This window comes from Corynebacterium sp. LaCa_23, assembly GCF_058182375.1.
The window spans coordinates 676,621-734,291 of sequence record NZ_CP190825.1 but is presented as its reverse complement, the minus strand read 5'-3'; the positions used below and the strand labels follow the sequence as shown (position 1 = coordinate 734,291).

Below are 57,671 nucleotides of genomic sequence, written 5' to 3'. Positions count from 1 at the left end.
TGGGTAAATTCTTAAGTTTAGCTGGAAGTTATACAGAACAGAAGTTCCACGTGTCGTGTGATATAGTTCACAACACCGCAATTACCTGCGGAAATATTACAGACGGAACCACAATAGTCTCAATTCTTTCCCATTTAGTGCCCAGAACGTGACTATTTCGTTATAAACCGCTACGCTGGCCCCCAGTGTCGCCGCAAAGAAGGTTTCCCCGCCCATCCTTTCTTCTAGGCGCAAATCATTTCCACGAAAACGGGCACCACGGAAAGGACTACTTTTATGGGACGCCACTCCGCTAAGACTAACCACTTTGCCGCTAAGTTCACCGCGGGCACCGTTGCCTTGGGCGCAGCCGCCGCCATCATGGCACCGAACGCCGCCGCTGCCCCTGACTCCGACTGGGACCGCCTCGCACAGTGCGAGTCCGGCGGCGACTGGCACATCAACACCGGCAATGGCTACCACGGCGGCCTGCAGTTCAACGCGCAGACCTGGCAGGCATACGGCGGCGGTGAATTCGCCCCTACCGCTAACCAGGCAACCCGCGAGCAGCAGATTGTCATCGCTGAGCGCACCCTGGCTAACCAGGGCTGGGGCGCATGGCCCGCATGCTCGGCCTCCCTCGGCCTGAACTCCGCGCCGACCGAGCGCACCGCTCCTTCCGCACCCGCTGAGGCACCGCAGCCAGTGCAACAGGCAGTAGAAAACAAGTCCGATGAGCTCGCCGTAGACGCCGTCTACAACCTCGTTAAGGACACCGCTAACGCTTATGGCCTGCAGCTGCCGGCGCAGTTCACCGACTTCTACCACGCCAACCGCCACGACTTTAACGCGTTCTACTCCGCGAACCGCAACGTCATCGACCCGGTTGCACAGCTAATTGAGAACTTCAGCCGCTAAATAAGCACATAAAAATTCCCCTCGCCTTCTGCAGCAAGGGGAATTTTTTTAGCGGTTGATGCGGGTATAAGGGTGAACGTAGTTCAACTTCTCTGCCGGCATCGGCAGCACCAAATCATCGCCGTAGGGGCTGGAGGCACCAGCAAAAGGCGCAGAAATTTCCGTAATTGCATGCTCGCGGTTTTCATTGTCCGGCCACGCCGGGGAAACAAAGCCATTCTTTTCATTCGACATAGCCTTATTATTTCAAACCTCGGGCAAAAACGTAACTCAATCCAGCGCTAAAATTGTGATTTATCATGACTCAGTCCTCCCACCTCCCACATTTTCGCACCTGGCTTAATTCCCTCACTGAAGAGGAACTGGCCACCATCCTTCGCCACCGCCCCGACGTTTTAACCCCGCTGCCACCCTCCATCGCGGCGCTGGCCACGCGATTGCTCTTGCGCACCTCCATCGCCCGAGCGCTAGCGGAGTGTAACGCGCAGCAGTTGGCGGTGCTGGAGGACATCGCCAAGCGCGGCGGGGAGCTTGCAGAGGTAGAAGACCACAACCCCGCCATCACCCGCGAGCTCAAGGAACGCGGCCTCGCCTTTGGCGCGGTGCAAATCCCGCCAGAGGTCATGCCCGCACTCCCCACGGGCTGGTCACTACTTAATCAACTCAATGTATCACCCGAGACAATCGATGCCCTCCCTGAAGACGAACGCCACGTCCTTGCCACCCTGGCGCGCTCCAATGGCATCGGTACCACGCGAGAGACCAATCCGTCCCACCCAGTACCGCGCTTGATTGACAAGCAGCTCCTGCAGCGCGTTGACTCTCAGACCGTCCGCCTGCCGCGCGAGGTGCACCGCGCGATGAAGGGGCATACCGTCCCGCACATTCCCACCGAACCCTCTGCGCGTCGCGGCCAGCCCACCACAGACCGCAAGGCCGATGACGCCGGTACTGCCGCGGGTCTGTCCGTGGTGCGCGGCATGCAACAGCTAATTTCTGCTCTCGGCGCTCGGCCAATCGAACTCCTCAAGGATAAAACCGTCGGCGTGCGCCCGCTTACCCAGCTCAGCAAGCAGCTCGACATTGCGGAACCAGAACTGCGCCGCCTCATCACGCTCGGCCTGTCTGCGCGCCTTATCAACCGCGGCGAACCGTCCGGGTACGAGGGAAACTTCCTCGCTCCCACCGATTCCGCCCAAGAATGGCTCGACGCAGGACTAGCCGCCCAGTGGCGCGTGCTCCTCGCCGCCTGGGAACATTCCCCTTGGACCCCGTGGGAATCCGGCCGGGTGCTCTCTGCCAGCACCGATCGCCTGCCCAAGTTCCGCCGGCATATCCTCGATGTTTACCTCCACTCCGCAGAGCCGCTTTCCGCAGCTGAATTTCAAGCGGACCTGCATTTTTCCTTTCCGCTTTTTGCCACGCATACCTCCCCAGAGACCATCGATGAGCTGCACCACGAGGCGGAATGGATAGGTGCCATCGCGCTCGGGCGAGCTACCAGCGTGCTCATCGATGGCTTCGCTGCGGCCGATGCCTTAACCCCAGACACCATCGATTATTTCCTGATTCAAGCGGATATGACCGTGCTCGTGCCAGGGCCCCTCGAGCCTGCCGCCCATCACACCCTGGAGTCCCTCGCGGACCTAGAATCGCCCGGTTTAGCCAGCGTCTACCGCATCAGCGATGCCTCACTCCGCCGCGGCCTCGACCGCGGGATGACGGGCACAGAGATCCGCGACTTCTTCACCTCGCATGGCGATGTCCCGCATACGCTGGAGTTCCACATCGAGGACATCGCCGGGCGCCACGGCACCCTGCGCTCCGGACCGGCCCTATCCTACCTGCGCAGCGAGGACCCAGCCCTCTTACACATCGCAATGAAGGCCGCCCCGCTGCGCCTGCTCGCCCCCACGGTCGCGATTTCCCAGCTGCGCGTCAGCGACCTGTTGGAGCGCCTGCGCGAGTACGGACTCTCCCCCGCCGCCGAGGACGAAAATGGCGCCAGCCTGTCCATCGCGCCCGAGCCCGCAACGCTGCCAACGCCCAGCCCACGCGGCCAAGCCGCACCGCCCGATATCACGCGTGCGCTGCGCAATCTCACCACTGGGGAGGCTCCAAGCCTGCCCAACCTGGATCTGGTCCACGCCGCCGCACGTACCGCACGCCCCATCACCATTGGCTATGCCGATAAAAATGGCAATACCAAGACCCGCACCGTTACCCCGCTTACCGTCGCCGGCGGCCAAATCGATGCCCGCGCCGCCGATGGCTCCACCATCCGGTTTCCCTTGCACCGCATCACCTCCGTTACCCTAGACGCATGAACGGACCACTGATTGTGCAGTCAGACAAGACCGTCTTGCTGGAAGTCGATCATCCAGATTCCGCCGCTGCGCGCACCGCCCTCGCACCGTTCGCGGAGCTGGAACGCGCCCCCGAACACGTACATACCTACCGCATTACTTCCCTGGCGCTATGGAATGCCCGCGCCGCCGGACACGACGCCGAGCAGGTCGTCGATGTCCTCGAAACCTACTCCCGGTTCCCGGTCCCGCAATCGCTGCTTGTCGATGTCGCCGAAACCATGTCGCGCTACGGCCGCGTCCGCCTCCACGCCCACCCCGCCCACGGGCTCATCCTCGAATCCGAAGAGCCCGCCATCCTTACCGAGCTCTCCCGGGGCAAAGTAGGAAAACTGCTTGGTGCGCGCATCGATGACAACACCATCGCCGTCGCGCCCTCCGAGCGCGGCCGCCTCAAGCAGGAACTCCTCAAAGCCGGCTGGCCCGCCGAAGACCTCGCCGGCTACATCGACGGTGAATCCCACCCCATCGCGCTGAACGAGGATGGCTGGCACCTGCGCAATTACCAGGAATACGCCACCGACGCCTTCTGGTCCGGCGGTTCGGGCGTAGTGGTCTTGCCTTGCGGTGCCGGAAAAACCATCGTTGGTGCCGCCGCCATGGCAAAGGCGCAATCTACCACCCTCATCTTGGTCACCAATACCGTTGCTGGCCGCCAGTGGCGCGACGAGCTCCTGCGCCGCACGACGCTTTCCGCCAACGACATCGGCGAGTACTCCGGTGAAAAGAAAGAAATCAAGCCGATCACCATCGCCACCTATCAAGTGGTCACCCGAAAAACCAAGGGTGAGTACCGCGCCCTTGAACTCTTCGATTCCCGCGACTGGGGCCTTATTATCTACGACGAAGTACACCTGCTGCCCGCACCCGTATTCCGCATGACCTCGGACCTGCAATCGCGGCGCCGGCTAGGGCTTACCGCCACCCTCGTGCGCGAGGATGGCCGTGAAGGCGATGTGTTCTCCCTCATCGGCCCGAAGCGTTACGACGCGCCGTGGAAAGAGCTGGAAATGGCCGGCTATATCGCCACCGCGGAGTGCATCGAAGTCCGCGTGGATATGGATCCGGAAGAACGCATGCTCTATGCCACCGCGCAGCCGCGCGATCGCTACCGCATCGCTGCACAGGCCTCGGCCAAGCTCCGCGCCGTCGATAAGATCCTTGCTTCCCACGACCAGCAAGCGCTCATCATCGGCGGATACGTGGACCAACTGCGCGAATTAGGTGAACACCTCGATGCCCCCGTCATTGATGGCACCACCTCTACCGCCAAGCGCGAAAAACTTTTCCAGCAATTCCGCGAGGGCGAGCTGGCCATCCTCGTCGTTTCCAAGGTGGCCAACTTCTCCATTGACCTGCCCGAAGCTGCACTAGCCATCCAGGTCTCCGGCACCTTTGGCTCCCGCCAAGAAGAGGCCCAACGCCTCGGCCGCCTGCTGCGCCCGAAGGAAACCGAGGCGCTCTTTTATACCCTGGTCACCCGCGACAGCCTAGATGCGGACTACGCCATGCACCGCCAACGCTTCCTCGCCGAGCAAGGATATGCCTACCGGCTCATGGACGCAGTAGACTTAGGCCAATGAAGATCTTTAAGTTCGACGTTGACGAGTCCTTTGCCAAGGCCAATAACGAGTTATTGCGTGATTCCAACCGGCTTCGCGTGTCCGGGCTTATCTTCGGCCTCATCCTGATCATCGCCGGTGCCGCTGTTTGGTGGAGCTTTTCCTGGGGAATCACCTTGGGCTTAGGGCTCATCCTCTTTGGCATCGTCGTTGCCATCGTCGGCGTCGCCGCCGCAAGCAAGGTAGGAACGGCCCAATCCCTCTATGATTCTTATCCGCTCGCTCCCGCCGTCATCGCACAGGTCAACGAACGAGATATGATCCTTCTTGCCTTGGTAAATACTAATGTGGATCCGTCCCTTCCCCCACGCTGGGGCGCGTGCCTGCGCACGGTGTCTTCCATCCCCGGCGTCCAACGCACCGTTGGCACCAAGGTTCCGGTCGCCGCCGTATCCGGCCAGCGTTCCACCTCCGATAAAGAGCATTGGCAGCAAATCTCCCCCATGCCCATTGCTTGGGGAACTCCCGATGCTGAAACCGTCACCATCGCCCGCAAATCCATCCCCCAGGAACAATGGCAGCGCCTAGAGCGCGCCCGCAAGCGGCTTTCCGATGTCAAAGCCACCCGCTATGACCTGCTCGTCCTCTAGCCAGGACTCTCAAGCACCAGATAGTTTCTGGTGCTTTTTCTTTTTGTGGTCTAAGAATTGCTTCCAGGTGTAGTGCCAGTGTGTGTCGTGGGTGGCCAGTGGTCCTTTCGGGTGGTCTACTTGGTAGGTACGGTGCCGGTGCCTAGGTCCATGGTGTAGTTGACGCGTCGGTCGGTTTTGATGTTGAGGTGGTGTTGGCAAAAATTCACTGGATTACTAATCCATGAAATGCTCTAACTCTTATGGGGCATCCTGTTGTAATGATGACCTTTCAGCCACCGTAGCAATCACGCGGGCAAGTAGCAGAGTTACCTCAAGCCGCTCCTATATAGAGCGATATTGCGGTAGAAGAGCTTACTCTGACGGACCTGACCCCCGACGTGTCCACTGTCCGGGGGTCAGGCCCCTGCTTCGACCATTCCTGTTGAGAAAGGGTACCTAAGTTGGAAGACGATAAAAACGTAGAGAACTTTGTGGACTGCCGTGAAATCCGCACGGTTTTCAAACCAACTTGGGTGAGCTGGTGGTTCCACAAGATTTTTACGTTCCCGCGCGTTGAGTGCGATGGGATCGTAAGCAATTGTCACTGGGGAAGAGACAAAGCGTTAGTGAGGGATGGTGGGACGGTTACGGTTGGATTTAGTTATCGTATTTTCCATGATACGAAAATTAGATGTAAGAGCTCCCCTATCGAGGTTTCCCCTTCACATGCTGAGTTAGAAGCCAAGACAGCCATAATTAACAACTCCCCGATGACTGCCGTGCTCTACTAGCATTCGTCTCGAGCCTATCGATGGTTCGGGCTTTCTCATGCACAGCTTTAATGCGCGCACGGACCTGACCCCCATAAAAATGAAAACCACACCATCACAATTTTCATTGTGAGCGGATGTGGTGTGTGTACGTATAAGTACACAGATTTGCAACTGGACGGCAAATGGATACATGCAAATCACGTCAAAGACTAAAATGCTGATAGCAATCAGCTTAGATAGCCCTGTTTAGAATATTTAATCTACGAGAGTGTCGCAAATAGTTTTCAATAATTCTAGTCGAATAAGCCAAGCGTGATGGGCAACATGATCACCTTGTAGTCGGAATCCCCTACGGAAGGCCGTTCTTGATACCGCGAAGCGCGTTAGCAAAGCGGAGGACCAAAATCGTCTAAATCAGTCGGAGCTGACCCCCGTTTGGTCCGACCTAACGGAACGACTTAGCCGCACGTGGGGTGAACTCAATCGACCAAGCCACACTCGTCCTCTAAGTCCTGCAACGAGATTGTGTCCAATTCTCCGCGTCGTGCTGCTTCGGCTTCGGCTTCGAGCGCATACACATACTCAAGTTCATCTAGGTAGGAATCTAGGGCCTTGCGAAGATAGAAGGCCCCTGTCCGTCCAGTCCGCGAAGCAAGCGCATCTAGGCGCTCCTTTTGCTTCGCGTCAACGCGCAAACTGATCACTGACTCGCTCATGTAAACACGCTTACAACAAGTTAACGGATTTGTACACCCCGTGAGCATTGTCCATACATTGCTGTCCCTACCTGGTGCCCTTGACTTCATGGTTGCCTATAGGAACTACCTGGGCGTTTTAGCGGTAGTCGACTTAAGAAATAAGAAAAACCTCGTCCAGTCGCCTTAAAATGACATGCCGTTCGGCGTAGCGACGGCGCAGGCCTGTCAAGAATGCGTTGAAGTCCGCTTCCCAGGGCTCCCCTAGCTCCGCCGACTTTTCCCTCATGGTCTGCAGCAGCTGAATGCCCATGTCGCGACCAACCCGAGTCGAATCTAAATACGTTGCGACATCGTCGCGAACGAAGGGAAGAGCCTGCGCCGGGAGGTCATCGAGGAATCGTTGCGCCATTGACTGTTCCATTCCCGCCTTTGCGACGGTTCTCCAGGCAAGTCCAGGGTCTTCAAGGCACAAGTGCTGGAACATCGCTAAGTCCCACGGCTTCACCGCCAACGTGTCTTGTATATGCGCCGCAGATTTCGCCTTGTCGGTGCCCGCAGCATAGAGTTGTTGAGCGAACGACAGTTCTGGATATGTGTCGAATACACTGCGAGCCACGCGCTCCGAGTGTGCGGGAAAATGCTCCTTAGCAAGTACGGCCCAACCCGAGGCTATATTTCGAGTTTCCTCTACGGCGCACTCGTTAACCGCCTTCTCGGACCAATCGAAGGCAAGATCGTAGCGGCCGATGTCACAAAGGCCGCCAATAATCTCCTCATAGCGCGACGCCGCACTTCCCTTGAGACCATGGGTACGAAGGACGGCCTCACTAGTTCCTTCTAGTACCGCTAGCCGGCGCCCCACGTATCCACTACCTTGCTCCGCCGTATTCCACGAACGGATGCGAGCCACCCCCTCTTCACCAAAGGCAGGTGCCAAATAGACTGGGTCGAGGTCAATTTCTTCCGCTGGCACAATCTCATTCATTCGTATAAACCAGCCAGCCAAAGCGCAACCAGAATAACTAGCTTGCTGTGCCGCGAAAGGAACTACCCGCGCCAAGACTTCGCCGGTATCCCTTACGGCATGGGCATAATCATTCACCCTAGGGATAGTCTTGAGAATCTCTTCTACAGCGTCTAGAGAAACAAGCACAATATCGGACGGACTCGGCGGCACAATCCCGAGAAGTTGTGCAGGATCCTCCACTGCTTGTTCTAATAGCTCAGCAGCTTCAAATATGCGGTCGCTGTAATACACTCCGCGTTCACCCTTGTACAGATCAGGGTCATTGGTCCGAACGAGATCGGTTACCGCCTGTGCAAGAGTCCTCATAGGCTACATTATAGAACACTATGGGACCACGAAAAAGAGGGGCAAGGTCACCGTTGAAATCGGTGTCCTTGCCCCTCTCGGTACTAACGTTATTTTGTTGTTTTGTTGTTTGGTGTCGGCGGTGACTTACTCTCCCACAACCTCCCGGTTGCAGTACCATCAGCGCGTACAGGCTTAGCTTCCGGGTTCGGAATGGGACCGGGCGTTTCCCTGCAGCTATGAACCACCGACAAACCTATCAGAACACTACCCACTGTGTGTGGTGTTGTGTCAGATACTGCATAGTGGACGCGACACACACGATAATGTGTATTTTTGTTTGTTTACTCGCTTCACAAGTCCACCCAACAATCATCCCCACACGTGGTGTTCGGGGGTTGTTGTGGTGTGTTTGTTTTGGTCAATTAGTACCAGTAGCCTTCACACCTTACAGTGCTTCCAAGTCTGGCCTATCTACCCCATAGTCTTTAGGGGACCTCAAAAGAAACCTCATCTTAAAACAGGCTTCCCGCTTAGATGCTTTCAGCGGTTATCCCTTCCGTACGTAGCCAACCAGCGATACCCCTGGCGGGATAACTGGCACACTAGAGGTACGTCCGTCCCGGTCCTCTCGTACTAGGGACAGCCTTCTTCAAGTTTCAACGCGCGCGGCGGATAGAGACCGAACTGTCTCACGACGTTCTGAACCCAGCTCGCGTGCCGCTTTAATGGGCGAACAGCCCAACCCTTGGGACCTACTCCAGCCCCAGGATGCGACGAGCCGACATCGAGGTGCCAAACCATCCCGTCGATATGGACTCTTGGGGAAGATCAGCCTGTTATCCCCGGGGTACCTTTTATCCGTTGAGCGACACCACATCCACAAGTAGGTGCCGGATCACTAGTCCCGACTTTCGTCCCTGCTCGACATGTCTGTCTCACAGTCAAGCTCCCTTGTGCACTTACACTCACCACCTGATTGCCAACCAGGCTGAGGGAACCTTTGGGCGCCTCCGTTACATTTTGGGAGGCAACCGCCCCAGTTAAACTACCCACCAGGCACTGTCCCCAACCCAGATCATGGGCCAAGGTTAGATGCTCAATCCGATCAGAGTGGTATTTCAACAACGACTCCACCACCACTAGCGTGACGGTTTCACAGTCTCCCACCTATCCTACACAAACCGAACCAAACACCAATACCAAGCTATAGTGAAGGTCCCGGGGTCTTTTCGTCCTGCCGCGCGTAACGAGCATCTTTACTCGTAATGCAATTTCACCGGGCCTGTGGTCGAGACAGCAGAGAAGTCGTTACGCCATTCGTGCAGGTCGGAACTTACCCGACAAGGAATTTCGCTACCTTAGGATGGTTATAGTTACCACCGCCGTTTACTGGGGCTTAAATTCTCAGCTTCGCTAACAAACGTTAACTAACCGGTCCTCTTAACCTTCCAGCACCGGGCAGGCGTCAGTCCATATACATCAACTTAACGTCTTCGCATGGACCTGTGTTTTTGATAAACAGTCGCTTCCCTCTATTCTCTGCGACCCCACAACACTCCAACCGCAAGGGTCTTCACGTCACAGGGCCCCCCTTCTCCCGAAGTTACGGGGGCATTTTGCCGAATTCCTTAACCACAGTTCACCCGAACGCCTTAGTATCTTCAACCTGACCACCTGTGTCGGTTTAGGGTACGGGCCATACACACACTCGCTAGAGGCTTTTCTCGACAGTACAGGATCACCACCATCAACCCTTTTGGGTCTACGCATCACGCCTCAACCACAAAGTGTGGCGGATTTACCTACCACACGGCCTACACGCTTACACCACCAATCCACTAAGTGGCGCGGCTACCTCACTGCGTCACCCCATCACTTGAACCACACATCAGGCCCCACGACATCAACACCACCAACACTCAAAAAAGTGAAAAGGTAGCGTATCCGCAGTGGTTAGTATCCGTGCTTTATCATGGGCGCACATGTACGGGTACCAGAATATCAACTGGTTATCCATCGACTACGCCTGTCGGCCTCGCCTTAGGTCCCGACTCACCCTGGGAAGACGAACTTGACCCAGGAACCCTTAGTCATCCGGCGGTAAGGATTCTCACCTTACAATTCGTTACTCATGCCTGCATTCTCACTCGCACACAGTCCACGCCTCCTCACGGTAACGCTTCCACCCATGCACGACGCTCCCCTACCCAAACAACAAAAAATTGTTGCTTGCCGCGGCTTCGGCGGTGTACTTGAGCCCCACTACATTGTCGGCGCAGAACCACTCGACCAGTGAGCTATTACGCACTCTTTCAAGGATGGCTGCTTCTAAGCCAACCTCCTGGCTGTCTTCGCGATCCCACATCCTTTTCCACTTAGTACACCCTTAGGGGCCTTAACCGGCGATCTGGGCTGTTTCCCTCTCGACTATGAAGCTTATCCCCCACAGTCTCACTGCCGCACAACACAATTGATGGCATTCGGAGTTTGGCTGACATTGCTAAGATTGTAGTCCCGCTCAACCAACCAGTCGCTCTACCTCCACCAAGCTAAATGCGACGCTGCACCTAAATGCATTTCGGGGAGAACCAGCTATCACGGAGTTTGATTGGCCTTTCACCCCTACCCACAGCTCATCCCCGCAGTTTTCAACCTACGTGGGTTCGCGCCTCCACAACCTCTTACAGCTGCTTCACACTGGCCATGGGTAGATCACCCCGCTTCGGGTCCAGGACATGCCACTTATCACCCCATTAGGATTCGGTTTCCCTACGGCTACCCCACACGGGTTAACCTCGCGACATGCCGCTGACTCGCAGGCTCATTCTTCAAAAGGCACGCCATCACACAATAAAAAGCGCTCTGACGGATTGTAAGCACATGGTTTCAGGAACTATTTCACTCCCCTCCCGGGGTACTTTTCACCATTCCCTCACGGTACTATCCACTATCGGTCACACTGAGTATTTAGGCTTACCGGGTGGTCCCGGCAGATTCACAACAGATTCCACGAGCCCGTTGCTACTCGGGAACCCAACAACCCCCACATCATCATCTTCAGCTACAGGACTCTCACCTACTCCGGTAGGCCATTCCAAACCACTTCACCTAACAACAATGCAAAAAGGGCGTGCCACTGGTAGATGACACAAAATCAGGCCCCACAACACCGCACACACAACCCCTACCAGGTATCACATGCACACGGTTTAGCCTCATCCACGTTCGTTCGCCACTACTAGCAGAATCATTATTATTTTCTCCTCCTACGGGTACTGAGATGTTTCACTTCCCCGCGTAACCCCCACAACAGCTATGAATTCACTGAAGGGTAACCCCACATAACCAGGGCCAGGTTTCCCCATTCGGACATCCTCGGATCAACGCTTTATTGACAACTCCCCGAGGCTTAACGCAGCCTTACACGTCCTTCATCGGCTCAGCATGCCAAGGCATCCACCATGCGCCCTAAATAACGAACACACCAACCACCACACACAAACCACACAACACGAAGCCATGCAGCCAGCATGTGGCAGCAACAAGTGAACTTGACAAAATAAACAAAAAGAAAAATCACATCACACACACAACACCACCCACAAAAGCAGGCGGCATCATGTGAGATGCTCGCGTCCACTATACAGTTCTCACACAACACCCCAACCAGCAACAAACACCACCACAATGAATGGCATCCATCAACCAGTCAGGCACACAAAAAAGGGGGATAATGCCCCAGACACCCAACAATGCACCAACGACTTACCAATCAACTTTACTTCCTGTATGCATGGACACTTTTACGCATGTCACAAAGCACTGTCTCAACACTCGGTCCTGTCGATTAAGGTGTATGTCCTACCCGGAATTGCCATATTCGGTGGCAGCAGAACACTCGCCTACTCAACCACCAACCCACCATCAAACAACAGTGGACAACCCACAACTGTGGGTCATGGCTGCAACTGCAGCCAAAATAAAAGCTCCTTAGAAAGGAGGTGATCCACCCGCACCTTCCGGTACGGGTACCTTGTTACGACTTCGTCCCAATCGCCGATCCCACCTTCGACGGCTCCCTAACACGTTTAGGCCACCGGCTTCGGGTGTTACCAACTTTCATGACGTGACGGGCGGTGTGTACAAGGCCCGGGAACGTATTCACCGCAGCATTGCTGATCTGCGATTACTAGCGACTCCGACTTCATGGGGTCGAGTTGCAGACCCCAATCCGAACTAAGGCCGGCTTTCAGCGATTCGCTCCACCTCACAGTGTCGCAACGCGTTGTACCGACCATTGTAGCATGTGTGAAGCCCTGGACATAAGGGGCATGATGATTTGACGTCATCCCCACCTTCCTCCGAGTTAACCCCGGCAGTCTCTCATGAGTCCCCAACCAAATGCTGGCAACATAAGACAAGGGTTGCGCTCGTTGCGGGACTTAACCCAACATCTCACGACACGAGCTGACGACAACCATGCACCACCTGTACACCAACCACAAAGGGACGAACTATCTCTAGCCCAATCTGGTGTATGTCAAGCCCAGGTAAGGTTCTTCGCGTTGCATCGAATTAATCCACATGCTCCGCCGCTTGTGCGGGCCCCCGTCAATTCCTTTGAGTTTTAGCCTTGCGGCCGTACTCCCCAGGCGGGGCGCTTAATGCGTTAGCTACGGCACGAAAGTCGTAGAAAGACCCTCACACCTAGCGCCCACCGTTTACGGCATGGACTACCAGGGTATCTAATCCTGTTCGCTACCCATGCTTTCGCTCCTCAGCGTCAGTAACTGCCCAGTAACCTGCCTTCGCCATCGGTGTTCCTCCTGATATCTGCGCATTTCACCGCTACACCAGGAATTCCAGTTACCCCTACAGCACTCAAGTTATGCCCGTATCGCCTGCACGCCCGGAGTTAAGCCCCAGAATTTCACAGACGACGCGACAAACCACCTACGAGCCCTTTACGCCCAGTAATTCCGGACAACGCTCGCACCCTACGTATTACCGCGGCTGCTGGCACGTAGTTAGCCGGTGCTTCTTATCTAGGTACCGTCACAAAAAAGCTTCGTCCCTAGCGAAAGGAGTTTACAACCCGAAGGCCTTCATCCCCCACGCGGCGTCGCTGCATCAGGCTTGCGCCCATTGTGCAATATTCCCCACTGCTGCCTCCCGTAGGAGTCTGGGCCGTATCTCAGTCCCAATGTGGCCGTACACCCTCTCAGGCCGGCTACCCGTCGCCGCCTTGGTAGGCCATTACCCCACCAACAAGCTGATAGGCCGCGAGCTCATCCTACACCGAAAAAACTTTCCAACCACCACACTAAAGATGGTTCCTATCCGGTATTAGACCCAGTTTCCCAAGCTTATCCCGAAGTGCAGGGCAGATCACCCACGTGTTACTCACCCGTTCGCCACTCGAGTACCCTGCAAGCAGGGCCTTTCCGTTCGACTTGCATGTGTTAAGCACGCCGCCAGCGTTCGTCCTGAGCCAGGATCAAACTCTCCACAAAAAGAATTTCAGCAAAACACTGAAAAGGCCGTGAAAAGCCCAAACCTAACCAAAAGAACAAACCACCACAAACCCACAAAAGCAGGCCCATGCTGGCGTCCAAAAATTACTACAAAGAAAAAAATAAACTGCCTCCCCAACCCGACGGGGCACAAAAAAGGGAGACAAAAAGTTGAACACAATCACATGCCAACCAATCCATCAATGCAGCCGAAACACTAAACAGTATTCAAAAAGATGCGTATTCCAACACCTTACCGGCACACACCAACCAACAAGCACACTAGGCTTGCCGGCCAACAGACCAATCAACACACAACCATGCACACAAAAATAAAAAATAAGTACATTGGCACACTATTGAGTTCTCAAACAACATCCACACACCACAAGAAAATTAACCAAACGTTAACCTCTCAGCGGCGGCTCGTACCAACCTACCCAACAACCTGAACCAAGTCAAATCCTCGAGCCAAGTCAGTACAAAAAGTCACTCAAAAGTAACCAACCGGCTACCTCTCGGCGACTCGCTAAAATTTATACCACCCCACTACACAACGCAAACTCGCAGGCCAACGCTGGTTTTAGTGATAGCATGCGATCTTTCCATCGGGCCCATCGATTACTCGCACCGGAGTATTGAAGATGGGTGTCAGGATATCGTCGCGCATAATCTCCTCGGCCGGGCCGAATTCGACGATCTGCCCGTCCTTGCAAGCACAGATATAGTCTGCGTAGCGCGCGGCAAAGTTGATGTCATGCAGAACCACGATGACCGTGCGCCCCAATTCCTGGGCAGCCTCGCGCAGATGGCGCATCATGTCCACCGAGTGCGAAATGTCCAGGTTATTCAGAGGCTCATCTAGCAACACGTAATCGGTTTCCTGGCACAGCACCATGGCTACGTACGCGCGCTGGCGCTGGCCACCGGAAAGCTGGTCAAGGTAACGGTGCTGCAGTTCTTCCAAGTGTAGGAAGTGAATGTACTTAGAAATGACTTCTTCATCGTGTTTGTTGAGCCGCCCCTTGGTATAGGGAAAGCGGCCAAAGCCCACGAGCTGGCGCACAGTTAGTTTCGTGACGAAGTGATTTTCCTGCCGCAAGATAGACACAATCTTCGCCAGGTCGGCGGACTTGCTGGATTGAATGTCATAGCCGGCGATTTCGATGCTGCCTTCATCCATGTCGAGCAGGCGCCCTATCATGGTGAGCATCGTCGACTTACCCGCACCATTCGGCCCCACCAGCGCGGTGATGCCTCCTTGCGGGATGGTCAGGTTGAGCGGACCAATAGCGGTCTCGGCGGAATAGGTTTTAGAAACGTTCTTTAATTCGATCACAGTCGGCCCTTTCGCATAATGACAAACAGGAACACGGAGCCACCTACCAGCTCAATGATGATGGACACCACGCCTTGGGCGGAAAATACGTGCTGCATGAGGAAGTAGGCCGCAATGAGCACGAGGAATGCTAAGCCCACCGCCATCGGAAAGATGTAGCGGTGATCGTAGGTATCGGCGAATTGATAAGCCAGCGTAGCCACCAAAAAGCCCAGGAAGGTCATGGGACCTACCAACGCAGTGGTCGTCGCCATCAGCAGCGAGACCAACACCAGCGTGTAAATTGCGTGCGCTTTATGGTTCACGCCCAGGTTGGTACTGACATCGGCGCCCAAGGAAATCACGTTGAGCTTGCGCGCATTCAGCACCAAGAGCGTAGTGGCGATGGTCACGATGGGAATGGCGATGGGATAGTACTCGGATTCGGCGTTATTGACGGAGCCAAACAGGCGCGCGGTCAGGATGTCGAACTCGCTGGGGGTAAGCATGCGTTGCATAAAGGTCGATAGCGAGCCCAAACCACCGCCGATGACCACGCCGACTAGCAGCATGGCGTGCATATTCTGCTTCCTATTGGTCAGCAGCCACGAATAGAGCACCAGTGAAAGTCCCACCATGACGGCCATTTGCATCAGGAAGGTGGGCACGGTGCGGGCATCGTTAAGCCCACTAGCGCCCAGGAAGAAAATGGTCGCGGTATTGATGGCAACGTACAGCGACTCAAAGCCCATGATGGATGGCGTCAAGATGCGGTTATTGGTCACGGTATGGAAAGAAACCGTCGCCATGGCTTGGCACACGGCGACGATCGCCATGGCGATGAGGGCATCGGCGCGGCGCTGGGCGATGAGCCAAAACTTGCGCGTACCAAATTCCATCGGGTTGCCATAGGCCAGGTAGGCAAAAGCCAAAGATGCAGCCAGGATCCATACGCAGGCCAGGGTGATCCAGTACTTCTTGGGCGGGGCGGACATCTTAGTTAGCACGGGTCGACCTCACAATCATGATGATGAAGACGATGGCGCCGATGACGCCAAGGATGACCGAAACCGGCATCTCGAATGGGGCGATGATGACGCGGCCCACCAGGTCACACACGGTGACGATGCCGATGCCCAGCAGGCACACCCAAGGCACGTTGGAACGCAGGTCGTCGCCGCGCACCATGGAGACAATATTGGGCACGATAAGCCCAAGGAATGGCAGAGATCCTACGACAACGGTGACCACGCCCGTAGCAATGGCGATAAGACCAGTTCCCAGCAACAACATGCGGTTATAGTTCAGCCCCACGTTGGTGGCCACGTCCTCGCCCAAGCCAACGACGGTGAGGCGGTCGGCGTAAATGTACACCGCCACCAGCACCAAAAGCACGATCCACAAAACCTCGTATTGGCCCTTGTACACCGCGGTAAACGAGCCCATGAACCAGATGCCCAACTGCTGGAGCATATCCGTCATCAGGGCGAAAAACGTCGAGATTGCAGAGACCACGGCGCCCAGCATGATGCCGATGATCGGCACGATGAGCGAGGAGCGCAGGGTCACCCGGCGCAGGAAGAGGAAGAATACGACGGTGCCTAGGAAGGAAAAGACCACCGCACCTATCATCTTCACCAGAATCGAGGACGTGGGCGCGACGGCCATGACGATGAGCAGGCCCAACCCGGCCCACTCCGTGGTGCCGGTGGTAGATGGTTCAACGAAGCGGTTCTGGGTAAGCAGCTGCATGACCAGGCCGCTTACAGCCATGGCCGCGCCGGCGAGCACCAAGGCGATGGTGCGCGGCAAGCGGGTAATGCCGAACATGGCGGCGCCATCGTCGGCGCCAAAAACGTCGTACTGCCCGGTCAGCAAGGAGGCAACGAGCAACGCGGCGACGATGAGCACGCCGAGGCCGAGCTTCCAATCCCAGACCTTTGTGCGGGTGGTGGTTTCCATAACTATCCTTTACGCACCTGAAAACCGGAGGGCACAAAATCCCTCCGGTTTCCGGTTTTTAGTGGTGGCTAGTTCTTTTCAAACGCGTCTGCCATCGCGTTGAGCGTCTCCGTGAAGGTAATGATGTTTTCATTGGTGTAGGTATCCTGCGGAGCGGCAACGATCTTGCCTTCCTTCACGGCAGTCACGTTCTTGAGTGCCGCGGAATCCTCTACCAGCTTCTTACCTGGGGTGTAGCCTGCTTCATCCTTGGCAATGGCACCGTCGCGGTCCATGATGAGGATGTAGTCAGGGTTGGAATCAGCGATTGCCTCGACGGAGATGTCATCGCCCTCGTGGTCATCGCTGGCGTTTTCCACCTCGAGGGATGGCTTCATGCCCAGCAGGTCAAAGAATGGCCCGAAGAAGCGGCCCTTACCTGGGGCGATGTAGTTAATGTCGCCACCGGAGGTGTTGACGGCCATGACGGTCTTCTCAGGATCGTAGGCGTCCTTAGCGCGGTCCAGGGCCTTGTTGAAGTCATCGACAAGCTTCTTTGCTTCATCTTCGTGGTCGAATATCTTGCCCAGTGCTTCGGTCTGGCGGATGAGTTCTTCCGCCATGTCCTTATCGTCGCGCGGGGAGAAGTCGAGAACCGGGGTGTCTTCCATCAAAGCCTCGATATCGGCCTGGTGCTGGGTGAAGCGCTGACCGTTGATGACGATGTCCGGCTCTGCGGCAACCAGCGCTTCCAGGTCGGGTTCGCGGTGCATACCCAGGTTGGCCTCGATCGTGTCTTCATTGATCTTGTCCGAGAGGGTATCCGGGACGATGCCAAGCGGGGCAGCGACGATATTGACGTCCCAATCCGCGAGGATTTCGAAGGCGCGGTTATCCGTTACCGCGACGCGCTCGAACGGTACGTCCAGCTCGTGGGTGCCGTTATTATCTTCGATCTGCAGTGCGCTTTCCGATGTCCCCTTATTCGAACCCTGGTCCTCTTCTTCCGCAGTGCTACATGCGGTAAGTGCCAAGGAGGCGACAGCCACGACAGACAAAAGAGCGCGATGAATTTTCTTCATTGTGCTTTCCTTATAGACGAGAAACAAATGCCTCATTAACTTATCTTAAGTCACCCTAACCAATCAAGGTTGAGGGTAACCTTTCCTAAAGAGCATCGTCCCGACCGTAGAAACGCGCTGCATTTGCGAAGAAAACGGCATCGGCATGCACCCCCGCGGCCTCCCCAATGGTCCGGAAATCGTCGACCGAAAACACCCGGCTCGCCCGCTGTGAGGGCAGATCGGTACCCGCCATGAGCGCGGTTGGATCGACGTCAACAATGCGGCGCACCACCTCCCCCGGATCGAGGTCCACTCGCCCGAATCCGGTGGCCTTGACCTTTACCCCGGCATCGACAAGCTCCAAGAGGCCATCTACCCCCTGCGCACTCAGGCCCAGGTGGTCGATGCTCACGGTCGGCAGCTTCTTCAGCACCGGCGCCAAATCACCCAGCGTAGCCGCGTCGACATAAAGCTCCACGTGCCAGCCAGCCAGGTCATAGACCCGCCACGCCAACTCCTCCAAGTCCTCGCGCGCTGCGCTGCCACCGCGCCGGAAGTTAAAGCGCACCGCCCGCACGCCTAGGCCTTCGAGGCGGCGGATTTCGGCATCGGGGACATCGGCAGGCAGCTGTGTCACGCCTACGACGTTATCCAACTCCCCTAGCGCGTCTGCCAGATACCCCTGGTCAAAGCCCTGAAAGGAACCGGAGACGACCGCGCCGGCGGTGATATCAAAACCCTCACCGCGCAGCTTCTCGCGCCATACGTCATAGGCCGGAACCAAAAATTCCGGCGGCGTATAACCCTGATTCTCCTGGATGGGGTGGGAAAAATCGATGATGTGGAGGTGGGAATCGAATACTCGCTGCATGGCCACCACCCTAGCCGCGCGCGGTGAACCTTATGAGAAAAGCCCCAGCTAGAACTGAATCTAGCTGGGACTCTCGGTGGAGTTGCCGGGACTTGAACCCGGGTCCTTCGTCACCTTGCCAGGGCTTCTCCGTGCGCAGTTCGCACATGATCTCTGCTCGGCCCTCCGGTTCGGGCGAACTCGTACCGGATGATGGGCCCAGTCACCAGTAAGAGTCCCATCTGGCCCTGATGACACAGCCAGACGGCAAGTTCCTTAGTCGATGCCAGGTTCTAGGTCAGGAACGAAACCTAGGCTGACAGACACGCGTCGCTGTAATTAGGCAGCGAGGGCGTAGTCACGCTGAGAGTTCTTCTCTGCGTTTATTTGTTTGCTACGACGCTTAAACGGTGGTCGATAGCCTTCACCGGCACGCTTCCCCTGGCGCAGTGTACGAAGTCGAAACCAAATCAACCCCATAGCACTGTAGGGACGGGATAGTGCATCATTCCCTACGGTTGTTCTAACACTACCGCAGACGCTTTTATTTCTCCAAGTGCTCTTCCAACCAGTCTTTTAAGACCACCGCGTGGTTAATCTCGCGGTCGGCAGCGCCAAAGAGCAGGGTGAGGTCCCCCTCCTTTGCCAAGGAAAGCAGCCGGGTGAGTTCCTCGGACTCGCGGTCATCGAGGTCGGCGCGGTAGCGGCGCGAAAACTCTTGGAAAGAATCCTCGTCATGGCTCCACCACTTGCGCAGCTCGGGGCTGGGCGCCACGTCCTTAAACCATTCGTCATAGTCCAGGTCCGCCTTGGCGATGCCCCGCGGCCACAGGCGGTCTACCAATACGCCCGTCCCGGTAATGGAGTCTTCGCCCTTGACTGCGTCGTGAACCTTTACCGTCTTAAGCATTAATCCCCTTCACGCGGCGGCCGAGCTCGCGGGTGATTTCGCGGTTCTGGTCGCGCCGCTTGATGTCTTCGCGCTTGTCATAATCCTGCTTACCCTGCGCGAGCGCCAGCGACAACTTCGCGTACCCATTTTTGAGGTACACCTTGAGCGGCACCAAGGTTTTATTGCCGTTGCGCACCTGACCGTAGAGCTTGTCTATCTCCCGGCGGTGCAGCAACAGCTTGCGGGTGCGCCGCGGGCTGTGGTTGGTCCAGGACCCCATCGAATACTCCGGAATGTGCAAGTTACGCAAGTACACCTCGCCATTATCAATGGTGGCGAAGGCATCATTAAGCGAGATCTTGCCTTCCCGGAGGGATTTGATCTCCGTGCCGAGCAAGACGATGCCGCACTCGAATTCTTCGAGGATCTTATAGTCGTGCCGGGCCCGGCGGTTGGTCGCAAGCATGGCGTCCCCGGAAGCCGCCTTCTTATTCTTCTTGCCCTTTTTAGCCATAATTGCCTCAGTGTACTGCTCGTTTACCGCACCCGGCAAACGGCTTAGCGGCGGACATAAGAACGCAGGGTAATCTGCGCGGTGGCAGCGGTAACCGCCAAGGCGAGCAGCCCCACTAGCGGCAGCGCTACCCACAGATCACTGGACTTCATCGGCGCCAGCAGCTGCGATTCATACAAGCCCTGCAGGGAAGGATCGATCACTTGGGATTTCGCCACGAGCAGCCCGGCGCCGCCCAAGACCACTCCGATAAGGGAAGCGAGCACGGCTTCTACCACGAACTGCGCCTGCGTCATCCAGCGCGAGGCGCCTACCATGCGCATGATTTCGGTCTCGCGGGTGCGGTGGAAGGCGGCGATTTGCACCATATTCGCCACCAAGAAGATGGCCGCAATGGACATCACGATGGCCACGATGAAGGTGGCGGTGCGGATGGAATCGAGGTTGCTTGCCGCTTCGCGCACCTGTTCTTGCTGGTCCACGACCTCTTCTACCGCCGGGTTATCCCGCACGGCATCGATGGCGGAGGCCTCTTCCGGGTCCACGAGGCGCACGTGCAACGCGGCGGGCAGCGCGTCCGGCGAGGTTTGTTCCACCATCACCGGATCCGTGTCTTGGAAGAGCTCACGGAAGCGCTCGTAGGAAGCCTCCCGGTTGCGAAATTCCACGGATTCCACGGAACTATCGGATTCCAGCTGGTCCTTTAAATCCGCACAGGCGGGAGTGGAGCAGTTTGGATCCGTGGCGGAAATATCCTCGTTGAGCTGCACCATGACCTCGACGCGGTCCAAGTAGATATCCTTCGTATCCTTGGTGAGGTTGGTGACCATGATGCCGGCAACCACGGCGCCGACAGAAATGGCTGTGGTAATGAGCATCGCGATGGTCATCGTCAGGTTGCGGCCCAAGCCCTTGGTGGCCTCGCGGAAGATGAATCCTAGGTTCATGCCTGCTCCTCCTGCGCCGAATAGGCGGCGTTGTGTTCATCGCGAACGAGCGTGCCATCGCGCAATTCCAGCACGCGCCTCTTCGCCTTATCCACGGCGCGGGAATTGTGCGTGGACATCACTACGGTGGTGCCACGCTTGTTGATGCGCAACAGCAAGTCCATGATCCCGTCGGCGGTGGCGGGATCGAGGTTGCCCGTGGGTTCATCGGCAAGCAGCAGCTTCGGCCGATTGACCAGGGCGCGGGCGATAGCAACGCGCTGCTGCTCACCGCCGGAAAGCTCGTGCGGCATCGCATGGTGGCGGTTTTCCAGCCCCACCATCTCCAGCACCTGCGGCACCGCGGTGGAGATGCGGTGCTTGCTCTTGCCGATGACCTCCAGGGCAAACGCCACATTCTGGTACACGTTCAGCTTGGGAAGCAGCCGAAAATCTTGGAATACGTAGCCAATGGATTGGCGCAGGGCGTTAATATCCTTGCCCTTCAACTCATTGACGTGGAAGTCACCGAAGTAAATATCGCCCGAGGTCACATTGCTATAGCGCACCATGAGCTCAAGAAAAGTGGACTTTCCGGACCCCGAAGGGCCGATGAGGAAGGCAAACTCACCGTCCGCAATTTCAAAAGACACCCCATCGAGCGCGGGGCGGGACTGGGCGGAATACACCTTAGTCACGTTATTGAAAGTAATCACCCCGCCACTGTAGCAACCAAAGTTGACAGTGACCTGTGAACGCTATTTAGTAGTGTAGTCTAGAACACAAAATCTGGTACGCAATGATGCCCGACCCGATCGACAGAAAGTGCCGCTACTATGGCCGAGACTAAAACCAAAGAAAAACCGGAGAAAGCAAGCGGCTTTTTAGGCACCGTAGAAAAGATTGGCAATAAACTCCCCGATCCTTTCTGGCTCTTCGTCATCCTCGCGATAATCGTCGCCATTACCTCTTGGATTGGCCATCTGATTGGCATGAGCGCCGAGGATCCTAAATCCGGCGATACCATCGAGGTTGAATCCCTCCTGACCACCGAGAATATCTCGCGCATGGTCACGGACGCGGTGGAAAACTTCACGAGCTTCCCGCCGTTGGGCGTCATCCTTGCCGTCATGCTGGGTGTGGCCGTGGCCGAGCAGTCTGGGCTCTTGTCCGCGCTCGTGCGTGCCATGGTGACCAAGGTCAGCCCGAAGTTCCTTACCTTCATCGTCGCCCTGGCCGGCGTGACCGGTTCCGTGGCTTCGGATGCCATTTATGTCATCCTCATCCCGCTGGGCGCGATGGCCTTCCACTCGGTCGGCCGCTCCCCCATCGTGGGTGCCATGGTGGCCTTTGCGGCATCCTCGGCGGGCTTCAACGCCTCGCTGATCCTCAACATCACTGACCTCCTGCTGGCCGGTATTTCCACTCCTGCCGCACAGTTTGTGGATGAGGCTTATGAGGTCAGCCCGCTGGCCAATATCTTCTTCGTCATCCCATCCGCCATCGTGCTGTCTCTTATCATCACCGCCGTCACGGAATGGTTCATGGTGAAAAAGGCCCGCGACCTGGTCAACCACGACAAGATCAATTACGAGGAAGTCTCCTTCTCCCAGGCCGCCGGCGCCGCTGATAACGAGGCGGACGAGGAAGAAAGCGACGTTGATTTCGAGGAAGAAGAAGACGAGCTGCGGGTAAAGCCGGAGGAGCAAAAGGGCTTGACCGCCTCTGGCATCGCGCTACTCATCTTCCTCGCGGGTTTCTTCGCCCTGCTCTTTATCCCGGGCTCTCCGCTCGCTAGCCAGGAAGATAGCTTCATGGAATCGCCGCTAATTAGCGCGATTGCGGTTCCCATTGCCCTGGCCTTTTTGGTCTGCGGCATCGTCTACGGCATCTACGCCGGCACGCTGAAGTCCGCCTCTGACGTGCCAGACTTTATGGCTAAAGGCATTAAGACCTTGGTTCCCATGCTGGTGCTCTTCTTCGCCGTCGCCCAATTCTTGGCGTGGTTCCAGTGGTCCAACCTCGGTGTGTGGACCGCCATTAAGGGCTCTGAGCTGCTGCAGGCATGGTCGCTGCCGCCCATCTTGATGTTCGCCGCGCTCGTGGCCATGGTGGCAGTCCTCAACCTGTTCATTACCTCAGGTTCCGCGCAGTGGGCGCTGATGGCGCCGGTGATCGTCCCGATGATGATGTACGTGGGCATCTCCCCGGAGGTTTCCCAGATGCTCTTCCGTATCGGTGACTCGCCGACAAATATCATCACCCCGATGTCGCCGTACTTCGCCTTGGCACTGACCTTCCTGCAGCGCTACTACAAGCCGGCGGGCGTTGGCACGCTGATGTCGCTGGCGCTGCCGTATTCCATCGCCATGATCGTCGGCTGGTTTATCTTCTTTATCGTGTGGTACCTGCTGGGTATCCCACTTGGACCGGGCGCACCGATGCACTACCCGGCTTAATCCTGCAGGGCGCGGTTGAGGTTAATCCTCGCCGCGCTCTTGTTGCATCCGCCACCGGATGCCGGCTTCCAAGAAACCATCGATGTCCCCATCGAGCACCTTGGAGGGATCGCCCATTTCAAAATTGGTGCGCAGATCCTTGACCATTTGGTACGGGTGCAAAACATAAGAGCGCATCTGGTTGCCCCAAGAGGCATTGCCGCCGGCGCCGAGCGCATCGAGCTCCGCCCGCTCCTCCTGGCGCTTGCGCTCCAAGAGCTTCGCCTGCAAAACCCGCATGGCAGAGGCCTTATTTTGGATCTGTGATTTCTCGTTCTGGCAGGTAACCACGATGCCGGTGGGGATATGGGTCAGGCGCACCGCGGAATCGGTGGTGTTAACGGACTGTCCACCGGGGCCAGAGGAACGGTACACGTCCACACGCACCTCGTTATCTGGCACGTCGATGTGGTCCGTTTGCTCCACCACGGGAAGGACCTCAACCTCTGCAAAGGAGGTTTGGCGCCGGCCCTGGTTATCAAAGGGCGAAAGGCGCACGAGGCGGTGCGCGCCCTGTTCCACGGATAGCTGGCCGTACATGTATTCCCCGTGCACCACGAAAGTGGCGGATTTAATACCGGCTTCCTCAGCATAGGAAATATCGTAAATATCCACCTTGTGGTCGTGCTTTCCGGCCCAGCGGGTGTACATGCGCATGAGCATCTCCGCCCAATCGGCCGCGTCTACCCCGCCGGCACCCGACCGGATATTGATCACGGCCTCGCGCGGGTCATATTCCCCGGAGAGCATGGTTGTTACCTCGAGGGATTCGATGGCGCTTTCCAGCTCAGCAAGGTCTTCATCGGCAACGGAGACGGTACCTTCTTCCTCCGCGAGCTCGTACATCACCGGCATATCATCTAAGCGCCCGCGCAATGACTCCAATTTGCGGACCTTTGCTTGCGCGCTAGATAACTCAGAGGTGACCTTCTGTGCGTGCTCAGGATCATCCCACAGCGAGGGATCCCCAGCTTGGGCTTCCAATTCCCGAATGCGCGCAGCCAAGGCTTCCGGATCCATGACCTTTTCAATGGTGGTCAGGGTGGTGTCCAATTGCTTGAGCCGTGTAATTACTTCGGGACGCATAGGGCCCAATCTTACCCACCTCCCCCACAGAATTAGCCATTGGTTGGATTTAGGGTGACAATGGTGTGCATGGATCAAAAGCCAAGCTTGCAGGAGATGATCGATGCGGTCATCAAAACGTTTATTGTCGCGCATGCAGACGATGGGGATGCCCATTTGGCGCAGGCGCTTGTGTATAACGCCGGACGCTTGGCTTGGCGCTTGCGCGAGATGGGAGTCTCGGTTGAGCAGAAAACCTCTATTTCTGATGTGGTTACGGATGCGGACCGCGCCGCCGAGCGCTTTATCGCTGGCGTGCTAGAGGCCGTGCGCCCCGAGGACGGCTTGGTGGGCGAGGAAGGCACCGCCCGCGAGTCCCAGTCCGGGCGCAACTGGGTCATCGATCCGGTGGATGGTACCTACAATTTCACTTCCGGCTCGGATTATTGGTGCTCGGCGCTCGCGCTTACCGATGCCTCCGGGGTCGCCCTCGGCGCCGTCCATCGCCCCGCCATGGGCTATACCTGGTTTGGCGGGCGCGACTACCCCACCTCGCTCGATGGCAGGGACGTTGCCAAGCTGCAGGATAAGCCGGCAGAAGAAATCTCTCTCTCGTCCTACCTGCACCCAACGTCGATGGCGGATCCGGAAATTCGTGCCGCGTGGCAGCGGGTGACCGAAAACTTTGCTACAGTCCGTATGCTTGGTGCCGGTTCGGTGGACTTGGCCTCCGTGGCAGAAAGCACGTGGGGCGCATGGATGCAGCATTCGGTAGCGGATTGGGATTGGTTCCCTGGCAAAGCTCTCATTGAGGCCGCTGGTGGTGCCGCCCGCAAGGTAGAAGCCGGTGGCGTCGAGTGGTGCTTGGCCGGAAATAAACAGGTAGTTCAACAAATGGAGGAATGGCTCCGTGGGTAAATTCAAAGAAGACTTAGGTCTCGCGCTCGAGTTGGCCGGTCACGCCGATGTAGTCACGATGCACCGCTTCGAGGCCACCGACCTATCCGTCAAGGAAAAGCCGGACCTGACCCCGGTTTCGGATGCGGATCTCAACTGCGAGAAGCACATTCGCGATTCGCTGAAGCGCTCCCGCCCGCGCGATGAGGTTTTAGGCGAAGAGTTTGGCGGCCAGGCCTGCTACGAGGGCCGCCAGTGGGTCATCGATCCCATCGATGGCACGAAGAACTTCGTGCGCGGTGTGCCCGTGTGGGCTACGCTTATTTCCTTGCTCGAGGACGGCGAACCGGTCGTCTCCGTGGTCTCCGCCCCTGCCCTGCGCCGGCGCTGGTACGCGGCGAAGGGCGCCGGTGCCTACCGCGTCTTTGGTGGCGAGCCGAAGCGCCTGCACGTCTCTCAGATCGAGAAACTTGGGCATGCCTCCCTGGCCATGAGCTCGCTGACCGGCTGGTCCGAGCGCGGGTTGCGCGATAAGTTCCTCAACTTGACGGATAAGACGTGGCGCCTGCGCGGCTATGGCGATTTCTGGTCCTACTGCCTCGTGGCAGAAGGCGCCGTCGATATCGCCACCGAGCCGGAGGTTTCCCTCTGGGATCTCGCCGCCCCGTCCCTGCTCGTGACCGAGGCCGGCGGTACGTTTACGGATCTGTCCGGCAATCCTGGGCCGCACGGCGGATCGGCCATTGCCTCCAATGGCCGCCTGCACAAGGCCGCGCTGCAGATGCTGCAGGATTAAGGGTGGGCCGAAAGCTTCAATAAGACCGGTTCGCGGCGCCCGGCCTCGGCGCCGGAGCAACCATCGCTGTGCGAGCAATTTCCGCAGCCGCCCGTGGGGCACGAGGACAGCGATTCACGCACGAGCTGCGCGCTGTGCTCCAGGTGGGCGAGGATGACCTCCACGGTCCCCTGCCCCAGTCCGGTCGCGCGGGCGATGTCCGCGGGGGTGGAGTGACCGCCGCGGATCGCTTCTTTTACCTTGTCTGTAGGGCTCATAGGAATAACCTCAGCACTTGGAAGACGCCGACGGCCAAGACCCACGCCGTGACAAGCTGGAGCGCAAAGCCGATGAGAGTCCACTTCCAGCCGATTTCGCGCCGCTGCGCGGCCACCGTGGCCACGCACGGCGTATAGGCCAAGAGGAAGACCATATACGCCCACACCGCGGCCAGGCCGTGCCCGCCGGAGGCGGCGTCGAAGTCGCTGCGGATGTGATTGGCAAGCGAAGACTCGGCTTGTTCTTCAGGATCGGCTTCCGTGACATCATCGACGGCGTAGGTCTGCGCCCAGGTGGAAATCAGCGTTTCCTTCGCCACCAAACCTGTTACCAGCGGGCCGGTCAGGGACCACGAATCGAAGCCAGTCGGCGCAAACGCCGGGGATATTGCCTTCGAAACCGCGCCATAGGCCGAGTCCTCCGACGGGACGGCTTCCTCGTCAAAGGAATGTCCACCGGTAACCGGGATGGACATGAGCAGCCAAATGACCACCACCGTGGCCACGATGATGCCGCCTGCGGTGTGTAAGAACCCCTTCAGGCGCACCCACATGACCGAAAGCGATAGCTTGAACGTGGGCAGCTGATACGACGGCAGGTCAATAACGAGCGCCTCGGACGGCATGGCGCGCCAGACCGTTTTGCGCAGCGCCAGGCCCACGGCGACCACCAAGGCGATGGATAAGACATACATGCCAAAGACGGCCGATCCGGCGTGATCTGGGAAAAAGACCTGCGCCAGCATCATAAAGACGATAAGGCGCGCCGAGCACGAGGTAAACGGGATGAGCAGGCAGGTAAGGATGCGGTGGCGGACATCGCCAAGCACGCGTGTGGCCGAAATCGCTGGCACGTTGCAGCCATAGCCCACCACGATGGGGATAAAGGCCTTGCCAGGCAGACCAATCGAACGCATGACCCTATCGGTGACCACCGCGGCGCGCGCCATGTAGCCGGAATCCTCCAGCACCGCGAGGCACAAGAACATCAGCGCCAGCAGCGGGGCGAAGGTCAGGACCATGCCGACGCCGCCAATAAGGCCATCGATAAGCAAGCCCGTAATCAGCCAATGGTCGAGGCCAATGGCTTCTAACCCGGCGCGGGCCGCATCTGAAACCGGACCGGTGACAAGGTCTTCGAGGCCGTCCTGCATGGGCCCTGCCACCGTGGTGGTGATGAAGAAGACCGCCCACATCACCGCGAGGAAGAGCAGCGGGCCCACCACCGGGTGCAGCACCACGCGGTCGACGCGCTGGGTGAGGGTCTCACCCACCTCCACGCGGTGGACCGCGGCCTTTTCGGCGGCATCGAGATCCGCGAAGCGCTGATCCAGGCCAGAATCCTCGCGAATGATGATTGGCTCGGCGCGCATGGCCTGCGCCACGGCGCTTTCCAACCCGTCGAGGTTGCGCCGGCGCCGACCATTGACGCTGACCACTGGCATGCCGGTAGCGCGGGAGAGCGCGTCAGTATCGATGCTAATGCCCTGCTGCTCGGCCATATCCTCCTTGGTCACGCCGAGGACGACGCGGTATGGCTCGGCGGCGATTTGCAGCGCCAAGTTGAGCCCGCGGGCCGGGGCCGTTGCGTCCACGAGGACCACGACGACATCGGGGCGCTCGTCTGCGGGGCAGTCAATGAGCATCTGCTTAGTAAAGGCCTCATCGGGGCTCATGGGGTCTAGGGAATAGGCGCCGGGCAGGTCGATGATGTCGAAGGCCTCTGGCTGCGCATTCCAGAGCCCGCGGCTGACCTCGACCGAGGTGCCCGGCCAGTTGCCGGTCTGGACCTTCGCGCCGGTCAATGCGTTAAAGAGTGTGGATTTTCCGGAATTCGGCGCGCCCACCAGTGCCAGGACGGGCGTGCCTTCCGCCGCTATCCGCATGGTGGAGGTGCTGTGGCAGCTTGCTGGGGCCGTGGAGTTATGTGCCATGGCTTATGCCTCCACTGGAATGACTTCGAGTTGGCGCAGCGTGTGCGCATCCACCGCATAGCGAGCCGTGCCCACGCTCACCACGCGCGCGCCACCTGCGACGGTGCGGCCGATCTGCACGCGGGTGCCGGGCCGAAAGCCCAGCTCGCGCAGCCGCACGGCCAGCGCCGGTTGGGTCTCGATCGCGTTGTGCAGGCACTCAGCGGACAGTTCTACCACGGCATCGGTGGGTGCCTGATCCGCGCGCATGGACCCAGATTCTGGTGGGGTGGGATGGGATGAGGAAAAAGGGTTGTGCATGGGGAACCTCGGTTCAAACTTAGCTGTAGAAGGGGGACATTCACAGCAGATATTGACTAACCCTAAGTGGCCAATAGGTAAGTCTCAGTTTAGTTTAGGCCGCTGTCCGCGAACAAGGATAGCCTTCGCTTTCCCCCACTTTGGCGGGGCGGATGCGCGTTATATGGCTATAGAAATTGCGCACAAAAAAGCGCCCCGTCCGGCTTTCGATGCCGAATGGGGCGCTACCTGCTTCGCGGTTATGCTTCGGGGAGCTTGAACCCTGCGCCAACGCCACCGCGGCGGTTCATATCCGCCAACACGGTATCCATATTGGTAGCGGCGGTGGGGTTGTGAACCGCGCCCTGCAGCGGGGTGCGGCACGGGAAGTTCACCGGCAGGAAGCCGCCGGAGATTGAACCGATGAGGCGGTCACCGGCAAGCAGCGGCGCGCCGGAATCGCCCATCATGGCGCAGACCTGGTTGACCTGGACGCTTTGCGCCTGCTGATAGGTCATACCGCAGGTTTTGCCGGTGGCAACGCCTTGCTTGCACACGGTCTCACCCGGGTTGACGGTCCCGCCTAGGGAGTTAACGGTAACCCCGTTGTAGGTGCGGGTGACCTCAGCGTTGGAGCCGAATTCGATCACGGAATAATCCAATGCAGCGTTCTTGGACACGATGGTGCCCGTCGGGCCGATGTGCTCAGAATCGGCCGAGGTAATCGCATCGCCCTCATTACCGCAGTGTCCCGCGGTCAGGCCCACCTTGCGGCCGGCGGCGTCATTGCCGGCAACGCTCAAGGTGCACATGGTCTCACCATTGACGTAGATAGGGGTGCCGGGGCCATACAGGGACTTGCCCTGATTCATGGCGGCATCGGATTCTTCGGGGATGCGCGGGGCATCGAAAAGGGAACCCGGCACGCGGTGCAGGACAAAGTCCGCGTCAGGCTTTCCCGCAGCTACCTTGGAAAAGCCATCATTTTTCCACTGGTAGTTGGGGTTATTGCCCAAGGGCTTTTGCTCTACCTGGGTGGCTTGTTCCAGCAGCCCGAAGGGGTTCGGGTTGGTGGCCGGCTCCGCATACTGAGCCCCCTGCTGGACGTTACTTGCCACCGTGTCGCGGGCGTTTTGCAGCGCGGAATCCACGGTATCGGTGACCTGCTTATCCACCTCTGGGGTCTCAACACCAAAGCCCGCGAGGCCCTCGCGCACGTGGTTGATAAACCCTGCCGAGTCAATATCCGGTTGGGGCAATTCTTGGGCTCCTGCTGCCGGGGAACCCAAGAAAAACGCACCAGCGAAAGCCGAGCCCACCAGGACTTTCTTTAGGTGCGGAATGCGAAGCATCAAACTACCTTCTTTCAGTTGTCAAGATCGTGCTAGCTAAATCCTGACATGGATCGCGTGTGAAAGCAGCTAAGTCCTGTGACTGTTTCCAAGCCGTTACCGTTCTTTCAGGTTTCGGGGGTGATCCCGCAATTAATCCGTCCCCAAAACTTTTCGATGCCCTATTCTTTACCCCATGATGTCCCCACGGAAAAGCGCCGGTGCTTAAGATGCCAGAGCCGCTTTCCTATGCCGATACCGCCGGATTCCCACAGCTGCACATGAGCCGGGTCATCGACGCCGATTTCGATACCGCGGCCCAACGGCTCTTTCGCTGGGGCATCCAGCGCAGCGGCCTCTTCCGCGTGCGCCCCAGCCACCCGGTCGTCCAAGAAGGCGCCGAGGTCACCATGGGCCTTGGCCCGTTTGATTTCCGCTGCCGCGTGGTCGAGGCTTTCTCCGACGATGGGCGCTGCGGCTTTACCTACGGCACCTTGCCCGGCCACCTCGAGCGCGGCGAGGAAACCTTCACCCTAGAGCGCCTGCGCGATGGGCGGACGCTGCTGCTTATCGATGCCGCCTCCGAGCCCTTCCTGCCCTTCTTGCGCCCGCTTGTCGATATCCCCCGCCGCCTGCTCATCCGCCGGTTCTACCTGCACGCGCTGGACTAGCGTGGCAACACAAAGGCCGCTGCCCCTCCCCTACGGGAGAAAGTCAGCGGCCTAGGCGCGGTTAACTACTTGCGCTTTTCATCGAGGTTATCGCGAGCCTCGCGCACAACGTCTTTCACGCGGTCAAAGAAACCGCCCTTCTTACCGGATCCCTCCTGGTATTCCTGCGCCTTGTCTTCCACGAAGTCCTTGGCGCGGTTGATGGCTTCTTCAACGACGTTGCCGGCCTCGGTGACCTTGTCCTTCAGGTCATCAAAGTCATCGCGCTCATCATCTGCTGCATCCTCTGCCGGCTGCTCCGGTGCGGCAGCGATGTGTTCCTCTTCGGCCTCGCCCACCACGTGCTGTGAGGGCTCATAATCCGCGTTGTCCTCATCCAGCTTTTCCTGCAGGTCTGGTTGCTCGGACGCAGCAGCAACGTGCTCTTCCTCAGCGCCGGTAACCACGTGGTTCTTCGGCTCGTAATCGCTCTGCGCCGCAGCATCATTTTGCTCATCTGCGTTTGCCGTGGCGGCGGCGCTGGCAGCAGCAGCTCCGCCAGCCGCGGCTCCAGCAGTCTCAGCTCCCGCAGCCCCGGCTTTCGCAGCCTTGCCGGATTCAATCTTGTTGCCCTCGGCATCAGTCGATGCCAGGTAGGTAAATTTCTCGCGATCCACGTCTACTTCGTGTCCAAGGGCGCGTGCAGTTTCTTTAGCCATTGCTTTGTACTCCTTAACTAGATCTATTTTCTCCTATCCTAGCGTTCCAGAAAGTTAAGGTGCGTGCACGGGAACCGAGAATGGAAGAATCAGCATCGCTTTTCGCACGTTTGAGACGCCGGCCCAGCAGAAACAGGCTCGGGGGAGCGCCACGTTGTCCAAAACAACCGCGTTTCACCAAAAATCGACCCGAAAAATGGACAAACGCGGTCATTTTGGACACTTTCTGCCCTTCCACCGCCATCAGTCGGCAAAATTGACGTGCATTACACACGCGTGTACTAGACACGCGTGCACTATGCATGTATTCTTCTGGCATGGACACTCCAAGCAAACAAGTCGCCGACGCACTGGGACTACTTTCCCAGCGCAGCCTCCGTCGACGTATGTATACCCATCTCACCGAGGGGCTCGGTGAAGAAGTCAACGAATCCACATATTTGGTGCTCAGCGGCCTAGACCGCTGTGGACCCTCCACTCCGAAAGAGCTCGCCACCGTCATCGGCCTAGATCGCTCGGTAGTATCCCGCCACGCCTCGGTCCTAGAAAAGGCCGGACTCATCGATCGCACTACCGATCCCCGCGATGCGCGGTGGATACAGCTGTCGCTGACCCCACTGGGAGAAGACAACGTCGCCGTGATGCGCTCGCGCCTGACCCAACAATTGGAAGAATTCCTCGCCCGCTGGCCGGAATCCGCGCAACAACAATTCGCCGAAATGCTCACCGCACTCACCCACGACGGACCATTCGCCTCCTAATACCTCCATCACTATCTCCACCATGACCACACTTCACTACGCCATGTGCACACGCGCACACACTTCGAAGGGAACCCCTCATGCAGGAAGAAGAAAAACTCGACCCCCAGACTAGGCGGGTCGTCATCGCCCTTGTCTTCGGCTCAATTTTGCCGCTGCTAGATATCAGCATCGTTAACGTCGCCATTCATTCCATCAGCGAGGCGTTCAACGCACCGATAGTTCTCGCCCAATGGGTCATCACCAGCTACGGGTTGGCCTCTACTATGGCCATTCCGCTCAGCAGCTGGGCAACGCGCCGCTTCGGCGCCAAAAATCTCTGGATTGCCGCGCTCGCAATCTTCACCGTCGCTTCAATCCTGTGTGCGGTGTCGACGCATATAGACATGCTCATCGCCTTCCGCGTCCTGCAGGGATTCGCGGCGGGCTTCTCGGTGGCGGTGATGCAGACCCTCATTGTCACCAACGCCGGGAAGGACCAGGCCACACGCGCCATCACCGCAATCGGCCTACCGGCGGTCATTGCGCCCGCAGTTGCCCCATTACTGGGCGGGATGCTTGTCGATGCCATCGGCTGGCGCGCCATCTTCCTCATCAACGTTCCCATCGGCATCGCCGCAATCGCCCTTGCCGTGCACTATCTAGAACGGACCCCAGCAGACCCTGCAGCCCAGCTGGACCGCACGGGATACCTCTTGCTCGCCCCGGGTTTGCTCACAGCGGTCTATGGCTTTACCACCATCGGGCACATGAACTCTTGGACAAGCATAATTCTCCTCGCCGCCGGCGCGGGGCTGATTGGATACTTTGTCCTGCATGCGCTCCGGGTGCCATCGCCGCTTATCGATATCCGCCTATTTACCCACGCCTCCTTTTCCTCAGCGTGGGCAACGCTGGCCATTGCAAGCACCGTATTTTATGGCGGGCTGTTCCTCATTCCGCTGCACTATCAGAGCAACTACGCCTACACCGCACTGCATGCGGGACTTCTGCTGGCCCTACAAAGCGTGGGCGCCTATTTCAGCCGCTCGGCATCGAAAAAATTCATCGCCCGATGGGGTACGCGGAAGACCGTCTACATGTGCATTGTCGCCACTATTATCGGAACGCTACCTTTCGCTTTTCTCACCGGCCAGGCGGCAGGCTGGCTCATCCTTCAAGGCTGCGCGCTATTTGTGCGCGGCGGCGGCATCGGAGCCCTTACGGTGCTCACGATGTCCGCGACCTACCACGGCTTAACCAAAGATGAAGTCGTCCATGCCAGCGCTGCGGGCCACATAGCGACCCAACTTGGCAGCGCACTAGGCGTATCCGTCTGCACGGTGCTGATGACCCTCACCCATGGGATCGGCTGGACAACCTTTGCCTACTTCACCGTGTTCACCACGCTTATGGCAGCCACGGCCACCCGGCTCCCGTCCGGGACCGTGGTCCGGAAATAAAAGGTTAAGCTCGAGGCATTTGTCCTACCGAGGTTCCTCTTTAGGAAACCGCTCCTGCCTCCAGGACGAAAAGGTGTTTGCCCCAGCCAACAGCCGTAGCAGAAGAAATAAGAGCGGAGCTATCAGTTGTAGCAGCGCTGACATCGTCCTGAGTCGGCACCTTGGCGCCGAACATGGAAAGCCTTACCAAGTCCTCTTCATAGGAATGCTCATCGCCGCCGGCTTCCTCGAGGACCTCGGTAAGGATATAAGCCCGGCGGGACTTATCCCCGTGAGTGGTGCGGCCTAATTCGGCGGCCACCGCCTCGCTACCAAAGACGCTCCAGGGATCGATGAAAATAACGTCAGTTGCCCACGCATAGTCTGCTTCGGTGGGATTAAAGCCGCTTCCGTCACCACTCGTTTCGCATCGTTCACGAGAAGCTCCTGCGATTTCCCGTAGCACCGCTTCCGAGGACGCATCGGTGATAATCCGGCACTCAGCATGTTCGCATCGGCGGAGAATTTCATCCGCATATACTGCACCTCCCTGGCCAATGATGAGAACGCGAGCGGTGTCATCCAGGTACTGCTGCAGTTCCTTTGCCGCGGAAGGAGCAGTCCACCCAGCACTCACATTCTTTTGCTCAAAGCGTTCGGCTGCCAGGTGCGGGTCTTGGCCAAGATATTCTGACCACGGCAATCCCTTTTCGCCTTGAAGCGCTGGCCCACCGGTGCGAAGGCTGTCCTCAAGGCGCATCAGCGCCATCGCCTCAAGGTGCGCAGGCCCGCTTAACCAACGCACCACATTTGAATCTGGATCCGCCAGTTCCATGCCCATTGCGGTCAATGCGAGGGTACGCTCGTGTACTTCGACGAGTTGAAGAGCCGCCAGGTAACGGATAAACCTCCGTAGCGCATCCTCGTGCAGTTCTGTCGCAGCAGCAAGAGCAGGGACCGTGTTCGCACCCGCATCGATTTCTTGGAAGAGCCCTAAACGCACGGCAGTGCGGAGCGCAAAGGCTGAATTCAGCTCAGCCAGATCATGGATATTGTGCAAAACACTATTGCTGCTGCTCGATGCGCTTTCTTTAGCGTCGCTTTGGCTGGTACGCCGCCAGTAGCCTGTGATTTCCCGATGCTCAGGGGAAATTCCGGAAGCCTTAAACAAACGCCGCATCGGTCTCAGCCGGGAGGCCTCCCCCGCCGCCCATGCGTATGCTTCGCCACCTGGCAATGCCGACCGAGAAGTCCCCTCAAAAAGCGCACGTGACTTTTCTACGAAGTCCTCACCCTGGTCACGTACTGCCCAGTGGATCTGTACTGAATCTGGAATGTCTAAATCTTGAATATCAGCGCTCGTCGGAACCTCTACCACCGCAATCGCATCATGCCCAGCCGGGAGCGATTCCAGGCAGCGGCCGATTGCTGGGAGCGCCGTCTCGTCTCCGGCCAAGAAAAGCCAATCGGTATGCGTAGGTAACTGTGCACACGACTTCGGGCCTGCCACAAAAATGGCGTCACCGATTCGGGCGTTCTGGGACCAGTTTTCGGCCAAGCCCTGACCATGTCGCGCGAAATCTATGGCTAATCGCCCGCGTACAGCGTCAAAGTGGCGAACCGTGTATGTGCGGAATAGGTTTTTAACGGCTTCTGGCCACAATAAGTTGCCATCATTTTGCGCTATTGGGTGCGGCCGCTCCCCCGTTTCCGGATCCGGGAAGATGAGCCGAACGTCGTCGTCAAAACCATGGCTTATCAGCGAAGGAACGGAAATACCATCGCGATCGTGGTCTCGGAGTTGCTCCCCGCTGAGCGTAATTCGCCGCATGGCTGGCGATATATCTTCGATATTTTCCACATACAATTCCCGGTAAGAAATTGGATAAATTTCCCTGCTCCGGCTGTTCCTTGGCATTTTTGAGACCATTCCCCTCTCGGTTTTGATGGCTTTTATTTCACTTTATTCGATGGCCTAAATTGTCTTATTAAGTTGTGCTGACGCCTTGAACGCCTCTCCCAGCGCCAAGCATTTTCCGGCTCACCTACTCACCTTTAATACAGTCATCGTGCTGTGCCGATGAGCGAATATGCGGGAAGCGTGAGGCCAGGTTTCGGTGTTGGAAAGGTAAGAACGGACGCACCACTACCTTGGGTACAGTCCATTGAAGAGAACGCCTTCCGATAAATCGGAAGGCGTTCATGACTACCTGCTGCAACGGAGTGAACCCCTTCTAGCAGGTATCAGGGTTGTGCGGACCTTGACTACTTTCCAACTTTTTCCAGCGTCGGCATCGTCTTATCCAGCACCCAAGCTCGGCTCAAGCTCGTCGGGTTGTTGAGTCCGGCGACGACCGCTTCATCGCCAGCGAGAGTCGCATCGGATTTCACCTGTGGCAGCTCTTTGTATCCCGGAATATTTTCAACCTCTTCGATTGAGCCGGTGCGGTTATAAATAACCATGAAATCAGCGGCCAGGTAGGAAACATTTTCCGGAGAAAGCGTGACGCGACCCTTATCAACTGGCACGGATCCGTCCGTCAGCTTGTCCGGGAACTTCATGCCCAAATCGTAGATGAAGGAGGCACCCGGATCCTCAGGGTCAGCAACGGCGCCAAAGGAGCCTTGGGCGAACTGGGAAACAATGCCGGTTTTACCGGAGAGGTTAGGCAGTTTCTCCTTCACGTCGGAGAAACGCTTCTGATCCTCTTCAATGGCTTTCTTCGCTTCGGATTCCTTATTGAAGATCTTGCCCAAAGCTTCTAGCTGAGATTCCCAGCCAATTCCCTCACCCTTATCGGAGATTCCGCCGAGAGTCGGTGCGATTGCAGACAATTCCTTGTAATTAGCCTCAGAAATTGTCCAGTAATCACCAACGATGAAGTCGGGCTCGATTGCCGCAATCTGTTCCTGGGGCAGAGTCTTGAAGTCTGTCTGATCGATCACCTTGACGCCATCAAGCTTGCCCTCGCGCCAGGGCGAGTTCTTGTCTTTTGCATTCTGCACGACGGCTGCTGGTTTAATTCCAAGTTCCAGCAGGTTATCAACGGCCGGCCCCACGGCAACCACATTTTGCGGATTGACCGGATACGTATCCGTGCCGCGTGCGTGCTCAATGGTCACGTCCTCTGCAACTTCGGAGGTTGTTGCCGCTTCATCGGTTGAATCGTTCGACGAGCAGCCTGACAGAACCAATCCGGCACAGATAGCGGCAGCGATAAATGAACGCGCGCCCCTTTTTACTGACATCCCTTTTCCTTAAAGTCGGTTTCCTGAGGTTGCCTTTCAGCTCTTTTCATCGGATTGTCCGGTAGACCCGAAGGCAACTTTTAAGTTAGGTTAGCGTTACCTAGGCCACGTTGCAATAGATTTGTTAAACTATTTCCCTATAGATATTTCCTATTTACAGGACCCCTAAGCCCACACCTGCACAAGACCCATTCCCCTAGCTATAAAAGTGCGGGGGCCAAAGAAAATGCTGCTTGACGATGCACTTCCGGGCAGCGGATCGGCGGTGCGACCGGCTTCCCACACAGCGAAAACCGCCCCCTCACATTCATGCGGGAGCGGTTCAGCGATTGACTCCTATTACTTCGTGGCGTCCGCCAACGGCTGCTCGATCTTATCCAACAGGTAGTCCAAGCTCAGCACGGTCTGCCATCCGAAGGCCTTTTCTAGGTCACCTTCCAAGTAGACACTGTGCCCGTCCTTAACGGCGGGTAGCTTGCTCACGATTGGATCCTCAGTAACAGATGCCTTGTCCTGCGTCGGAGCGTAGGACAACTGATCCCACACCAGTACGTCAGAATCAACCTGGTCAGCGTTTTCCTTGGAGACCTCGCCGTAGAATTTATCCTTGGTGATTGCCGCGTAGGCGGGGTTGATCTTGAACCCCAGCTCGGTAAAGAAGCGGCTGCGCGGATCTTCTTCAGCAAACACGGCCAGGCTGTCGGCAGAGACGGTGGCCACACCGAGTTCCTTCTCGGCCCACTCTGGGTGACGGTCCTTTAGGTATGCAAACTTCGCTTTAACCTGCTCCACCTGACGCTTTGCTTCTTTAGGCTTTCCTACGGCTTGCCCAATCTCTTCCGTAGTCACGTCCCACGGTTGCTGCAGCTCTTTATATTCACCCTTTTGCACGACGACAGGGGCGATATCGGAGAGTTTCTTGTATGTATTTTCATCAATATCCGAGTACACAGCAACGATGAGATCTGGCTTGTCCTTAGCGATAGCTTCCGCATTGACCTCTGTGTCTTTGTCGATTCGAGGGGTATCTCCCTCGATCTTGTCGTTAGACCAGTTGCCCGCAGCCTGCCCATCCGGGGTCATGCTATCCCAATACTTCACAGAAACCGGTGTGATTCCGAGCGCCAGCAGCGCGTCCTGATCCGTATAGCCTAGGGAGACCACACGCTGTGGGGCTTCCTTGATTTCGGTGGAACCATAGCGATGCTCGATGGTGGTGGGGAATGCGCCTTGCTCGGCGTTGACCGCCTGGGAGTCTGCAGAGTTTTCGGACTGGTCATCAGTCGAACACGCCGTCACCGCGGTGCCCAGAGCCAGCACAGTAGCAGTACCGACAAGAATTTTCTTGAGTGTCATTTTTCTCCGTTATTACTGGTGACGGATCTCAGCGCAAGGCCTAGCCCGTTCACAAATGGGAAAGTTCAGAATATTTGGTTGGTTATACCCAAATGGGGGGGCAACCAAGTTCCCCAATCGTTGGAGACAATGACATATTCTCGCACGATAAAAAGATAACTTAGGCTTGCCTAAATAATCAATGTTACGCTGGTCACTAAAGATTTCCAGCTACCGCCTATGCGATGCACATGCAGCACACTCAACTTTGAGACAGGCACTACAAAAGGTGCCGCATAGAGTTTCACCTAAATAGTGGGCGCCTAGGGCCAGTTGCGATGACTTGCAGCCCTTCACTTTTACAGTCTTTTAATTAAATGAAGGCTTACCTTACATGAAAACGGTAATATGCTTGTCCATGATTGACAATCACACCCAGCAACAGCCTGAGCCACGCCTCGGGCGAAGCTCCCCTCCCCGCCCAGCGGGAGTAGCTAGGTACCTTTCTCCACCCCGCGACTTAGGGAATCCCATCGCAACCTGTGAGCCAGTACTTTCCGTGGCGTCACTCCGCAGCACCGGTGCTCGCTGGGCACTATTGGCTGGGCGTGGGGGCATCGGCAAGCGGAAGCAGCGATTGGAGGCCACGCCATGAGTGTGCGCACTACCCGCCTCCTGGGTCTAGGGGCGCTGCTCCTGCTGGTCCTCGTTGGCACTATCTGCAGTTTGCTGTATGGCGCCCGTTCCATTCCTGCGGAGGATGTGTGGACTGCGCTGCGGGAACTCCCGGCCGCACGCGGTGGCCAGGACGAAGTTTCCACCAACCAACGCGTGGTAGCTGAGCTGCGGCTGCCGCGCACCATCCTGGCCATCATCGTGGGGGCGGCACTGGGAGTAGCCGGTGCTCTCATCCAAGGCCACACCCGCAATCCCCTGGCGGATCCGGGAATCCTGGGCGTTAGCTCCGGCGCGGCGCTCAGCGTTGTGGTCAGCTTCGCGCTATTTGGCATCACCGCCCCGTGGGCCACCGCGGTGGTAGCCTTCCTCGGCGCTATCGCTGCCACGGCACTGGTCTTCGGCCTCGCCTCCGCAGGCAAGGCAGCCGTCGATCCCTTGACCTTAGTGCTGGGCGGCGCCGCATTGTCAGCGGTCTTAAGCGCCATCACCAGCGCCTTCGTACTCACCAATGAGAATAACCTAGACCGGATGCGCTTTTGGACCGTCGGCTCCCTCGCCGGCCGGGATATGAACATCGCACTAGGGATCCTGCCGTTCATAGTGGTGGGACTGATCCTGGCGTTTGCCACCGGCCCTCAGTTAAACATCTTGAACTTAGGCGACGACGTGGCCGCAGGACTCGGCATCAATACCGCGGCCGCAAGGCTGGCCGGCATGGGGATCATCGCCTTGTTGGCTGGCGCGGCCACGGCTGCCGCGGGCCCGCTGGGCTTCATTGGCCTGGTAGTGCCCCATATCGTCCGGGCACTTACCGGCCCAGATTATAAGTGGATTTTGCCGTACTCAGCACTTGCCGGCGCGGCGCTATTGCTGTGTGCGGACGTGGTAGGCCGCCTCATCGCCCGCCCCGGCGAGCTCCAAGTGGGCATCGTTTTGGCCTTCGTTGGTGCACCGTTCTTCATCGCCTTGATCTACCGGAAGAAGGTGATGACGCTGTGATGCGACGAAACAAGGCCGCGCAGGCCGTACAGGATAAACAAAGAACTTCGTGGCAGATGCCGGGCGGGGTACCATTCCGGGCTGGCCCCATCTCCTTCCTCTGGCGCCCGCGGGTGGTGCTGGTATGCATCATCGCCGCGGCGCTCATCGTCTTTTTGGGCGCGCTTTCCATCGGGCTGGGTGACTACCCTATTTCCGTTCCCCGGGTACTTGAGGTGATCTTCCAAGGGGAAGGAAGCCGCGTGGAAAGGCTCGTGGTCCTGGAGTGGCGCATGCCTCGAGTGGCCACGGCCATCGCGGTCGGCTGCGCGCTGGGGCTGTCCGGTGCGCTCACTCAAACAGTCACCCGCAACGCGCTGGCCAGCCCCGATATCCTCGGCATCACCACGGGAGCCTCGGCCATGGCCGTCACGGTCATCGTCCTCGGCAGTGGCGGTGGGTTCGCCGGTTGGCTCGCCGGAATCGGCATTCCTCTGGCCGCGTTGCTGGGCGCGATCCTGAGCGCCACGATGATTTGGGCGCTGGCTTGGCGACGCCAAGCCGATTCCTACCGTCTCGTCCTCGTGGGCATCATTATTACCGCGCTGCTGAGTTCCTACATCAATTTCCTCATGGTCCGCGCGGAGCTGCGGGATGCAAGCCAGGCACAGTTCTGGCTCACAGGATCCCTGGCCAAGTCGGAGTGGAGCACCACCATTCCCATGGTCGCCCTTGTGCTTGTCTGCGCCCCCTTGCTGGCCTGGATCGCCTACCAAGCACTGGCCACCACTCTGGGCCCCGATCTCGCCCGGGCGCTGGGCCAGCGCGTCAACGCCGTGCAGGTAGCGATGCTGGCATTGGCCGTAGCCCTAGCTGCGGTAGCGGTCTCCGCTGCCGGGCCCATCGGCTTCATCGCCTTCGTAGCGCCCCAGGTGGCCCTTCGGTTGTGTGGCGTACCCAGTCCCCCGCTTGCGGCGTCGGCGCTTACCGGCGCAGTACTGCTGCTCGGCGCGGACATCGTCACCCAAGCGGTTCTGCCGGTGGAACTTCCGGTGGGTATTGTCACCTCCGCGCTCGGCGGCATCTTCCTCATCTACCTACTCGTTCAACGCACTAGGAGCACAGACGCATGACCTCCCCCATTCCCCAGCCAAGCGCAGACCGACCAAATACCGCCGGTGGCGTCGTCGCTTCCTCGGTCACGGTGGGCTACGGACAGCGCACCATTATCCGCGATCTCAGCGCCACGTTCCCGGCCGGAAAGATCACCACCATCGTGGGGCCGAACGGCTGCGGTAAATCGACCTTGCTGCGCGCCATGTCAGGACTGCTCGACCTCGGTACAGGGCACGTAAGTGTGGATGGACAAAACATCTCTGAAATGAAGCGCAAGGACGTCGCCCGCATACTGGGAGTCCTGCCCCAATCACCCGTGGCACCTGAAGGGCTATTGGTCTCCGATCTGGTGGCCCGCGGGCGGCACCCACATCAGGCGTGGTTCCGCCAGTGGTCCTCCACGGACGAAGACGCAATATTCGAGGCCCTAAAGCAAACCGGTTCTGCGGATCTTGCCAGCCGCACGTTGGATGAGCTTTCCGGCGGCCAGCGCCAGCGCGTATGGATCTCCATGGTGCTGGCGCAAAACACCGACATCCTCTTCCTAGACGAGCCGACGACGTACCTTGATCTCGCGACCTCCGTGGACATCCTCGAACTAGTCGATAGCCTGCGCCAGGAACTAGGCAGAACGGTGGTAATGGTGCTACACGATCTCAACCTGGCGGTGCGCTACTCCGATTATCTCGTGGTTATGAAAGACGGCCAGGTCATTGCTTCCGGTACACCCGCAGAGGTCATCACCGCAGAGCTCCTGCAGGAGGCTTTTGATCTGCGGGCGCGGGTCATTGAGGATCCGGAGACTGGAGATCCACTCATCGTTCCACTCAGGAAACCGGCTTAGGTCTACGCCCAAGGGTTAAGCCCACCCACTAGGGTGGCGCATAAGTAAAGGCCCCGGCCAGAATCTTTTCTGGCCAGGGCCTGGAAGTTGGTAGCGGGGGCAGGATTCGAACCTACGACCTCTGGGTTATGAGCCCAGCGAGCTACCGAGCTGCTCCACCCCGCGTCGAGATGACTTCCATCATCTGCGCTTGAACAGTGCGTTAATACTTAATGTATTCGCTCTGTCCCGGCGACTTCTGTAACTATACAGACAGGAAGGCACCTACCCAAATCCCCTGGGTAGGTGCCTTATTTCCTGAGTTTCTACTACGCGAAGTGAGAGGCTTTAGCCCTCGGACTTCTGGTAGGACTCAACTGCCTTGTCCAACTCATCCAAGGCGCGGCCGTACTCTTCAAAGGAGCCATTGCGGGCATCCTCCAGGCCCTTCAGGGCCTTGTTGATGTCCTCGATAGCGCCTGCTTCATCGGAGGAACGAGGGGCCGAAGCCGGAGCGGATTCCTCAGTAGATTCCTTCTTCTCGTCCTTCTTGTCCGCAGAAGAGCTGTCCTTATCGGCATCGTCGTCGCCGGAGTCGCCCTCGATCTCTTCGATGTCCTGGGCGGACTTGGCGTCGATTCCCACCTGCTCAAGGGCATCACCGATAGTCGGTGCGTAGCCCACGCGGCCCTTGTAGGACACGAGCACACGCAGCAGCTTCGGGAAGGCGGATGCCTGATCCTTGCGCTGCGAGTAAATCGGCTCGAGGTAGAGGATCTCGCCGCCGCCGACCGGCAAGGCCAGCAGGTTACCGTTGTGCAGATCGTTGGTGCCTTCCCACAGGGTGCGGTCGCGGGCAACCTGGTCAGAAGACATCATGGCGTCCTGTGCCTGCTTCGGACCCTGGGTCTGCGTATTGGTTGGCAGCACGCGCACGGTGATATCGCCGTAGGTATCCGGATCGGAAGATACCGCCATGTGTGCGGACAGGAACTCACGGTTCAGACCACGGTACGAGGTGGTCAGCTGGAAGCTCGGGTCGCCGGTTTCCGGATCGGCAGCCATCACGTAGTACGGCGGCTGGTTCAGGTCACGGGATTCCTCTGCGGTCGGGTCATTCGGTACGGACCAGAAGGCGTCGTTATTGAAGAAGACGTTCGGGTCATCAACGTGGTAGCGGGCCAAGAGGTCACGCTGCACCTTGAACATGTCCTCTGGGTAGCGGAAGTGCTCGCGCAGCTCATCGGAGATCTCGGATTCCGGCTTCACCACATCCGGGAAGACACCTTCCCAGGCCTTGAGAACGGGGTCTTCCTTGTCGAACTCGTAGAGGTCCACGCTGCCGTCATAGGCATCCACGGTCGCCTTCACGGAGTTGCGGATATAGCCCACCCGGTCATTGACCAAGCGCTGGGTTGTGCCATCGGGGTTGAGGGCGTCCTGGGTGGCATCGGAAAGCGAAGCGCGCTGCGAGTACGGCAGGGAGTCCAGGGTGGTGTAACCATCGACGATCCACTTCAGATGACCATCAATAACGGCCGGGTAGGTAGCGGAATCGGTGGTCAGCCATGGGGCAACCTTCTCCACGCGCTCGCGGGGGTCGCGGTCATAAAGCAGCTTGGATTCGCTGCCCACGCGGTCCGAAAGCAGGAAGTTCAGCTCGCGGTACTTGGCGGCATACATGGTGCGGTCAAAGAGATTGCCAATCTCAACGCCGCCCTCACCGTCATAGGTGTAGTTGGTGCTATCGGTGTCGTACTCCACTGGGTTCTCGCCGGTGGTACCGGTAATGGCGTAGTCCAAATTATCTGCGGCACTAGCGATGACCGGGCCGTAGTAAATGCGGGGCTGGTCTACCTTGATGCCCAAGGACTTCTCGGCATCTTGGGTCTCGCCCTCACCCTCGGACTCGCCGGCCTGGGTCTGTAGGTCAGAGACGGTGAAGATGGGGTAACCACCGCGAGCAGAACCGGCATCGCGGGCAACCTCATCGACGGTATTGGCCTGCGCGGCTACGAAGCCATTGCCGTGGGTATATACGGTGTGGCGGTTGATCCAGTCGGACTGGTTTTCGCGCAGCTCATTCGGGTCCAGCTCGCGGGCTGCAACGACGAAGTCGCGCATCTTGCCATCGATTTCATAGCGGTCCATGGACAGCGTTTCTGGGAACCCATAGAAGTTCTTCAGCTGCTGCATCTGGGTAAACGTCGGCGACAAAATCTCTGGATCCAGCAAGCGCAGGTTATTGATGGTGGCGTTATCGGAGGCAACCTTGTCATCCGATACGTTGTCGCCGCCCCAGTTTTCCTTGTAGGTCACGTGGTCATCGGTAAGCCCATAGGCATACCGCGTGGCCTCGATATTGCGGGCAATGGACTCGTTTTCCTTCGCCTGGCGGTTTGGCTGTACCGAGAAGCGCTCCATGAGCAGCGGCCATGCCTGGCCGATGATGAGCGAGGACGCGAGCATGAGCACGACGGCGAGGCCAGGGATGCGCAGGTCCTTGATGACGATGGCCATAAAGAGCGCAATAGCGACGAAGACGCCGATGATCATCAAAATGATCTTGGCGGGCAGGTAGGCGTGGATATCCGTGTAGGAACCACCGGTAAACAGGTCGTGCTCGGAATACAGCAGCCCGTAGCGCTCCAGCCAGTATCCGGCGACCTGGGCCACCATCCACAGCCCGGCCGTAATGGCAAGCTGCAAGCGCGCCGAGCGGGAGATAGAGCCGCGCACGCCCGCGGCCTTATTGCCAATGCGGATTCCGCCCAAGATGTAGTGGCCGAATAGGGCAATGAGGAAGGCGAGTACAAGCAGGATGGACAGGGTGCTGACCACCATCTGCAGCACGGGCAGGCTAAAGGCATAAAAGCCCAAGTCGTGGTGGAATTGGGGGTCTTGTACGCCGAAGTCCTGACCATTGAGGAATAGCATCACATCGCGCCAGTGGGACTGGCCGATGAAACCGGCGATGATGCCCACGATGGCCGGGATGACCTTGAACAGCACGCCCATGGACTTCTCAATGGACTGGCGGTACTGATAGACCGGCGAATTCAAATCCCCCATATCCAGGGAATCGGGGCGGCCGCGCCAGGCAAAGAACCCGGCTGCCCACACCACTGCGGCAGCAACGAGCCCGAAGATGATAAAGAGGACTATGCGCGCAATAATCGCGGTGGTGAAAACACTGCGGTAATCAATGGAGCCAAACCACCTCCAATCCGTGTACATACCCACGAGCATGGGTCCGAAGAATAAGAGGACGGCAATGATGGCCGCAATAATTGCCGCGACCTTAGGTGGCCGCTTCAATGGGGCGGCTGGTGTGGATGACCCTAGGGACAACGCCAGCTCCAATCAAATAGTGCGAATATTAAACATGTAGACTTTTTCCAGTTTAAGGAATCAATACCCAGATAACGAATAAGGATGCCTATGAGTTCCCCCGAATTATCACAGCCAGCTTTAAACCGCGCTATGACGGAGGCCGTGGAGTTCGTCCATGCTGAAGGTTGGGACGCCCGCCCCACCATCTTCGCCCTTGTTCCCACCCATCTGGTGGCGGACCAGCTAGCGGCCATGGATGAGGAAACCGCGTCCCCGCTGACCCTTATCGTGCAAGACAATGTCCCGGAAAACATCGAGCCGGGTTCCGAGGAATTGGCTGATTACGTCTCCCGCTTGGCCTGGCCGCGCGAGGTCGCGGGCGCCATCTTGGCCCAGGAGATCAAGTTCCGGGATACTTCTAGCGAGGACCCCTCCCCTCGCCCCGCGCGCCTGTATTCGGGTGCCCTGCGCGAGGAAGGAATTGAGACCACCTTGCTGCAGCTGCGGCCCACTGAAGAAGAGCTTGAGGCGGCCGGCCCCTTTGCTGAGGACGATATTCAGCTCCGCGGCGGCCCGCAGGTGGCCCCTGGCGTAATCGCCGCGCTGCGCTATGGCCTCAACCAGGATCCGGATGAACTAGACTAAGTGGCAATTAAGCCCGCAACCAAGGAGTTCTATACAGTGCGACGCCTTTCCTTCACCCGCCGTTCTTCTGCCCGCACCGCTACCGCGGCGGCGCTACTAGGGCTCAGCGTGGCTGCGGCAGGTTGTTCTTCCGATGCTGATGCGCCTGACGATGCCCCCGTAGAGACCACCTCTGCGGCCACCACCACCACGACCTCTGAGAACGACAAGGAGTCCGCGGCATCAAGCACCGAATCCTCCACGTCTTCCACGGAGTCAGAATCGGCAGACAAGGACGAGGACGAGGCTTCCGAAGAAAGCACCACCCGCGAGCCGAGCGCTAGCAGTGAGCTGGATAAGTCGGTGGCCAAGGTCTATGACGTTTATAAGTCGCTGGCGCCCAAGGACCTATTCGCCCAGTTTGAGCGCTGCGATTCCACCGGCGGGGATTCTTCCTACAATTGCTCCGGTCCTAAGGTGGGGCAATTCCAATTCTTTAAGTCCCACTCCAAGGCCTCCCAGACCACCCAGGTACTTACAGAGCTGCGCAGCTCCCATGCCATCGAAGACGATGGCGATCGCGTCGTCGGCTGGTCCACGTTGGGCGCCACGGCCGTTATCACCGTGGTGGATAATAAGGAAGGCCTGGTCATGCAGCAGATGATCTCTTCTGACCAGGTGGACCCGGAAGAAAAAATTAAGGAATTGGGCCTAGTAAAGGACTAGGCCCCGGCCTTATGAGTTTTTATTAGGTGCATTCCTTGACGTCTTTGCCCGCCGCAAAGTCCTTCATGGCCGCCACGGCATCGTCGAGGTTTTCTACCTGCGCAATGGTCATATCGCCGTGGTCGCTGCCGGCCGCCGCTGAACAGTTGTCCTTAGGCGCCAAGAAGAGCTCAGCGCCTGCCTCGTGCGCGGCGGCGATTTTATGCTCGATGCCACCAATTGGCCCAACCTTGCTATCGGCCTGAATGGTACCGGTGCCGGCCACGAAGGTACCGCCGGTTAAGTCTTCATCGCTGAGCTTGTCGATGACCGCCAGGGTAAACATCATTCCCGCTGACGGCCCGCCGATATCCTGCAGGTTGTAGTTCACCGAGATATCGTCCTTGGGCTGGGATAGCATGGCGATTCCGAGCAACGCCTTGCCCTTATCGTGCGGGTTTTCGCCCAATTCGATTTCTTCGCTGAGCTCTTTATCCCCGCGCGTCACGCTGACTTTCACCTTATCGCCGGGGCTTTTGTCCTTGATGATGTCTTGGACCTCGCTTGGCTCGGTGACCTCGGTGTCATCGACTGCGGTGATGACATCGTCCTTTTTGAGGTGCTCCGAAGCGGCGCCGTCCTCGATGACCTCGGCCACGGTGATTTTGACCGGCAGGTGCAAATAGTCCATCGCCGCGATGGTGGCCGCGGACTCCGATTGGGTAAAGGCCTGCTTATTGGATTCTTGGACCTCTTCATCGGTCATGTTTTGCGGAATGACGGTATCGATGGGCACCAGGGTGTCATCGGTAAGCGCCCAGCGCCCCAACGCCTGCGCCAAGGTCATATTGGTGCGCACGGATACGGTGGTCATATTGAGGTGCCCACTGGGCTCATAGGTCTTTGGCGCCTGCACATCAACAACTTGGGTGCCATCAACCTCGCCCAGCGTATCCACCGTAGGACCGGGGCCTTCGGCGGCATAGGGAACGGTCAGCGAGACATCGGTGCCCGGGATATGGTCAAGCGATACCAACGCACCGGTAAGCACAACGGGGATAGCACCCCAGGCGATGGTGCGGACGCGACGGCTAGCAGGAGAATTCACGAAGCAATAGCCTACAACCTTTGGCGTACTGTTCGCTGTCAGCGTTGCTGTGATCATGGAAACTTTCCGCACGGTGCCGGTAGATTGGAGCGCATGAGCAACGGATTCGGTTTTTCTTTCCCAAATAACGATGACGACGATAATGACGGCCGTCGTGACCAGAACCCGTTCGGCGCATTCGGCGGCGGTAATGGTGGCGGCCTCGGAGACATGCTGAACCAGTTCGGTCAGATGCTATCCGGCATGGGCTCGTCCATGAACTCGCCCCAGAACTCCGGGCCGGTCAATTACGATATGGCCAAGCGCATCGCCCTGCAGCAGATCCCCAAGTCAAAAGACATCAGCGCGGAAGATTCCAAGGCAGTAGAAGAATCGGTGCGCCTGGCGGAGCTCTGGCTTGACGATGCCTCTATTCTCCCCACCGCTTCCGGTACCACGCAGGCATGGGATTCCAAGCAGTGGCTGGAAGAAACCATGCCCGCCTGGGAACGCATGGTCACCCCCGTGGCCCAGCACATGAATGATGCCCAGCTGGAATCCATGCCGGAAGAGGCTCGCGAAATGATGGGCCCGATGACCAAGATGATGGGCCAGATGTCCAGCATGAATTTCGGCATGCAGCTAGGCCACGCCCTGGGCGATCTGGCCAGCCAGGCACTGACCGGCTCCGATTTTGGCCTGCCCATCGCCCCGGCCAATACGGTGGCGCTTTTGCCGCATACCATTCAGAAGGTCGCGCGCGAGCTCAACGTTCCGGGCCAAGAGGTACTGGTTTATATCGCCGCGCGCGAGGCCGCCCGCCAGCGCCTGTTTAAGCACGTGCCGTGGCTGGTAGAGCGCATCGTCTCCTCCGTGGAGGAATACGCCATCGGCTTGGTCATTGATACCTCCCACATTGAAGAGCTCGCCCGCGAGCTGAACCTGGAATCCGGCGACCCGCAGGCCATCCAGGAAGCCATGAGCAAACTGCAGGGCATGGATCTATCGCCGCGCATTACCTCGAAGAACACCGCGGCTGCCTCAAGGCTGGAAACCCTGCTGGCCTTGGTCGAGGGCTGGGCCGAGCACGTCGTGAGCGAGGCCTTGGGCGAGCGCATCCCCTCCACCTCCAAGCTCACTGAGGCCTGGGCACACCGCCGCAGCACCGGCGGATCTGCCGAGCAGGCCTTTAGCAAGGTCGTGGGCATCGAGCTCAACGCCCCAAAGGTCACCGAGGCCGCCGAGCTGTGGCGCCGCGCCACCGTGGCCGTAGGTGCCGAAAAGCGCGATAAGGCCTGGGACCACCCAGACTTCCTGCCCACCGCAGAGCACCTCGATAACCCGGCCGCCTTCATCGATTCCCTCTTGGATGATGAGCCGGATGAGGGCTTCGAGGAAGAATTTGCCAAGCTCGAAGAGATGCTCAAAAACGGCGAGGGCTCCGGCGAGGACTCCGAAAGCAAGTCCGAAGAGGACAAGGATTCTGCAGAAGACAAGGACGCGCAGAGCAGCGACGACGCGGACGACGGCGACAACAGCTCCGAAAAGGACAACGGCGGCGAGGATAAGTAGCTCGCGCTAACCGCCCCAGCGCTGGTAGGCCTCAAGGTAGCCCTTGGCCCGCTCGGCGTGGGGTGCCCTATCGGCCCACTGCCAGAATTCGCGCCCATGACGCGGGATGAAGGTATGGGTCAACTCATGGATGATGACCGAATCCAACACATAATCCGGAACCTGCTGTAAGCGGTTGCTCAGCCGGATATCCGCGGTGGAGGTAGTACAACTACCCCACCGCGCATTTTGATTGCTCACCCACCGGATGGACCCAATCCATGCGCGTCCTTCCAGGTACTGTGCGTTGAGCTGTTCGGCGCGCTGGAGGAGCGCCGCATCGGTTTTCGCCGCACCACCGGTTTTCTTCTCTAGGCGCGCGAGCATGTCCTGTACCGCCTCGTTTTCCTCGCGGGCGGACATCCAGGCAGGAATGCGCACTTCCAATACCCCTGCCACCATGCGCGCCTGCACCGACTTTCGCCGCCGCGCAGAGCGGATAACCTTGACCTCAGGGTGGGTACGTCCTGGTGGTTGCGTGCTCGACATGACAGGCCATTGTACCTGTGGTGCAATGGACGCACATGCGGCACATATGCCGTATTCGGGGTGATAAAAGGGGAATCGAGGGGAAAACCAGTGACTGGCTCACAAGGCACGGCTCAACGTGTGACATTGGCGCCAGGGTGTGGCGTATTTTGCCGCGAGGATTCCGTGGTGCAATTTGGGATGGACGCCACCCGGGTGGCGGTGGCGGATACGGGCAATGCGCAAGGTGTGGCCCGCGCTTTTGCCACGGCCCATCAGCCGGTCGATTCCGGGGAATTGGCGGCGCGGTTGGAAGCGGCCGGCTTGGATAGCGCCGCCGCCAGCAGCCTCATCGAGGATGCTCTGGACTATGGCATCCTCTGGCCCCAGCCACCACATCCCGAGCAGCCTGAAACCATCATCATGCTAGGCGAATCCCCGCTTGCTCTGGACCTGCGCGCCCGCTTGGCAGCAGATGGATATACGGTACGCATCCCCCTTGATGAGGACAATATCTTTTCCTATATCCACGACCTCGATGGGCTTTTTACGGTCCTTGGCATCGACCAGCTCCACTGCCCCATCGATTGCGCCAATGCGCTTGCCGGCACCCCGACAACCTGGCTGCCCATTTCCTTACAAGATAACCGCGGCATCATCGGGCCCCTGCGTGTGGAAGGGCAAGGCCCCTGCCCGCTGTGCATTCACTTATTCCGCGTGGATGCGGATCCGCAGTGGAGCACCATTGCCTCCCAGCTCACCAGCGTGCGCAGGCAGCCAGAAAAGCTGGTCATCGATGCGGTAGCGGCCCAAGCACAGGTGGTGATCCGCCGCCTAAGCAAACGCCCCCTCCCGCCAGGCGCGCCAACCTCATTTCCGCGCCCAGGCCAACAATGGGAGGTAGACGTCTACGGCCGCCACCAGCAGCGCACGGCCATCGCCCATCCGCGGTGCCCGGTGTGCTTCGGCGGCAAGGTCAACCTGGCTACAACCGCACAGAGCGAATGACCTCTAGGATTTGCTCGCCGTAGCGCTCCAGCTTATTGGGCCCTATTCCGGAAATGGACAGCAACTCCGCCTCATCTACCGGTAGCTCTTCCGAGATGGCCTGCAGCGTGGCATCCGTAAAGATGACATAGGCCGGAACCTTTTCTTCCCGGGCAACCTGCGCGCGCCACGAACGCAGGGCGGAAAAGACTTCGTCATCGCCATTGCCCTCGCAGTCTTCATGCCGGCCAATGACCTTTTCCGCCGGGGTCTCTAGTACCCCGCTGCACACGCGGCAGCGTTTCGGGCGGCGGGAGCGGCCACTTCCCGCAGCCGATTCCACGCCTGGCGCGATGCCGTCGAGGAAGCGGGTGCGCTCCCGGGAGGCCCTGGAACCGGCGGTCTTCGCCAATGCCCACGACAGGGCCAGGTGCTCGCGGGCGCGGGTAATGCCTACATAAAACAGGCGGCGCTCTTCCTCGATCTGCTCGTTACCCGCCTTAATGGCGTGGTTGATGGGCATGAGCTTTTCGCTCAGTCCGACGAGGAAGACGGCGTCCCACTCCAAGCCCTTTGCCGCGTGCACCGTAGCGAGAGTAACGCCCTCCATGGCGGGGGCTTGCTTATCAGTGGAGCGGCGGCGCAGCTCACCCAGCACCCCGTTGAGATCGATGCCCGGGGTGGATTCCACGATCTTCTCAATCAATCCCACCAGCGCGTTCAGCGATTGCCAGCGCTCGCGGGCCTGCGCGCCCTGCGGTTCGGTGGCGCTGAGCCCAAGCTCGACGAAGGCGGCCCGCGCAATCGCCACGGGGTCCTCCGGTAAATCATCGCGGCGCGTGGCGGCAATGAGCACGCGAATGGCCTCCAGAATCTCCGGGCGGCGGAAGAAACCTTCACCGCCGCGGACTTGGTAGACCACTCCGGCATCGGCAAGCGCCTGCTCAAACTGCTCCGACTGGGCGTTGATGCGGTACAGGATGGCAATTTCTGAGGCCGGCACGCCCTGGTTGAGCAGGGTGAGCACCTGTCCGGCCACCTCCTGCGCCTCATTTTCCTCGGACTCGTAGGCCTTAAACGTCGGCTCCGGCCCAGGCTCGCGCATGCCCTGCAGCTCCAAGCGGGTGCCCGCCGCGCGCCCCGTAGCCTTGCCGATGACCCGATTAGCCAGGTCCGTGACCTGCGGCGTAGAGCGATAGTCGCGCTGCAGTTTGACGATGGTCCCGTCCGGATAGCTGCGCGAAAAATTCAACAGGTACTCCGGCGATGCGCCATTGAAGGAATAGATGGTCTGGTTGGCATCGCCCACCACGGTGAGATCATCGCGATCGCCCAGCCAAGCATTCAGCACGCGCTGCTGCAGGGGCGTGACGTCCTGGTACTCGTCAACGACGAAGGTGCGGTACTGCTCGCGGAAGGTCTCCGCAATGGCCGGGACGTTCTCGATGGCGCCAGCGATGTGCATGAGCAGATCATCGAAGTCCAAATGCATCATATCCGGCGTAGCCTTGGCCTTCTCGTAGCGCCGGAAGGCCTCGGCCACCTTGGCGGCATCGGCCGGGGCGGTGCGATCCGTTTCCGCGATGACGCTCTCATAGTCCTCCGCACTGACCAGTGCGGATTTCGCCCATTCGATTTCCGCCAGCACGTCACGGATCATGTCTTTGGAATTATCCAGCCCCACCGAGCGCACCGCGCGGGCTACCAGCGGGAATTTATTGTCCAATAGAGTCCACGGCAGATCGCCTGCGACTTGCGGCCAGAAATACTTCAGCTGGCGCCGCGCGGCCGCGTGAAAGGTTTGGGCCTGCACGCTAGCCACGCCCATCATGCGCAGGCGATCCCGCATTTCTCCCGCCGCACGCGCAGTAAAGGTCACGGCCAAAACGCGCTGGGGATTTACGAACCCTTGATCCACCATATTGGCGATGCGATAGGTAATGGTGCGCGTCTTACCGGTGCCCGCGCCCGCCAAAATGCACACCGGCCCGCGCGGGGCGGTGGCCGCGCGGCGTTGATCCTCATCCAGCAGGGATAAATCCGGCTTATTCACCGTGATACCACTCCATAATCATCGTGTGTGCGATAGAACCCGCGGTGGCCAGCGGGAGCTCAGGCAGCTCGGCGCGGGTCACCCAACGAATTTCTTCCAGTTCCCCATCAGTATGGCAGGTGGGCTGGACATCCGATGTCTCTGCGTGAAAGCCCAGCATAAGCGAGCCGCTCGGCGGCCACGGCTGGGATCCCCAGTAGCGAAGATTGTCAATGTGGCGCCCGGTTTCCTCCATGGTTTCGCGGGCGAAAGCGGCCTCAATGGTCTCGCCCGGTTCCACGTATCCGGCGATCAAGGAAAAGAAGCCATTGCGCCCGCGATTGCGCGCCAGCAAAATCTTCTCCTCGCCCTTCAGCTCAATGAGCCCGATAACCGCCGGGTCTAGGCGCGGAAACACCATGCGGCGCGAATCCTGCGGATCGCGGCCGACGATACCCGGCGTGGGATAGTCCAACGGGTGGCCCGTGCGCGGATCGAAGCGCTGCTCCAGCCGGTTGCGAATCAAGGCAATGGCCTGCATGACGAGGGAATCATCGGCGAAAAAGGTTGCAGGCTGCAACTGCCCCATTCCCCGCGCAATTGCTTCCGGGCAGGCAAAAACGTGCAGCGTGCCGATGTCCACCATCTCCGGCGTTCCCACGCCCTCCGGCAATTGCTCCACCAACGCGGCGTCCCCACTCGCGGTGGCAGGCACTAGACCCGTGTGCGTTACGGGCAAATACAATTAATCCTCCTCGTCCTCATCTTGCACTTCCACGGGTTGTTCCAAGTCATGCTTGATATACAGCAGGCGGTCGCCCGGTTTCAGTGCGGAGGCATCAGCGGTATCAACGCGGTGAAGTTCGTTATTGCGCAGCACCGCGAGCACGATATCCGCCAGGTGGCGCGGGTTGGAACCAACCTCGAACTCGCGCACGGCGCGCTCTGATACGGAAAAGCCCTCGTTAGGAGAAAGCAGGTCCTCCATCATTTCCACCACGGTGGGGGTCACGGTGGCAAGCCCCAGCAGACGGCCGGCGGTCTCTGCAGACGTCACCACGGAATCTGCACCGGATTGGAGCAAGAGATGGCGGTTTTCGGACTCGCGCACCGAGGCCACAATCTTGGCCTTGGGGGCAAGCTCGCGCACGGATAGGCAGCACAGCACCGCGGTATCGTCCGAGGACGGGGTGACCACAATGGAGTTTGCGTGCTCCACCCCGGCGATCTTAAGCACGTCCTGCTTGGTGCCCGAGCCAAAGATGGTGACCAGCCCATGGTGTTCCGCATGAGCCAGCGAGGCGCGGTTATTATCGATGACCACAATCTGGGAGGTGGGCACGTCATCTGCCAAGAGCGCGGCGACTGCCCCAGCGCCCTTCGTTCCATAGCCGATAACGACGGTGTGGTTACGCAATTGCTTTCTCCAGTTCTGGATTTCAAAGGTGCGGCGGGCCTTGTCCGTGAGCACGGATAGCGTCGCACCAACCAACAGCACAAGGAAGACGAGGCGGGCTGGGGTAATAAGTACGAGGTTGATAAACCGCGATTGCTCCGTAACCGGAACGATATCGCCATACCCCACGGTGGTCAGCGTGACGGCGGCATAGTAGGAGGAATCCAAAAGCGACATGTCCTCGCTATAGCCCTCACCGTCTAAGTACACCACGATGGTGACAAAGATGAGGATGCCAAATGCCCACAGCGCGCGTTTGGCCAACTGGCGCCACGGGCTGGCGTTTTGATCCTTGGGCACAGTGATGACATCAAGGAGCGCGTGATCAGGTTGCGAGGACAACTCGACCTGCGGCAAAAAGCGCTGTTTAATACGCCCTTTGAGCACCTTCGCATGTTTTTTGGCCACTGGCCCAGCCTTCTTTTCTGGATCGATTTTTTGATTCCGCCGGTTATACGGGGACGCAACTATCCATTCATCGTCCGCGTTCCGTCCCCATACCTTAGCCCTAGTGGCCTGCTACTGACGATTCAAGCAGGCTACGCAGCTCCTCACCTTGGGCTAAAGTATCTGGCTCAAAAGTATAACCATCGTGGACGTAATGGAAAGCTGCACGGATTTTATCGCCGCCGTGGATGCGCCGCCAGGCTTCGGCATAGACCGCCAACTGAATCTTCGCCGCGTCCATGGCCGCGCCCTTCGGCGGCCGCCCGGTCTTCCAATCCACCACCATCCAGGTGCCATCTGCCAAGCGGAAGACGGCATCCATTCGCCCGCGCACCACCGCGCTGCCGATGGTGATTTCAAACGGCGCCTCCACAAAGTCCGGCTGGCGCTGCGCCCACTCGGAATTCAGGAAGGATTCCTTGAGCTCTTCCAGGTCGAAGTCCTCAGGCTCATCGATGCCCGGCAATTCCTCTTCCCCTAGCAGCGCGGGGCTGCCAAAGCGCTCTTCCAGCCACGCGTGGAAGGCGGTGCCTCGCTTGGCATAGGAGTTGGGCTTAAACGGCACCGGGCGGCGTTGCCGGCGCGCAAACTGGAGCGGATCGCTGCCCAGGGCCACCATGTCAGAAGCGGTAAGTTCACTGGGAAGTTCCACATCCACAACCGGTTGTTGCAAGGACTTGTATTCCTCAATGAGCGCGCCCGCATCCTGTTCCCACAGCTCGAAGGTCTCGCCGTGGCTTAACTCAGGAAGGTCTTCCATGGCGGCCAGCACCGCATCCGCGCCAGCCAGGGAATCCGGATCTGCTTCAAGGGCTGGAAAGAGCCCGCTGTCTGCCGCATTGGCCGAGGTGTCCACCGGCTCTTCGGGCACCGTCCACTCCCCTACGTACTGGGGGAAGGTTTCTTTTAGCCTTTCGAGGTACTCGTACGGGCCCTTCTTAGCCTTGCCCGTCCGGTTATTCGTGCCGGATCCGGTAACGGTCAGCGTGGACTCGGTTCTGGTCAAGGCCACATAAAACAGGCGTGCTGCTTCCTCCGCATTATGCGTGCGATCATCATCCAAGAATGCCTTGCAGGCCTTCTCGAATTCCGAGCGAGTGACCGCATCTGGTGAGACCTCGATGTAGTCATTGTCACCGGGTACCTTTTCGATCTTGGACAAAAAGGTCTCTGCCTGGGCCTTATAGCTCGAAGAATCAGCGTGCACGACATAGACGTGCTCCCACTCCAGGCCCTTGGCCTTATGCACGGTCATAATCTGTACCCGATCCGTAGAGGTGGGCACCTCCCCAAGCCCGAGGCCATCTTCATGTTCGCGGGCGAGCTCCAAATAATCTAGGAGCGCATACAAAGAATCCCCGTGGAATCCTGCGACGATATCGGCGAATTTATCCAGGTGGGTGGCTCCCCCGGCGCTACCGCGGGCAAGGACCTCGGTGCGGATATTGAAGATGGCCTCGATGTCCGCGAAGAGATCGCTTAAAGGCTTGGACAGCGAGTAGGTGCGCAGGTAGCGCAGCTTGGCAGATACCTCTTCCATGCGCGCCAAGCCCTCTGGGGTGTAGCGGTCGCGCTCGCCGAGGTCCGCCAGGGCATCGGCAAGCCCCACCGTTTGATCTGAGCCCTCAGCCGTAAGCTGCGCCAATTGGGCGCGCAGATACTCCTCTGGATCCATACCCTCTTCCCATTGCAGGCGCTCTTGTTTTGCCCCCGCCAAGTTCTTTTGCCGCGCGGCAAGGGCTTGGATATCGCCCATACCCAGCCCGCAAATGGGCCCGGCGAAAATGCGGAGGGCCGCTTGCACGTCTTCCGGCCGCACCAACATGGTCGCCAGCGCTACAAGGTCCTGTATTTCCGGTTGCCACAGCAATCCACCCAAGCCATTGATTTCATTGGGGACACCGACGGCATCCAAGGCTGCTGCAATGGCCGCGGTTTGCCGGTTGGTACGCACCAGCACCGCTGCGCGAAAGCCATCGCCCTCGCGCGCATCCCACTGCTGCCTTAATTTCTGCGCAATAAACTCGTGTTCCTCATCTTCGCTGGCGAAATAGCCCAACTCAATCTCGCCTTCGCCCTTGTGCGGGGCCGCGTGCAGCTCATCGACGGGCCGCGGGCCGCCCCCAAAGACCCCGGCAGCTACCGAGTTGGCCAGCTCCAAGGCACCCGACGGGTTGCGCCACGAGGTAGTGAGCTGATCCTTGGGAGCAGGCGTGCCATCGGCTTGCGGGAAATCCTCCACAAACGCGGTGAGGTTTTCTGAGGTAGCCCCGCGCCAGCCATAAATGGCCTGCATGGGATCGCCCACCGCAGTCACGGAAATGTCCTTGTGTTCCCCACCAAAGAGGCTGCGCAGGAGTACGCGCTGGGCATAAGACGTATCTTGATATTCATCCAGCATGACCACGCGGTAGCGCTGCGCCTGTTGCTTGCCCACCGCCGGGTGCGATTGCGCGAGGCGCGCTGCTACAGACATCTGCTCGCCAAAGGTGATGACCTGCTGCTCTGCCTGCGCGCGCTTGAGTTCCTCGATCAAAGGCACGTACTGCACGCGTAGATCCTGGACATTGATGTACTTCTGCAGGTCCTTGGAATACTCGCCCTTCGTCCTCGGGGCCTTTTCCAGGTTGTCTATATCGGCGCGGAAATCCCGTGCGAATTCGGCGATATCATCCGGATCCTTTAAAGAATTGTCCATATCGGAGGTGATCTTGAGCAGGACTTCCGTAATGGAGCCCAAGGTCTTTTCATCCGATAATTGTCCGCCGTAGTTTTTCACCACGTCGTAGGCAATAGCGAAGCGCTCTGCCTCCGTGATGATGCGCGCCGAGGGCTCTACTGGGACTAAAAGGCCGTATTCGCGCACGAGTTCG

General features: G+C 58.5%; 45 protein-coding genes, 1 tRNA gene, 3 rRNA genes and 1 other RNA gene (1 of these 50 running past the window's edge). 17 read left to right on the top strand and 33 right to left on the bottom strand.

The window, feature by feature from the left end; genetic code table 11:
• Window positions 1-276 precede the first annotated feature (276 nt).
• Window positions 277-897, top strand: a complete 621-nt coding sequence (locus tag ACP8IT_RS03650) for a resuscitation-promoting factor Rpf1 domain-containing protein (protein ID WP_490290431.1) — start codon at window positions 277-279, stop codon at window positions 895-897.
• Window positions 898-945: 48 nt separating this feature from the next.
• Here ACP8IT_RS03650 and ACP8IT_RS03645 read toward each other — a convergent pair whose 3' ends face one another.
• Window positions 946-1,131, bottom strand: coding sequence for a hypothetical protein (locus ACP8IT_RS03645; RefSeq protein WP_023017568.1), 186 nt, complete (start codon window positions 1,129-1,131; stop codon window positions 946-948).
• Between the two features lie 65 nt (window positions 1,132-1,196).
• Between ACP8IT_RS03645 and ACP8IT_RS03640 the strand changes: the two genes are divergently transcribed.
• From ACP8IT_RS03640 to ACP8IT_RS03630, 3 genes are read left to right on the top strand one after another with little or no spacing between them, the layout of a single operon-like run.
• Window positions 1,197-3,224, top strand: coding sequence for a helicase-associated domain-containing protein (locus ACP8IT_RS03640; protein ID WP_490290430.1), 2,028 nt, complete (start codon window positions 1,197-1,199; stop codon window positions 3,222-3,224).
• Window positions 3,221-4,846, top strand: a complete 1,626-nt coding sequence (locus tag ACP8IT_RS03635) for a DNA repair helicase XPB (protein ID WP_490290429.1) — start codon at window positions 3,221-3,223, stop codon at window positions 4,844-4,846. The genes ACP8IT_RS03640 and ACP8IT_RS03635 overlap by 4 nt, the downstream gene beginning before the upstream one ends.
• The gene (locus ACP8IT_RS03630; RefSeq protein ID WP_005279823.1) at window positions 4,843-5,475 is read left to right on the top strand and encodes a DUF3239 domain-containing protein; all 633 of its coding nucleotides are present in this window, start codon (window positions 4,843-4,845) and stop codon (window positions 5,473-5,475) included. The genes ACP8IT_RS03635 and ACP8IT_RS03630 overlap by 4 nt, the downstream gene beginning before the upstream one ends.
• Before the next feature lie 1,234 nt (window positions 5,476-6,709).
• Here ACP8IT_RS03630 and relB read toward each other — a convergent pair.
• The 15 genes from relB to ftsE all read right to left on the bottom strand — a co-directional run bounded on the left by relB (window position 6,710) and on the right by ftsE (window position 21,977).
• The gene (relB, locus tag ACP8IT_RS03625) at window positions 6,710-6,946 is read right to left on the bottom strand and encodes a type II toxin-antitoxin system RelB family antitoxin (RefSeq protein WP_284896370.1); all 237 of its coding nucleotides are present in this window, start codon (window positions 6,944-6,946) and stop codon (window positions 6,710-6,712) included.
• Window positions 6,947-7,079: 133 nt separating this feature from the next.
• Complete coding sequence (locus ACP8IT_RS03620; RefSeq protein ID WP_490290428.1) at window positions 7,080-8,261, bottom strand: hypothetical protein; 1,182 nt, start codon at window positions 8,259-8,261, stop codon at window positions 7,080-7,082.
• 113 nt (window positions 8,262-8,374) lie between these two features.
• Window positions 8,375-8,492 (bottom strand): 5S ribosomal RNA (gene rrf, locus ACP8IT_RS03615).
• A 154-nt stretch (window positions 8,493-8,646) separates the two neighbouring features.
• Window positions 8,647-11,726, bottom strand: a 23S ribosomal RNA gene (locus tag ACP8IT_RS03610).
• 511 nt (window positions 11,727-12,237) lie between these two features.
• Window positions 12,238-13,756 (bottom strand): 16S ribosomal RNA (locus ACP8IT_RS03605).
• Together the 16S, 23S and 5S rRNA genes form the textbook arrangement of a ribosomal RNA operon.
• A gap of 583 nt (window positions 13,757-14,339) precedes the next feature.
• On the bottom strand, window positions 14,340-15,095 hold the full coding sequence (locus tag ACP8IT_RS03600; protein ID WP_023025818.1) for an iron ABC transporter ATP-binding protein: 756 nt from the start codon (window positions 15,093-15,095) through the stop codon (window positions 14,340-14,342).
• Complete coding sequence (locus ACP8IT_RS03595; protein ID WP_284636401.1) at window positions 15,092-16,069, bottom strand: iron chelate uptake ABC transporter family permease subunit; 978 nt, start codon at window positions 16,067-16,069, stop codon at window positions 15,092-15,094. The genes ACP8IT_RS03600 and ACP8IT_RS03595 overlap by 4 nt, the downstream gene beginning before the upstream one ends.
• A 1-nt stretch (window position 16,070) precedes the next feature.
• The gene (locus ACP8IT_RS03590; protein ID WP_284628886.1) at window positions 16,071-17,036 is read right to left on the bottom strand and encodes an ABC transporter permease; all 966 of its coding nucleotides are present in this window, start codon (window positions 17,034-17,036) and stop codon (window positions 16,071-16,073) included.
• Between the two features lie 68 nt (window positions 17,037-17,104).
• Window positions 17,105-18,097 carry a siderophore ABC transporter substrate-binding protein gene (locus ACP8IT_RS03585; RefSeq protein WP_431604317.1) on the bottom strand — a complete coding sequence of 331 codons (993 nt, stop codon included), beginning with the start codon at window positions 18,095-18,097 and terminating at the stop codon, window positions 17,105-17,107.
• A gap of 85 nt (window positions 18,098-18,182) precedes the next feature.
• Window positions 18,183-18,950 carry an amidohydrolase family protein gene (locus tag ACP8IT_RS03580; protein ID WP_490290427.1) on the bottom strand — a complete coding sequence of 256 codons (768 nt, stop codon included), beginning with the start codon at window positions 18,948-18,950 and terminating at the stop codon, window positions 18,183-18,185.
• A 74-nt stretch (window positions 18,951-19,024) separates the two neighbouring features.
• Window positions 19,025-19,407, bottom strand: a transfer-messenger RNA (tmRNA) gene (gene ssrA, locus ACP8IT_RS03575).
• A gap of 66 nt (window positions 19,408-19,473) precedes the next feature.
• Window positions 19,474-19,839 carry a DUF488 domain-containing protein gene (locus ACP8IT_RS03570; RefSeq protein ID WP_490290426.1) on the bottom strand — a complete coding sequence of 122 codons (366 nt, stop codon included), beginning with the start codon at window positions 19,837-19,839 and terminating at the stop codon, window positions 19,474-19,476.
• On the bottom strand, window positions 19,832-20,335 hold the full coding sequence (gene smpB, locus ACP8IT_RS03565; protein ID WP_023030286.1) for an SsrA-binding protein SmpB: 504 nt from the start codon (window positions 20,333-20,335) through the stop codon (window positions 19,832-19,834). Before smpB ends, ACP8IT_RS03570 begins: the two co-directional genes overlap by 8 nt.
• 44 nt (window positions 20,336-20,379) lie before the next feature.
• The gene (ftsX, locus tag ACP8IT_RS03560; RefSeq protein WP_490290425.1) at window positions 20,380-21,282 is read right to left on the bottom strand and encodes a permease-like cell division protein FtsX; all 903 of its coding nucleotides are present in this window, start codon (window positions 21,280-21,282) and stop codon (window positions 20,380-20,382) included.
• Entirely contained in the window at window positions 21,279-21,977 is a 699-nt protein-coding gene (ftsE, locus tag ACP8IT_RS03555) for a cell division ATP-binding protein FtsE (RefSeq protein WP_023016944.1), read from the bottom strand. The genes ftsX and ftsE overlap by 4 nt, the downstream gene beginning before the upstream one ends.
• A gap of 120 nt (window positions 21,978-22,097) precedes the next feature.
• Between ftsE and ACP8IT_RS03550 the strand changes: the two genes are divergently transcribed.
• On the top strand, window positions 22,098-23,720 hold the full coding sequence (locus tag ACP8IT_RS03550) for an AbgT family transporter (protein ID WP_490290424.1): 1,623 nt from the start codon (window positions 22,098-22,100) through the stop codon (window positions 23,718-23,720).
• Between the two features lie 21 nt (window positions 23,721-23,741).
• Here the strand turns inward: ACP8IT_RS03550 and prfB are convergent, their stop codons facing one another.
• Window positions 23,742-24,845, bottom strand: a complete 1,104-nt coding sequence (prfB, locus tag ACP8IT_RS03545; protein WP_005277601.1) for a peptide chain release factor 2 — start codon at window positions 24,843-24,845, stop codon at window positions 23,742-23,744.
• 60 nt (window positions 24,846-24,905) lie between these two features.
• Here prfB and ACP8IT_RS03540 point away from each other — a divergent pair, with 60 nt between their 5' ends.
• Window positions 24,906-25,742, top strand: a complete 837-nt coding sequence (locus ACP8IT_RS03540; RefSeq protein ID WP_490290423.1) for an inositol monophosphatase family protein — start codon at window positions 24,906-24,908, stop codon at window positions 25,740-25,742.
• Window positions 25,735-26,517 (top strand): histidinol-phosphatase, encoded by a 783-nt coding sequence (hisN, locus tag ACP8IT_RS03535; RefSeq protein WP_023016942.1) that lies wholly within the window; start codon window positions 25,735-25,737, stop codon window positions 26,515-26,517. Before ACP8IT_RS03540 ends, hisN begins: the two co-directional genes overlap by 8 nt.
• Here the strand turns inward: hisN and ACP8IT_RS03530 are convergent.
• The 4 genes from ACP8IT_RS03530 to ACP8IT_RS03515 form a co-directional block, all read right to left on the bottom strand.
• Window positions 26,514-26,774 carry a MarR family transcriptional regulator gene (locus ACP8IT_RS03530; RefSeq protein ID WP_490290422.1) on the bottom strand — a complete coding sequence of 87 codons (261 nt, stop codon included), beginning with the start codon at window positions 26,772-26,774 and terminating at the stop codon, window positions 26,514-26,516. The genes hisN and ACP8IT_RS03530 overlap by 4 nt on opposite strands.
• Complete coding sequence (feoB, locus tag ACP8IT_RS03525; RefSeq protein ID WP_490290421.1) at window positions 26,771-28,708, bottom strand: ferrous iron transport protein B; 1,938 nt, start codon at window positions 28,706-28,708, stop codon at window positions 26,771-26,773. The genes ACP8IT_RS03530 and feoB overlap by 4 nt, the downstream gene beginning before the upstream one ends.
• 3 nt (window positions 28,709-28,711) lie before the next feature.
• Window positions 28,712-29,008, bottom strand: coding sequence for a FeoA family protein (locus tag ACP8IT_RS03520; RefSeq protein WP_005281834.1), 297 nt, complete (start codon window positions 29,006-29,008; stop codon window positions 28,712-28,714).
• A gap of 239 nt (window positions 29,009-29,247) precedes the next feature.
• Entirely contained in the window at window positions 29,248-30,339 is a 1,092-nt protein-coding gene (locus ACP8IT_RS03515) for a S1 family peptidase (protein WP_490290419.1), read from the bottom strand.
• A gap of 209 nt (window positions 30,340-30,548) precedes the next feature.
• Here ACP8IT_RS03515 and ACP8IT_RS03510 point away from each other — a divergent pair, with 209 nt between their 5' ends.
• The gene (locus tag ACP8IT_RS03510) at window positions 30,549-30,989 is read left to right on the top strand and encodes a DUF1990 family protein (RefSeq protein ID WP_490290588.1); all 441 of its coding nucleotides are present in this window, start codon (window positions 30,549-30,551) and stop codon (window positions 30,987-30,989) included.
• Window positions 30,990-31,054: 65 nt separating this feature from the next.
• On the opposite strand, the gene ACP8IT_RS03505 is transcribed toward ACP8IT_RS03510, so the two are convergent.
• Window positions 31,055-31,687, bottom strand: a complete 633-nt coding sequence (locus ACP8IT_RS03505; protein WP_490290418.1) for a kinesin — start codon at window positions 31,685-31,687, stop codon at window positions 31,055-31,057.
• Between the two features lie 317 nt (window positions 31,688-32,004).
• On the opposite strand from ACP8IT_RS03505, the gene ACP8IT_RS03500 reads away from it, so the two are divergent.
• Together ACP8IT_RS03500 and ACP8IT_RS03495 are read left to right on the top strand one after the other, a co-directional pair.
• Entirely contained in the window at window positions 32,005-32,448 is a 444-nt protein-coding gene (locus ACP8IT_RS03500; protein ID WP_490290416.1) for a MarR family winged helix-turn-helix transcriptional regulator, read from the top strand.
• Between the two features lie 80 nt (window positions 32,449-32,528).
• The gene (locus tag ACP8IT_RS03495) at window positions 32,529-33,890 is read left to right on the top strand and encodes a DHA2 family efflux MFS transporter permease subunit (protein ID WP_490290415.1); all 1,362 of its coding nucleotides are present in this window, start codon (window positions 32,529-32,531) and stop codon (window positions 33,888-33,890) included.
• 40 nt (window positions 33,891-33,930) lie between these two features.
• Here ACP8IT_RS03495 and ACP8IT_RS03490 read toward each other — a convergent pair whose 3' ends face one another.
• The 3 genes from ACP8IT_RS03490 to ACP8IT_RS03480 form a co-directional block, all read right to left on the bottom strand.
• A complete protein-coding gene (locus tag ACP8IT_RS03490) occupies window positions 33,931-35,787 on the bottom strand; it encodes a siderophore-interacting protein (RefSeq protein ID WP_490290414.1) in 1,857 nt (618 codons plus the stop codon).
• A 347-nt stretch (window positions 35,788-36,134) separates the two neighbouring features.
• A complete protein-coding gene (locus ACP8IT_RS03485) occupies window positions 36,135-37,118 on the bottom strand; it encodes an ABC transporter substrate-binding protein (protein ID WP_490290412.1) in 984 nt (327 codons plus the stop codon).
• A gap of 339 nt (window positions 37,119-37,457) precedes the next feature.
• The gene (locus tag ACP8IT_RS03480) at window positions 37,458-38,474 is read right to left on the bottom strand and encodes an iron-siderophore ABC transporter substrate-binding protein (protein WP_490290411.1); all 1,017 of its coding nucleotides are present in this window, start codon (window positions 38,472-38,474) and stop codon (window positions 37,458-37,460) included.
• A gap of 630 nt (window positions 38,475-39,104) precedes the next feature.
• Between ACP8IT_RS03480 and ACP8IT_RS03475 the strand changes: the two genes are divergently transcribed.
• Genes ACP8IT_RS03475 through ACP8IT_RS03465 form a run of 3 tightly spaced genes read left to right on the top strand, consistent with a single transcriptional unit; the run spans window position 39,105 to window position 42,069 of the window.
• Window positions 39,105-40,130, top strand: a complete 1,026-nt coding sequence (locus ACP8IT_RS03475) for a FecCD family ABC transporter permease (RefSeq protein ID WP_490290410.1) — start codon at window positions 39,105-39,107, stop codon at window positions 40,128-40,130.
• Window positions 40,130-41,242: a FecCD family ABC transporter permease gene (locus tag ACP8IT_RS03470; protein WP_490290409.1), complete on the top strand. Its 1,113-nt coding sequence runs from the start codon at window positions 40,130-40,132 to the stop codon at window positions 41,240-41,242. The genes ACP8IT_RS03475 and ACP8IT_RS03470 overlap by 1 nt, the downstream gene beginning before the upstream one ends.
• The gene (locus tag ACP8IT_RS03465; protein WP_490290408.1) at window positions 41,239-42,069 is read left to right on the top strand and encodes an ABC transporter ATP-binding protein; all 831 of its coding nucleotides are present in this window, start codon (window positions 41,239-41,241) and stop codon (window positions 42,067-42,069) included. The genes ACP8IT_RS03470 and ACP8IT_RS03465 overlap by 4 nt, the downstream gene beginning before the upstream one ends.
• Window positions 42,070-42,157: 88 nt before the next feature.
• Here the strand turns inward: ACP8IT_RS03465 and ACP8IT_RS03460 are convergent.
• Both ACP8IT_RS03460 and ACP8IT_RS03455 read right to left on the bottom strand, forming a co-directional pair.
• Window positions 42,158-42,234: transfer RNA gene (locus ACP8IT_RS03460), tRNA-Met, on the bottom strand.
• Window positions 42,235-42,396: 162 nt separating this feature from the next.
• Window positions 42,397-45,366 (bottom strand): UPF0182 family protein, encoded by a 2,970-nt coding sequence (locus ACP8IT_RS03455; RefSeq protein ID WP_034666844.1) that lies wholly within the window; start codon window positions 45,364-45,366, stop codon window positions 42,397-42,399.
• A 123-nt stretch (window positions 45,367-45,489) separates the two neighbouring features.
• Here ACP8IT_RS03455 and ACP8IT_RS03450 point away from each other — a divergent pair, with 123 nt between their 5' ends.
• Together ACP8IT_RS03450 and ACP8IT_RS03445 are read left to right on the top strand one after the other, a co-directional pair.
• Window positions 45,490-46,026, top strand: a complete 537-nt coding sequence (locus ACP8IT_RS03450; protein WP_005277569.1) for a PPA1309 family protein — start codon at window positions 45,490-45,492, stop codon at window positions 46,024-46,026.
• A gap of 36 nt (window positions 46,027-46,062) precedes the next feature.
• On the top strand, window positions 46,063-46,731 hold the full coding sequence (locus ACP8IT_RS03445; RefSeq protein WP_490290407.1) for a beta-N-acetylglucosaminidase: 669 nt from the start codon (window positions 46,063-46,065) through the stop codon (window positions 46,729-46,731).
• A gap of 22 nt (window positions 46,732-46,753) precedes the next feature.
• Here ACP8IT_RS03445 and ACP8IT_RS03440 read toward each other — a convergent pair whose 3' ends face one another.
• Window positions 46,754-47,818, bottom strand: coding sequence for a YlbL family protein (locus ACP8IT_RS03440; RefSeq protein WP_490290406.1), 1,065 nt, complete (start codon window positions 47,816-47,818; stop codon window positions 46,754-46,756).
• A 93-nt stretch (window positions 47,819-47,911) separates the two neighbouring features.
• Between ACP8IT_RS03440 and ACP8IT_RS03435 the strand changes: the two genes are divergently transcribed.
• Complete coding sequence (locus ACP8IT_RS03435) at window positions 47,912-49,369, top strand: zinc-dependent metalloprotease (protein ID WP_490290405.1); 1,458 nt, start codon at window positions 47,912-47,914, stop codon at window positions 49,367-49,369.
• A gap of 6 nt (window positions 49,370-49,375) precedes the next feature.
• Here ACP8IT_RS03435 and ACP8IT_RS03430 read toward each other — a convergent pair whose 3' ends face one another.
• Complete coding sequence (locus ACP8IT_RS03430) at window positions 49,376-49,897, bottom strand: M48 family metallopeptidase (RefSeq protein ID WP_034657935.1); 522 nt, start codon at window positions 49,895-49,897, stop codon at window positions 49,376-49,378.
• A 120-nt stretch (window positions 49,898-50,017) separates the two neighbouring features.
• On the opposite strand from ACP8IT_RS03430, the gene ACP8IT_RS03425 reads away from it, so the two are divergent.
• Complete coding sequence (locus tag ACP8IT_RS03425; protein WP_490290404.1) at window positions 50,018-50,884, top strand: hypothetical protein; 867 nt, start codon at window positions 50,018-50,020, stop codon at window positions 50,882-50,884.
• On the opposite strand, the gene ACP8IT_RS03420 is transcribed toward ACP8IT_RS03425, so the two are convergent.
• From ACP8IT_RS03420 to ACP8IT_RS03405, 4 genes are all read right to left on the bottom strand, one after another.
• The gene (locus tag ACP8IT_RS03420) at window positions 50,862-52,916 is read right to left on the bottom strand and encodes an ATP-dependent DNA helicase UvrD2 (RefSeq protein ID WP_490290403.1); all 2,055 of its coding nucleotides are present in this window, start codon (window positions 52,914-52,916) and stop codon (window positions 50,862-50,864) included. The genes ACP8IT_RS03425 and ACP8IT_RS03420 overlap by 23 nt on opposite strands.
• The gene (locus ACP8IT_RS03415; protein WP_490290402.1) at window positions 52,909-53,640 is read right to left on the bottom strand and encodes an NAD(+) diphosphatase; all 732 of its coding nucleotides are present in this window, start codon (window positions 53,638-53,640) and stop codon (window positions 52,909-52,911) included. The genes ACP8IT_RS03420 and ACP8IT_RS03415 overlap by 8 nt, the downstream gene beginning before the upstream one ends.
• Window positions 53,641-54,759, bottom strand: a complete 1,119-nt coding sequence (locus ACP8IT_RS03410; RefSeq protein WP_005277555.1) for a potassium channel family protein — start codon at window positions 54,757-54,759, stop codon at window positions 53,641-53,643.
• A 100-nt stretch (window positions 54,760-54,859) separates the two neighbouring features.
• Window positions 54,860-57,671, bottom strand: the 3' portion of a protein-coding gene (locus ACP8IT_RS03405; RefSeq protein WP_490290401.1) for an ATP-dependent helicase. The gene runs 368 nt beyond the window's last position; 2,812 of the gene's 3,180 nt are visible here — the last part of the coding sequence; its start codon lies beyond the right edge, outside the window — the gene reads right to left on this strand; the stop codon is at window positions 54,860-54,862.

What these genes read in the sequence shown, in the direction of transcription:
- ACP8IT_RS03650 (WP_490290431.1), top strand. Translation starts at nt 277, where the DNA reads ATGGGACGCCACTCCGCTAAGACTAACCACTTTGCCGCTAAGTTCACC.
- ACP8IT_RS03645 (WP_023017568.1), bottom strand. Translation starts at nt 1,131, where the DNA reads ATGTCGAATGAAAAGAATGGCTTTGTTTCCCCGGCGTGGCCGGACAAT.
- ACP8IT_RS03640 (WP_490290430.1), top strand. Translation starts at nt 1,197, where the DNA reads ATGACTCAGTCCTCCCACCTCCCACATTTTCGCACCTGGCTTAATTCC.
- ACP8IT_RS03635 (WP_490290429.1), top strand. Translation starts at nt 3,221, where the DNA reads ATGAACGGACCACTGATTGTGCAGTCAGACAAGACCGTCTTGCTGGAA.
- ACP8IT_RS03630 (WP_005279823.1), top strand. Translation starts at nt 4,843, where the DNA reads ATGAAGATCTTTAAGTTCGACGTTGACGAGTCCTTTGCCAAGGCCAAT.
- relB (WP_284896370.1), bottom strand. Translation starts at nt 6,946, where the DNA reads ATGAGCGAGTCAGTGATCAGTTTGCGCGTTGACGCGAAGCAAAAGGAG.
- ACP8IT_RS03620 (WP_490290428.1), bottom strand. Translation starts at nt 8,261, where the DNA reads ATGAGGACTCTTGCACAGGCGGTAACCGATCTCGTTCGGACCAATGAC.
- ACP8IT_RS03595 (WP_284636401.1), bottom strand. Translation starts at nt 16,069, where the DNA reads ATGTCCGCCCCGCCCAAGAAGTACTGGATCACCCTGGCCTGCGTATGG.
- ACP8IT_RS03590 (WP_284628886.1), bottom strand. Translation starts at nt 17,036, where the DNA reads ATGGAAACCACCACCCGCACAAAGGTCTGGGATTGGAAGCTCGGCCTC.
- ACP8IT_RS03585 (WP_431604317.1), bottom strand. Translation starts at nt 18,097, where the DNA reads ATGAAGAAAATTCATCGCGCTCTTTTGTCTGTCGTGGCTGTCGCCTCC.
- ACP8IT_RS03580 (WP_490290427.1), bottom strand. Translation starts at nt 18,950, where the DNA reads ATGCAGCGAGTATTCGATTCCCACCTCCACATCATCGATTTTTCCCAC.
- ACP8IT_RS03570 (WP_490290426.1), bottom strand. Translation starts at nt 19,839, where the DNA reads ATGCTTAAGACGGTAAAGGTTCACGACGCAGTCAAGGGCGAAGACTCC.
- smpB (WP_023030286.1), bottom strand. Translation starts at nt 20,335, where the DNA reads ATGGCTAAAAAGGGCAAGAAGAATAAGAAGGCGGCTTCCGGGGACGCC.
- ftsX (WP_490290425.1), bottom strand. Translation starts at nt 21,282, where the DNA reads ATGAACCTAGGATTCATCTTCCGCGAGGCCACCAAGGGCTTGGGCCGC.
- ACP8IT_RS03550 (WP_490290424.1), top strand. Translation starts at nt 22,098, where the DNA reads ATGGCCGAGACTAAAACCAAAGAAAAACCGGAGAAAGCAAGCGGCTTT.
- prfB (WP_005277601.1), bottom strand. Translation starts at nt 24,845, where the DNA reads ATGCGTCCCGAAGTAATTACACGGCTCAAGCAATTGGACACCACCCTG.
- ACP8IT_RS03540 (WP_490290423.1), top strand. Translation starts at nt 24,906, where the DNA reads ATGGTGTGCATGGATCAAAAGCCAAGCTTGCAGGAGATGATCGATGCG.
- ACP8IT_RS03530 (WP_490290422.1), bottom strand. Translation starts at nt 26,774, where the DNA reads ATGAGCCCTACAGACAAGGTAAAAGAAGCGATCCGCGGCGGTCACTCC.
- feoB (WP_490290421.1), bottom strand. Translation starts at nt 28,708, where the DNA reads ATGGCACATAACTCCACGGCCCCAGCAAGCTGCCACAGCACCTCCACC.
- ACP8IT_RS03520 (WP_005281834.1), bottom strand. Translation starts at nt 29,008, where the DNA reads ATGCACAACCCTTTTTCCTCATCCCATCCCACCCCACCAGAATCTGGG.
- ACP8IT_RS03515 (WP_490290419.1), bottom strand. Translation starts at nt 30,339, where the DNA reads ATGCTTCGCATTCCGCACCTAAAGAAAGTCCTGGTGGGCTCGGCTTTC.
- ACP8IT_RS03510 (WP_490290588.1), top strand. Translation starts at nt 30,549, where the DNA reads ATGCCAGAGCCGCTTTCCTATGCCGATACCGCCGGATTCCCACAGCTG.
- ACP8IT_RS03505 (WP_490290418.1), bottom strand. Translation starts at nt 31,687, where the DNA reads ATGGCTAAAGAAACTGCACGCGCCCTTGGACACGAAGTAGACGTGGAT.
- ACP8IT_RS03500 (WP_490290416.1), top strand. Translation starts at nt 32,005, where the DNA reads ATGGACACTCCAAGCAAACAAGTCGCCGACGCACTGGGACTACTTTCC.
- ACP8IT_RS03495 (WP_490290415.1), top strand. Translation starts at nt 32,529, where the DNA reads ATGCAGGAAGAAGAAAAACTCGACCCCCAGACTAGGCGGGTCGTCATC.
- ACP8IT_RS03490 (WP_490290414.1), bottom strand. Translation starts at nt 35,787, where the DNA reads ATGCCAAGGAACAGCCGGAGCAGGGAAATTTATCCAATTTCTTACCGG.
- ACP8IT_RS03485 (WP_490290412.1), bottom strand. Translation starts at nt 37,118, where the DNA reads ATGTCAGTAAAAAGGGGCGCGCGTTCATTTATCGCTGCCGCTATCTGT.
- ACP8IT_RS03480 (WP_490290411.1), bottom strand. Translation starts at nt 38,474, where the DNA reads ATGACACTCAAGAAAATTCTTGTCGGTACTGCTACTGTGCTGGCTCTG.
- ACP8IT_RS03475 (WP_490290410.1), top strand. Translation starts at nt 39,105, where the DNA reads ATGAGTGTGCGCACTACCCGCCTCCTGGGTCTAGGGGCGCTGCTCCTG.
- ACP8IT_RS03470 (WP_490290409.1), top strand. Translation starts at nt 40,130, where the DNA reads ATGCGACGAAACAAGGCCGCGCAGGCCGTACAGGATAAACAAAGAACT.
- ACP8IT_RS03465 (WP_490290408.1), top strand. Translation starts at nt 41,239, where the DNA reads ATGACCTCCCCCATTCCCCAGCCAAGCGCAGACCGACCAAATACCGCC.
- ACP8IT_RS03450 (WP_005277569.1), top strand. Translation starts at nt 45,490, where the DNA reads ATGAGTTCCCCCGAATTATCACAGCCAGCTTTAAACCGCGCTATGACG.
- ACP8IT_RS03435 (WP_490290405.1), top strand. Translation starts at nt 47,912, where the DNA reads ATGAGCAACGGATTCGGTTTTTCTTTCCCAAATAACGATGACGACGAT.
- ACP8IT_RS03430 (WP_034657935.1), bottom strand. Translation starts at nt 49,897, where the DNA reads ATGTCGAGCACGCAACCACCAGGACGTACCCACCCTGAGGTCAAGGTT.